General features: G+C 51.2%; 53 protein-coding genes (1 of these 53 cut by a window edge). 40 read left to right on the top strand and 13 right to left on the bottom strand.

The genetic code is table 11. The annotated features are described in order from the left end of the window. Positions 1-145: 145 nt before the first annotated feature. The 9 genes from ACUVOF_RS19275 (at position 146) to dtd (ending at position 8,243) form a co-directional block, all read left to right on the top strand. Positions 146-775, top strand: coding sequence for a c-type cytochrome (locus tag ACUVOF_RS19275; RefSeq protein ID WP_447045879.1), 630 nt, complete (start codon positions 146-148; stop codon positions 773-775). A 138-nt stretch (positions 776-913) separates the two neighbouring features. Continuing rightward, entirely contained in the window at positions 914-1,546 is a 633-nt protein-coding gene (locus tag ACUVOF_RS19270; RefSeq protein WP_447045878.1) for a thiol:disulfide interchange protein DsbA/DsbL, read from the top strand. 35 nt (positions 1,547-1,581) lie between these two features. Further along, positions 1,582-2,385 (top strand): endonuclease/exonuclease/phosphatase family protein, encoded by an 804-nt coding sequence (locus ACUVOF_RS19265; RefSeq protein ID WP_447045877.1) that lies wholly within the window; start codon positions 1,582-1,584, stop codon positions 2,383-2,385. A gap of 102 nt (positions 2,386-2,487) precedes the next feature. After that, positions 2,488-3,048 (top strand): TRAP transporter small permease subunit, encoded by a 561-nt coding sequence (locus ACUVOF_RS19260; RefSeq protein ID WP_113270762.1) that lies wholly within the window; start codon positions 2,488-2,490, stop codon positions 3,046-3,048. Continuing rightward, positions 3,048-4,451 (top strand): TRAP transporter large permease, encoded by a 1,404-nt coding sequence (locus tag ACUVOF_RS19255; protein WP_447045876.1) that lies wholly within the window; start codon positions 3,048-3,050, stop codon positions 4,449-4,451. Before ACUVOF_RS19260 ends, ACUVOF_RS19255 begins: the two co-directional genes overlap by 1 nt. 173 nt (positions 4,452-4,624) lie before the next feature. Next, a complete protein-coding gene (locus ACUVOF_RS19250) occupies positions 4,625-5,737 on the top strand; it encodes a TRAP transporter substrate-binding protein (protein ID WP_447045875.1) in 1,113 nt (370 codons plus the stop codon). 137 nt (positions 5,738-5,874) lie between these two features. Next, on the top strand, positions 5,875-6,705 hold the full coding sequence (gene thiD / locus ACUVOF_RS19245) for a bifunctional hydroxymethylpyrimidine kinase/phosphomethylpyrimidine kinase (protein WP_447045874.1): 831 nt from the start codon (positions 5,875-5,877) through the stop codon (positions 6,703-6,705). A 129-nt stretch (positions 6,706-6,834) separates the two neighbouring features. Further along, entirely contained in the window at positions 6,835-7,704 is an 870-nt protein-coding gene (locus ACUVOF_RS19240; RefSeq protein WP_447045873.1) for a universal stress protein, read from the top strand. Positions 7,705-7,805: 101 nt separating this feature from the next. After that, entirely contained in the window at positions 7,806-8,243 is a 438-nt protein-coding gene (gene dtd / locus ACUVOF_RS19235) for a D-aminoacyl-tRNA deacylase (protein ID WP_447045872.1), read from the top strand. 15 nt (positions 8,244-8,258) lie between these two features. On the opposite strand, the gene ACUVOF_RS19230 is transcribed toward dtd, so the two are convergent. Beyond that, entirely contained in the window at positions 8,259-10,235 is a 1,977-nt protein-coding gene (locus ACUVOF_RS19230; protein ID WP_447045871.1) for an ATP-binding cassette domain-containing protein, read from the bottom strand. Positions 10,236-10,264: 29 nt separating this feature from the next. Here ACUVOF_RS19230 and ACUVOF_RS19225 point away from each other — a divergent pair, with 29 nt between their 5' ends. From ACUVOF_RS19225 to ACUVOF_RS19195, 7 genes are all read left to right on the top strand, one after another. Next, positions 10,265-10,876 carry a TIGR02444 family protein gene (locus ACUVOF_RS19225; RefSeq protein WP_447045870.1) on the top strand — a complete coding sequence of 204 codons (612 nt, stop codon included), beginning with the start codon at positions 10,265-10,267 and terminating at the stop codon, positions 10,874-10,876. Positions 10,877-11,067: 191 nt separating this feature from the next. Further along, positions 11,068-12,114, top strand: a complete 1,047-nt coding sequence (locus ACUVOF_RS19220) for a TRAP transporter substrate-binding protein (protein ID WP_447045869.1) — start codon at positions 11,068-11,070, stop codon at positions 12,112-12,114. A gap of 299 nt (positions 12,115-12,413) precedes the next feature. Then, complete coding sequence (locus tag ACUVOF_RS19215; RefSeq protein ID WP_447045868.1) at positions 12,414-12,992, top strand: TRAP transporter small permease; 579 nt, start codon at positions 12,414-12,416, stop codon at positions 12,990-12,992. 30 nt (positions 12,993-13,022) lie between these two features. Further along, complete coding sequence (locus tag ACUVOF_RS19210; protein ID WP_447045867.1) at positions 13,023-14,306, top strand: TRAP transporter large permease; 1,284 nt, start codon at positions 13,023-13,025, stop codon at positions 14,304-14,306. A gap of 20 nt (positions 14,307-14,326) precedes the next feature. Further along, a complete protein-coding gene (locus ACUVOF_RS19205) occupies positions 14,327-14,770 on the top strand; it encodes a universal stress protein (protein ID WP_447045866.1) in 444 nt (147 codons plus the stop codon). A gap of 130 nt (positions 14,771-14,900) precedes the next feature. Beyond that, on the top strand, positions 14,901-15,581 hold the full coding sequence (locus tag ACUVOF_RS19200; protein WP_447045865.1) for an FKBP-type peptidyl-prolyl cis-trans isomerase N-terminal domain-containing protein: 681 nt from the start codon (positions 14,901-14,903) through the stop codon (positions 15,579-15,581). A gap of 3 nt (positions 15,582-15,584) precedes the next feature. Next, entirely contained in the window at positions 15,585-16,685 is a 1,101-nt protein-coding gene (locus tag ACUVOF_RS19195) for a poly(3-hydroxybutyrate) depolymerase (protein WP_447045864.1), read from the top strand. Here ACUVOF_RS19195 and ACUVOF_RS19190 read toward each other — a convergent pair. Together ACUVOF_RS19190 and ACUVOF_RS19185 are read right to left on the bottom strand one after the other, a co-directional pair. Next, the gene (locus ACUVOF_RS19190) at positions 16,682-17,275 is read right to left on the bottom strand and encodes an SCO family protein (protein ID WP_447045863.1); all 594 of its coding nucleotides are present in this window, start codon (positions 17,273-17,275) and stop codon (positions 16,682-16,684) included. The genes ACUVOF_RS19195 and ACUVOF_RS19190 overlap by 4 nt on opposite strands. Positions 17,276-17,280: 5 nt before the next feature. Beyond that, a complete protein-coding gene (locus tag ACUVOF_RS19185; RefSeq protein ID WP_447045862.1) occupies positions 17,281-17,784 on the bottom strand; it encodes a hypothetical protein in 504 nt (167 codons plus the stop codon). 105 nt (positions 17,785-17,889) lie between these two features. On the opposite strand from ACUVOF_RS19185, the gene ACUVOF_RS19180 reads away from it, so the two are divergent. The 3 genes from ACUVOF_RS19180 to ACUVOF_RS19170 all read left to right on the top strand — a co-directional run bounded on the left by ACUVOF_RS19180 (position 17,890) and on the right by ACUVOF_RS19170 (position 21,159). Beyond that, on the top strand, positions 17,890-18,804 hold the full coding sequence (locus ACUVOF_RS19180) for an AEC family transporter (RefSeq protein WP_447045861.1): 915 nt from the start codon (positions 17,890-17,892) through the stop codon (positions 18,802-18,804). Between the two features lie 445 nt (positions 18,805-19,249). Then, positions 19,250-20,161 carry an ectoine hydroxylase gene (gene thpD / locus ACUVOF_RS19175; RefSeq protein ID WP_447045860.1) on the top strand — a complete coding sequence of 304 codons (912 nt, stop codon included), beginning with the start codon at positions 19,250-19,252 and terminating at the stop codon, positions 20,159-20,161. Between the two features lie 5 nt (positions 20,162-20,166). Further along, complete coding sequence (locus ACUVOF_RS19170; protein WP_447045859.1) at positions 20,167-21,159, top strand: 2-hydroxyacid dehydrogenase; 993 nt, start codon at positions 20,167-20,169, stop codon at positions 21,157-21,159. A 22-nt stretch (positions 21,160-21,181) separates the two neighbouring features. On the opposite strand, the gene argE is transcribed toward ACUVOF_RS19170, so the two are convergent. From argE to ACUVOF_RS19150, 4 genes are read right to left on the bottom strand one after another with little or no spacing between them, the layout of a single operon-like run. Further along, the gene (gene argE, locus ACUVOF_RS19165) at positions 21,182-22,369 is read right to left on the bottom strand and encodes an acetylornithine deacetylase (protein ID WP_447045858.1); all 1,188 of its coding nucleotides are present in this window, start codon (positions 22,367-22,369) and stop codon (positions 21,182-21,184) included. A gap of 35 nt (positions 22,370-22,404) precedes the next feature. Beyond that, positions 22,405-23,877, bottom strand: coding sequence for a tripartite tricarboxylate transporter permease (locus tag ACUVOF_RS19160; RefSeq protein ID WP_447045857.1), 1,473 nt, complete (start codon positions 23,875-23,877; stop codon positions 22,405-22,407). Positions 23,878-23,901: 24 nt separating this feature from the next. Continuing rightward, positions 23,902-24,405: a tripartite tricarboxylate transporter TctB family protein gene (locus ACUVOF_RS19155; RefSeq protein ID WP_447045856.1), complete on the bottom strand. Its 504-nt coding sequence runs from the start codon at positions 24,403-24,405 to the stop codon at positions 23,902-23,904. 56 nt (positions 24,406-24,461) lie between these two features. Continuing rightward, entirely contained in the window at positions 24,462-25,427 is a 966-nt protein-coding gene (locus ACUVOF_RS19150) for a Bug family tripartite tricarboxylate transporter substrate binding protein (RefSeq protein WP_447045855.1), read from the bottom strand. A gap of 241 nt (positions 25,428-25,668) precedes the next feature. On the opposite strand from ACUVOF_RS19150, the gene ACUVOF_RS19145 reads away from it, so the two are divergent. Beyond that, positions 25,669-26,595 carry a LysR family transcriptional regulator gene (locus ACUVOF_RS19145; protein WP_447045854.1) on the top strand — a complete coding sequence of 309 codons (927 nt, stop codon included), beginning with the start codon at positions 25,669-25,671 and terminating at the stop codon, positions 26,593-26,595. Between the two features lie 32 nt (positions 26,596-26,627). Continuing rightward, positions 26,628-27,230: a glutathione S-transferase N-terminal domain-containing protein gene (locus ACUVOF_RS19140; protein WP_447045853.1), complete on the top strand. Its 603-nt coding sequence runs from the start codon at positions 26,628-26,630 to the stop codon at positions 27,228-27,230. A 6-nt stretch (positions 27,231-27,236) separates the two neighbouring features. On the opposite strand, the gene trmB is transcribed toward ACUVOF_RS19140, so the two are convergent. The 3 genes from trmB to thiS are packed head-to-tail and all read right to left on the bottom strand — an operon-like array spanning position 27,237 to position 29,049. Further along, complete coding sequence (gene trmB / locus ACUVOF_RS19135; protein ID WP_447045852.1) at positions 27,237-28,007, bottom strand: tRNA (guanosine(46)-N7)-methyltransferase TrmB; 771 nt, start codon at positions 28,005-28,007, stop codon at positions 27,237-27,239. 15 nt (positions 28,008-28,022) lie between these two features. After that, entirely contained in the window at positions 28,023-28,832 is an 810-nt protein-coding gene (locus ACUVOF_RS19130; RefSeq protein ID WP_447045851.1) for a thiazole synthase, read from the bottom strand. Between the two features lie 10 nt (positions 28,833-28,842). Then, entirely contained in the window at positions 28,843-29,049 is a 207-nt protein-coding gene (gene thiS / locus ACUVOF_RS19125; RefSeq protein WP_113270807.1) for a sulfur carrier protein ThiS, read from the bottom strand. Between the two features lie 137 nt (positions 29,050-29,186). On the opposite strand from thiS, the gene ACUVOF_RS19120 reads away from it, so the two are divergent. From ACUVOF_RS19120 to ACUVOF_RS19100, 5 genes are all read left to right on the top strand, one after another. Continuing rightward, entirely contained in the window at positions 29,187-29,564 is a 378-nt protein-coding gene (locus ACUVOF_RS19120; protein ID WP_447045850.1) for a DUF423 domain-containing protein, read from the top strand. A 234-nt stretch (positions 29,565-29,798) separates the two neighbouring features. Then, a complete protein-coding gene (gene paoA, locus ACUVOF_RS19115; RefSeq protein ID WP_447045849.1) occupies positions 29,799-30,395 on the top strand; it encodes an aldehyde dehydrogenase iron-sulfur subunit PaoA in 597 nt (198 codons plus the stop codon). After that, positions 30,392-31,342 carry an FAD binding domain-containing protein gene (locus tag ACUVOF_RS19110; RefSeq protein WP_447045848.1) on the top strand — a complete coding sequence of 317 codons (951 nt, stop codon included), beginning with the start codon at positions 30,392-30,394 and terminating at the stop codon, positions 31,340-31,342. The genes paoA and ACUVOF_RS19110 overlap by 4 nt, the downstream gene beginning before the upstream one ends. 3 nt (positions 31,343-31,345) lie before the next feature. Beyond that, a complete protein-coding gene (gene paoC / locus ACUVOF_RS19105; protein WP_447045847.1) occupies positions 31,346-33,535 on the top strand; it encodes an aldehyde oxidoreductase molybdenum-binding subunit PaoC in 2,190 nt (729 codons plus the stop codon). A gap of 121 nt (positions 33,536-33,656) precedes the next feature. Beyond that, complete coding sequence (locus ACUVOF_RS19100; RefSeq protein ID WP_447045846.1) at positions 33,657-34,103, top strand: DUF411 domain-containing protein; 447 nt, start codon at positions 33,657-33,659, stop codon at positions 34,101-34,103. A gap of 14 nt (positions 34,104-34,117) precedes the next feature. On the opposite strand, the gene ACUVOF_RS19095 is transcribed toward ACUVOF_RS19100, so the two are convergent. The 3 genes from ACUVOF_RS19095 to ACUVOF_RS19085 all read right to left on the bottom strand — a co-directional run bounded on the left by ACUVOF_RS19095 (position 34,118) and on the right by ACUVOF_RS19085 (position 37,262). Further along, on the bottom strand, positions 34,118-34,558 hold the full coding sequence (locus ACUVOF_RS19095; protein WP_447045845.1) for a PaaI family thioesterase: 441 nt from the start codon (positions 34,556-34,558) through the stop codon (positions 34,118-34,120). A gap of 66 nt (positions 34,559-34,624) precedes the next feature. Then, positions 34,625-36,799, bottom strand: a complete 2,175-nt coding sequence (locus ACUVOF_RS19090; RefSeq protein WP_447045844.1) for a malate synthase G — start codon at positions 36,797-36,799, stop codon at positions 34,625-34,627. Between the two features lie 199 nt (positions 36,800-36,998). Beyond that, positions 36,999-37,262, bottom strand: coding sequence for a hypothetical protein (locus ACUVOF_RS19085; protein WP_447045843.1), 264 nt, complete (start codon positions 37,260-37,262; stop codon positions 36,999-37,001). Positions 37,263-37,482: 220 nt separating this feature from the next. On the opposite strand from ACUVOF_RS19085, the gene ACUVOF_RS19080 reads away from it, so the two are divergent. The 14 genes from ACUVOF_RS19080 to ACUVOF_RS19015 all read left to right on the top strand — a co-directional run. Continuing rightward, the gene (locus tag ACUVOF_RS19080; RefSeq protein WP_447045842.1) at positions 37,483-38,442 is read left to right on the top strand and encodes an alpha/beta hydrolase; all 960 of its coding nucleotides are present in this window, start codon (positions 37,483-37,485) and stop codon (positions 38,440-38,442) included. Between the two features lie 859 nt (positions 38,443-39,301). Continuing rightward, positions 39,302-41,248 carry a polysaccharide biosynthesis protein gene (locus tag ACUVOF_RS19075; RefSeq protein ID WP_447045936.1) on the top strand — a complete coding sequence of 649 codons (1,947 nt, stop codon included), beginning with the start codon at positions 39,302-39,304 and terminating at the stop codon, positions 41,246-41,248. 260 nt (positions 41,249-41,508) lie between these two features. Beyond that, on the top strand, positions 41,509-42,672 hold the full coding sequence (locus ACUVOF_RS19070; RefSeq protein WP_447045841.1) for a polysaccharide export protein: 1,164 nt from the start codon (positions 41,509-41,511) through the stop codon (positions 42,670-42,672). Continuing rightward, a complete protein-coding gene (locus tag ACUVOF_RS19065) occupies positions 42,650-43,141 on the top strand; it encodes an arsenate reductase/protein-tyrosine-phosphatase family protein (RefSeq protein ID WP_447045840.1) in 492 nt (163 codons plus the stop codon). The genes ACUVOF_RS19070 and ACUVOF_RS19065 overlap by 23 nt, the downstream gene beginning before the upstream one ends. A 75-nt stretch (positions 43,142-43,216) precedes the next feature. Beyond that, entirely contained in the window at positions 43,217-45,418 is a 2,202-nt protein-coding gene (locus ACUVOF_RS19060; protein WP_447045839.1) for a polysaccharide biosynthesis tyrosine autokinase, read from the top strand. Positions 45,419-45,447: 29 nt separating this feature from the next. Next, positions 45,448-46,470 (top strand): NAD-dependent epimerase, encoded by a 1,023-nt coding sequence (locus ACUVOF_RS19055; RefSeq protein WP_447045838.1) that lies wholly within the window; start codon positions 45,448-45,450, stop codon positions 46,468-46,470. 68 nt (positions 46,471-46,538) lie between these two features. Next, a complete protein-coding gene (locus ACUVOF_RS19050; RefSeq protein ID WP_447045837.1) occupies positions 46,539-47,876 on the top strand; it encodes a UDP-glucose dehydrogenase family protein in 1,338 nt (445 codons plus the stop codon). Positions 47,877-47,977: 101 nt separating this feature from the next. Next, the gene (locus ACUVOF_RS19045) at positions 47,978-49,774 is read left to right on the top strand and encodes an ABC transporter ATP-binding protein (protein ID WP_447045836.1); all 1,797 of its coding nucleotides are present in this window, start codon (positions 47,978-47,980) and stop codon (positions 49,772-49,774) included. A 142-nt stretch (positions 49,775-49,916) separates the two neighbouring features. After that, positions 49,917-50,759: an ATP-binding cassette domain-containing protein gene (locus ACUVOF_RS19040; RefSeq protein WP_447045835.1), complete on the top strand. Its 843-nt coding sequence runs from the start codon at positions 49,917-49,919 to the stop codon at positions 50,757-50,759. A 555-nt stretch (positions 50,760-51,314) separates the two neighbouring features. Further along, positions 51,315-52,628: a polysaccharide pyruvyl transferase family protein gene (locus ACUVOF_RS19035; RefSeq protein ID WP_447045834.1), complete on the top strand. Its 1,314-nt coding sequence runs from the start codon at positions 51,315-51,317 to the stop codon at positions 52,626-52,628. A 54-nt stretch (positions 52,629-52,682) separates the two neighbouring features. Next, positions 52,683-53,741: a glycosyltransferase gene (locus tag ACUVOF_RS19030; RefSeq protein ID WP_447045833.1), complete on the top strand. Its 1,059-nt coding sequence runs from the start codon at positions 52,683-52,685 to the stop codon at positions 53,739-53,741. 134 nt (positions 53,742-53,875) lie between these two features. Further along, on the top strand, positions 53,876-55,138 hold the full coding sequence (locus ACUVOF_RS19025; RefSeq protein ID WP_447045832.1) for a glycosyltransferase family 61 protein: 1,263 nt from the start codon (positions 53,876-53,878) through the stop codon (positions 55,136-55,138). 19 nt (positions 55,139-55,157) lie between these two features. Next, positions 55,158-57,131, top strand: coding sequence for a glycosyltransferase family 2 protein (locus ACUVOF_RS19020; protein ID WP_447045831.1), 1,974 nt, complete (start codon positions 55,158-55,160; stop codon positions 57,129-57,131). Positions 57,132-57,319: 188 nt separating this feature from the next. Further along, positions 57,320-57,671, top strand: the 5' portion of a protein-coding gene (locus tag ACUVOF_RS19015) for a glycosyltransferase (protein WP_447045830.1). 845 nt of this gene lie beyond the right edge of the window; 352 of the gene's 1,197 nt are visible here — the first part of the coding sequence; its start codon is at positions 57,320-57,322; the stop codon falls past the right edge of the window.

Raw genomic sequence — 57,671 nt, 5'->3', positions numbered from 1 at the left:
CGCTAGTGTACCATCGCGCTCTAGCCGACAGCGACCAATGTGAGACGTTGGTCGTTTTGGCGGAGCTAACCCTGGTAATTTGTGGAGCCTGGGAAGCGCCCAGGGTGCGTACCAGTCAAACATAAAACGGCATAGTGGAAGAGCAATGAGAAAGTTACTGGCAAGCCTGGCAATTACCATGGGCGCCGTTGGCGCTACCCACGCTCAAACCGATCTTCAAGCCAATGCTGATGCGTCAGCAGGCCAAGAGTTATCCCAAGTCTGTGCGGCCTGTCATGGACAGCAGGGCATTAGTCCATCCGCTGCTTTCCCTAACATAGCGGGTCAGCAAATGTCGTATCTGGCCAAGCAGATTATCGATATTCGCGATGGGGTTCGCGACGTGCCTCAAATGCAACCTATTGTGGCTAATTTCTCTGACCAGGATGCTTGGGATTCCGCGGCATTCTTTGCAGAGCAGGACGCTAATTTAGGCCAAACCAGCGACGAAGATGCTGAGTTACTGGCTCGTGGCGAAACCATTTACCGCGCTGGTGATATGTCCAAGGGCATTCCTGCCTGTTCCGCCTGCCACACACCGACTGGGGTCGGTATCGGTACGGCAGTTTATCCAGGCCTTTCAGGCCAGCATGCTGAGTACACGATTGGGGAGCTTCAGGCTTTTGCGTCAGGCGAGCGTAACAATGATCCCAATAACATTATGGGCGATATCGCCTCTAAAATGAGCGACAACGATATGGAAGCAGTGGCTAACTATTTGTTGGGCCTGCACTAGAATTTTAAAATAGAGGCCTAAGCCGGATCACTTTCTCATGTCGTTTGTGGGCCCTCTTTTGGCGTTGTGTGCCATAAGAGGGAACCCGCTAATATACCCACGGTCTGACTATTCGCTTACCCATGGAGAATTGACACGATGTTTAAAACGCTAATGGTCGCGATGGCCGGTCTAGGGCTTTCTGCAGTAGTGAGTGCCCAGGAAGTGGTTGAAGGTCAGCACTATGAGCTACTTGATTCGCCGGTAGAAACCCATGTCGAAGACGGGCAAATTGAAGTGACCGAAGTATTTTGGTTCGGTTGCCCTCACTGTTACCGGCTACAAACACCGGTTAACGAGTGGTACGAGACGCTGGAAGACGACGTTAGCGTAGTCAAAATGCCCGCCACGATGGGCGGCGATTGGAACACTCACGCCACCGCTTTCTATGCGGCGGAGTCGCTGGGTATCGAAGAAGAGCTACACGCCGATTTCTTTAATGCTATCCATCAGGAAGAGCAGTCGCTCACTGAGCCCGATGATATCGCCGCTTTCTTTGCCAACTATGGTGTCAGCGAGGAAGAAGCCAAAAAAGCGCTGACCGACTTCAGCGTTCGCAGCGAAGTGAATGAAGCCCATAACCGTATGCGTGAAATGAAACTGATGGGTGTGCCCGCCCTGGTGATTGATGGCCGTTACATTGTTTCGCCGAGTTCAGCCGGTAGTCTGGAAAATATGCCGAAAATTGCTGATGCATTGATCGAACAGGTGCGTGCCGAGCGCGCAGAATAATTGTGCTACGTAATGTAAAAGAGCTCGATAAAACAGTGAAGAGCAGCAACCGCTCGACGCTATTGGAAGATGGCCATCTGCGCTTGCTGACCTTCAACCTGCAGGTGGGCATCCAGACCTCTGCTTATCACCATTACCTCACACGTAGCTGGCAGCACTTATTGCCCCATCCACGTCGCCAGCAGCGACTGGATTTAATGGGCGAAGTGTTGAGCAAGTTTGATGTCGTAGGGCTGCAGGAAGTGGATGGTGGTAGCTTTCGTTCAAGCCGCGTCAATCAGGTGGAATATCTCGCTACAAAAGCGGGATTTCCCCATCATGTTCAACAGCTTAATCGTAATCTTGGGCGTATCGCCCAGCATAGCAATGGTTTACTGTCGCGCTTGGTGCCTAGCCAAGTAGAGGAGCACCGTTTACCGGGAACCATGCCTGGCCGCGGCGCTATTCACGCACGCTTTGGTGAGGGGCCGGATGCGCTGCATCTGTTTGTTGCTCACCTGGCACTTAGCCATCGTGGTCGAGTGCGTCAGCTCAACTACTTAAGTGATATTATTCAACCACTTCGCCATGTGGTAGTGATGGGGGACCTCAACTGCACCCCCGATCAGTTACATGCCCATGAGCGTTTTAGTACGTCGTTGCCCCTGCACCCGGTTAAACCGCTTTTCAGCTACCCCTCCTGGCAACCACGCCAAGCGCTGGACCATATCTTATTGTCGCAGTCGTTAGAGGCCGCTGAAGTGCGCGTGCTAGATAATCTGTTTTCTGATCATCTACCGATTGCTGTTGATCTGCCCTTGCCGGAGGCCTGTTTAGCGGCTATTCGCTCAACCGTTTAAGAATTAGCTTGTCTTGCTGTAAGTGGGCGCTGCATTGTCCGCTTAGATGCGCTATTGTCTGGGACGCTGATCCCCCTTAGTCGTTTTACGCGAGACACTTCCATGTCGGACACAACACAACTACCTGCGTTTATTGGTGCGCTGGACCGCGCTTCAGAGTGGTTCGGGCGCACCCTTGCGTGGCTGATCATCATTATGATGTTGATTCAGTTCGCGATTGTACTGCTTCGTTATGCCTTTAGTGTGAACAGTATCTTTATGCAAGAGCTAGTGATGTATATGCACGCTAGTGTCTTTATGCTTGCTGCCGCTTATACCTTTCGCCATGACGGCCACGTGCGGGTTGACATCTTCTATCGAGGAATGACACCGCGCCGCCAAGCGTTAATCAATGTAGTGGGTATTATTACGCTGCTAATTCCCGTCATGGTCTTCATTATCGCTTCCAGCTTGGGTTACGTGGCCAATTCCTGGCGCATTTTGGAAACCTCCTCCGACTATGGTGGTATTCCGGCTGTCTACGCACTGAAAACCTTAATCCCGCTGTTTGCCGTTCTAATGATCGTGCAGGGTGTGATTGAGATTGTGCGCAACGGCTATGTCATGGCAGGGCGGATAGAGCCTTCTGCCGAGGGTGCAAACCATCTTGAGGAGCGTGTTTGATGCTGGAGTTTATGCCAGTTATTTTATTTGCCGTCATCTGTATTGTCCTGATGTTCGGCTTTCCTGTGGCGCTCTCGCTGGCGGGTACGGCACTATTGTTTGCTGGGATGGGGCTTGGCCTGGAAGCCATTGGTATCGATGCCAATTTTGATGGCGGCTATCTGGCCGCCTTACCCAACCGACTCTACGGCATCATGACCAACCAAACGCTGTTGGCAGTGCCGTTATTTGTCTTGATGGGCGTTTTGCTGGAAAAATCTAAAGTGGCTGAAACGCTTTTGGATGCCATGGCCCTACTGTTTGGTTCAATGCGCGGTGGGTTGGGTATTTCGGTAACGCTGGTGGGTATGTTGATGGCTGCGTCTACCGGTATTGTGGGAGCCACGGTAGTCACCATGGGGTTAATGTCGCTGCCCACCATGCTAAAACGTGGCTACAGCACTTCTCTTGCGACCGGCACTATCTGTGCCACCGGCACATTGGGGCAAATTATTCCCCCTTCCATTGCCCTGGTGTTGTTGGGCGATGTGCTGTCATCAGCCTACCAGCAAGCACAGCTTGATATGGGGATTTTTAGCCCTAAAACGGTCTCTGTGGGCGACCTGTTTATGGGCGCGCTGGTGCCTGGGCTACTGCTGGTGGTTTTTTATATGATTTACGTGGGCCTGGTGGCATGGTTGCGCCCACACATGGCGCCTGCTGCCGACCGCGAAGAGTTAATGGCGGAGCTCGGCCATACCTCAGGAATTGGCATGTTGCTGCTCAAAGGCCTAGTGCCACCCGTGGTGCTGATTGTAGCGGTGCTGGGATCTATTCTGAGCGGCTTTGCAACGCCCACTGAGGCCTCCGCAGTGGGGGCGTTTGGCGCCTTGGTGTTGGCGCTGGCTTACCGTCAACTCGACTGGGCGACCCTGAAAGATGTGCTGCGCTCGACGACTCACGTGACCACCATGGTGTTTCTGATCCTGATCGGCGCGGCGTTGTTCTCGCTGGTCTTCCGCGCTTATGGCGGCGAGCACATGGTCACTGAGCTATTTGAGGGGATGCCAGGAGGGGTAGTGGGCGCGACAATTATCGTCATGCTGGTTATCTTCCTGCTCGGCTTTATTCTCGACTTTATTGAAATCACCTTTGTGGTAGTGCCGATTGTTGGGCCGATTCTGCTCGCCATGGGGCTTGATCCGATTTGGCTGGGCATCATGATCGCGATCAATCTGCAGACGTCTTTCTTAACGCCGCCGTTTGGTTTTGCGCTGTTCTATCTTCGCGGGGTGGCACCGCCTTCTGTGTCCACATCGGCGATCTATCGTGGCGTTATCCCGTTTATCTTAATGCAACTGGGTATGCTGCTCTTGCTGACCTTCTTTCCGCAACTGGCAACGTGGCTCCCCGATCAGTTTTAATGGACGGACGATAAGTTGAATAACATCGCTGCTATCAACGCAAGGAAGTGGCAACCTAACTAAAAGCAATTAAGCTACTCACCAACGGCTTGTAACAAACCATCTAGCGCATTGCGCTAGATGGCGTCTTCCCTACCCATAATAGTAATAATAGAAAGTAAGAGGGTTACCCTATGAAAGCCAAAGCATTACCTGCCGCCATCGCCATGACGACCGCCCTGTCGGCTAGCTTGCTGGTGGTATCCAGTTTTGATAACCAAGCTCAGGCCCAAGAAGATGAATTCCGCTGGAAAATGGTGACGTCCTGGCCGAAGAATTTTCCTGGCGTTGGCCAAGGCCCTGAACGCCTATCGCAGTTGGTCGATGAAATGTCGGATGGCCGACTGACCATCGAAGTGTTTGGTGCTGGTCAGTTAGTGCCGGGCTTTGAGGTGTTTGACGCCGTTTCCGACGGCACTGCTGAGCTGGGCCACTCCGCCTCCTATTACTGGAAAGGCAAGGCCCCCGCTGCGCAGTTTTTTGCCGCTGTGCCGTTTGGCATGAACGCCCAGGAAATGAACGCCTGGTTAAGCTTCGGCGGTGGTATGGAACTGTGGAACGAGCTTTACGATGAGTTCGGTGTCGATGTGCTGGTTGCCGGGGCATCGGGCGTCCAGATGGGCGGCTGGTACAACAAAGAGATCAATTCGGTTGATGATCTTGATGGTTTGAAAATGCGTATGCCCGGCCTGGGCGGTGAAGTAATGAACCGCATGGGTGTAGCGATTGTGAACATGCCCGGCGGCGAAATCTTCACCTCGCTGCAGTCCGGTGCCATTGACGCTACCGAGTGGATCGGCCCTTACAACGATTTAGCCTTTGGCCTGCACCAGGCGGCGGATTACTACTACTACCCCGGCTGGCACGAGCCGACAGTCATGTTTGAGGCGATCGTTAACGAAGAGGCTTGGGCGGAGCTACCAGCCGATCTTCAGGCGATCCTGCGTACTGCTATCAGTGACGTTAACCAAAGTGTGTTGGATGAATACACCGCACGGAACAACGATGCGCTAGAAACACTGGTGAACGAGCACGACGTTGAGCTACGCCGCATTCCTGATGATGTGCTTGCTCAAGCGCGTGAGCACTCGCAAGATGTGGTTGCCGAGCTGGCGGAATCAAGCGAACTGGCCACGCGTATCTATGACTCTTATCAAGCGTTCCAGGAGAAGGTCGAGGATTACCACGCCATCTCCGAACAGGCGTACTACAACGCCCGCAACCCGGAAGGCGACACAGCGCAATAATTTGTCTTGCTTGACGCACAAGAACGAGCCGCCTTCGGGCGGTTTTTGGGTGTTTGGCATATACGTTTTCGGCAGCATAAGACGCGCAGCTTGGGTATCCTAGGCAAATACTGATGATTTTGTCGTGAAGGAGCCTCATGTCTAACAATTCCCGTCTTCGTAATGTACTTACCATCGCTGGCTCGGACCCGTCAGGCGGGGCTGGTTTACAGGGCGATTTGAAAACCTTTTCAGCGCTTGGTGTTTACGGCACCAACGTGATTACTGCGGTGATCGCTCAAAATACCTGCGGCGTAGCCTCGGTTTATCCCGTTGCTCCCCAAGCCATTCGCGAGCAGTTAGAGCATCTGCTGGATGATGTCGAGCTGGACGCAGTTAAAATAGGCATGGTGGCAAGCCGCGAAGTCGCTGAGGTGATTGCCGATGTGTTGCGTCAGCGCCGTCCGCGTTGGATCGTGCTCGACCCGGTAATGGTCGCCAAGAGCGGTGATATCCTGGTTGATGACGCCGGTATTCGCGCCGTGCGCGATATTCTGGTGCCGCTCGCTGATGTAATTACACCCAACCTACCGGAAGCAGCGGTGCTGCTCGATTCACCCTCGCCTACGAGCTTAGATGCCATGGAGGCGATGCTGCCGGGGCTAACGCAGTTAGGTGCGCCCTATGTGGTATTGAAAGGCGGCCATTTGCGGGGGACTACTTGTCCGGACCTGCTGGCAACACCTAACGGCCATGAGTGGTTGCCCGCCTCGCGTATCGACACAGACAATTTACACGGCACCGGATGCGCGCTCTCCTCGGCGATTGCCGCTTGTTTGGCGAAACTACCTGTACAGGCAAACGCTAACGCGCCAGTGGCGGCCATTGGCGATGCCAAACGCTGGCTGCATGCAGCGCTTGAGGCGAGCGTGCGTTTAAACGTGGGTAAAGGACGTGGGCCAGTGCATCATTTTCACGCATGGTGGTAAGACAGAGTACAACGAGGGTAAAAACGAGAGTAGCAGGTAGCTTGCGGGAAAAGAGATTGCACACCATGCTGAGGAGTGTTTGCTTAACGACTTATAAAGCTGAGTCAATCGGCTGAGGAGCGTTTCGCCATGCCTCGCACTGTTCCAAGTACTGTTCCAAGTACCATTCTATTTGCCACCGATCTTTCTGCTGATAATCGCGCCGCCTTTGCTCGGGCGTTACGTTTGGCCTATGCCCAGGGGGATCAGCTCGATGTACTGCATGTGTTGGATCCGTACCTTCCACGGCGTGTCCTGCTTGATGTAGAGAGTGCGGTGGTGGAAGACATTACTACTGTGTTGACGGATTTACGCGAAGATTACGCACTGGAGGCACCGAAAACGCTGATCCAAACCGTGACCGGCTCTCCCCACGTCGGGATTATTCGCGAAGCCCATGAGCGCAAAGCCGAATTGATTGTGCTGGGTATGCATCGTAAACGTGGTCAAAAAGACCTGCTGGTGGGCACTACATTGATGCGTGTGCTGCATAGTGCCCCCTGCCCGGTGGTAGTGGCCTCCTACCAGCCTACCCAGCCCTGGCAGCATATTTTAGTACCCATCGATTTTTCACTGACCGCGCGGCATACTTTAAAAGAAGCGCTGATTCGCTTTCCTGACGCCACACTGACCTTACTGCACGCCTGGACACTGCCTGGTGAGCGTGAGTTAGGCTCACAGGCGTATTACGCCCACTGGCGCGAGCATGAACTGCAGCGCTTGCGCGAACAGCTGACCAACGAGGTCGATAGCCTGATGCGCGAACTAGACGGGGTGCCGGACGTTGAGCTGGTGCTAGAGCAGGGCGCTCCCTGTGATGTGCTACAGGCCTATATGAAGCGTCATTCGCCCGATCTCGTCATGATCGGCAGCCGTGGGCAACCCCACCACGTAAGCCAGCTAACCGAGATGCTGCTGTGTGAGCCACACTGCGATTTGATGCTCTGCCGCGCTTGGTAATCCAGCTTGGTAGTAAAAGTAAGGGCTTTCTCTGTGGACTGCTGGAGAAAAATTAACAAACGGTCGTTACACTGTCCGTTTGTTAGCCGAGGAGTGGCACTGTGAAGGCACTCATTCAGCGGGTAAAGCGCGCTAGTGTTGAAGTGGAAGGCAAGGTTGTCGGTAGTATTGATCATGGGCTGCTGGCGCTGATAGGCGTGGAGAAGCACGATGACGCGGCCTGTGTGGAAAAATTGCTGCATAAACTGCTTCACTACCGAGTATTCAGTGATGACGAGGGCAAAATGAATCAAAACCTGCAGCAGGTGAACGGCGGTTTGCTGCTCGTTTCCCAGTTCACCCTGGCGGCGGATACCCGCAAAGGGCTGCGGCCTAGTTTTTCCAGCGCAGCTCCTCCCGCTCAGGGTGAAGCGCTGTTCGATTTGCTGGTTAAACAGGCTCGTGCTGCCTGGCCGCAGGTAGCCACCGGTGAATTTGGCGCCGATATGCAGGTGGCGTTGATCAATGATGGCCCGGTCACGTTTTTACTAGAGAGCTAGCAGCCAAGCAGGACGCTAACTAGTCGTCTCTTCGCTGGCCAGTAGCTCTGCTTCCATTGCCTCCAATGACTCTTCGGCGCTAAGCCACTGTCGTTCGGCTTCGTCCAGGCGCGCTTTAATCTCAGCTTGCTGGCTAAGCGTCTTGGTCAGTTCGGTTTTACGCGCACTATCAGTGTAAAGCTCAGGGTCTGCTAGCACTTGCTCGACAGCCTCAAGCGCCTGCTGAGCATTTTCCATGGCTTTTTCCGCCTGATCGCGCTGCTTTTTCAGTGGACGAAGCTTCTCGCGTAGCTCAGCGGCTGCTTTGCGTGACGCCTTGCGTGCTTCGCGACTGTCGCCGCTGGGTTGCTGGTTCTGCCTCTCAGCCTTTTCGCCGCGAGAGTCGCGGCGGCTCTCTTCCAGGCGCGCTTTCAGCCAAACCCGGTAGTCTTCCAAATCGCCATCGAAGGGCTCGACGCGGTTATCCGCCACCTTCCAAAACTCATCGACCGTTGCGCGCAACAAGTGGCGGTCGTGGGAGACCAGAATAACCGTACCCTCGAAGCTTGCCAGCGCTTGGGTCAGCGCCTCGCGCATCTCTAAGTCCAAGTGGTTGGTGGGCTCATCAAGCAGCAGCAGGTTGGGTTTTTGCCAAGCGACGAGGGCTAGTGCCAAGCGGGCTTTTTCACCACCAGAGTAGTTGGCGACTTTGCCGAAGGCGTCGTCACCCTTAAAACCAAAGCCGCCCAGGAAGTTGCGAATCTCCTGATCGCTGGCAGTGGGAGAGAGGCGCTGCACATGGACAAAAGGCGTCGAGGTAACATCCAACCCTTCGAGCTGGTGCTGGGCAAAGTAACCAATCGCCAAGTGCTCGCCGGGGACGCGCTTACCATTAAGTAGCTCAAGCTCGCCGGTGAGTGACTTAATCAGCGTCGATTTACCCGCGCCGTTGGGGCCTAACAGGCCAATGCGACTGCCGGGCAACAGGGTTACGTTGACCTTGTCCAATTGGATGTTGTCGTCACTTCCATCGCCCGCTTTACCGCGATAGCCTAACTGCGCCTGATCCAACACCAGCAGTGGGCGTGAGGTTTTATCGGCAGCCGGTAAGGTGAAGTGGAAAGGGGAGTCCACGTGGGCGACGGCGATATCTTCCATGCGCTCCAACATTTTGACCCGGCTCTGGGCCTGCTTTGCCTTGGTGGCCTGGGCTTTAAAGCGGGCAATAAAGCGCTCGATCTCTTCCCTGCGCGCTTGCTGCTTGGCCGCTTCGGCCTGCTGGAGTGCAAGCTTTTCAGCGCGGGTACGCTCAAACTGAGAGTAATTGCCGCGGTATAGCTCCAGGGTTTGGTGGTGCATATGCACGATGTGATCGCACACAGCATCCAAAAAGTCGCGGTCGTGGGAAATCAGTAGCAGCGTGCCAGGGTAGCGGGTCAGCCATTGCTCCAGCCACAGTAGCGCATCCAGATCCAAGTGGTTGGTGGGCTCATCCAACAGCAGTAAGTCGGAAGGCATAAACAGCGTACGCGCGAGGTTGACCCGCATTCGCCAGCCGCCGGAAAACGCCGAGAGCGGGCGGGTGAGGTCAGTCTGGACGAATCCCAGCCCCACCAGCAACTGCGCTGCACGCGACTCTGCACGGTAGCCATCCAGCGTTTCAATCAAGCCGTGCAGTTCAGCTTCTCTGTGGGCTTCACCGGCTTCCTGGGCGGCCAGTAAGTCGGCTTCTGCTTGGCGCAGCGCTAAGTCACCATCGAGTACATATTCAATGATAGGGCGGTCGAGGGCGTCGACTTCCTGGGCCATATGCGCGATACGCTGGCCCCCGCTCATTTCAATTTCGCCCTGATCGGGCCCAAGCTCGCCAAGCAGAAGCTTGAAGAGGCTTGATTTGCCAGCGCCATTTGCCCCGATAATCCCGGCCTTTACCCCGTTGTTAAGGGTAACGTCCGCGTTGTCGAGTAACGTTTGTGTGCCGCGTTGCAAGGCGACTTGGCGCAGTGCGATCATGCCTTCTCCCGAAAAAAGTGGGTCGTACGATGCCAGATTCTATGACGCTTGATTCTACCCGATTGCAGCGCTTACAGCAGGTACCGTTATGGGATTTCGCGCTGACACTTTACGCCAAGCCGGGCGTAGAAGCGGCCTGCCTGACGTTGCAAGAGGAAGCCGGCCTCGATGTTTGCGAACTACTTTTTCATTGTTGGCTTTACTCAAGCGGCTTAGAAGCCAAGCCCGCTGCACTCGCTCGCCAGCGTGAGCAGTGTTGTTTTTGGCAACGCCATGTAACAGCGGTATTGCGAGGATTACGCCGCGATTTAAAAGCTTCTGCGGCACAGCGTGAGTCTGTGGCGGCACTGCGTGAAACCATTAAACAGGCGGAACTCATGGCCGAGCGTGAGAACCTTCAACGTTGGCAAACATGGGTGTGGGAAGCGTCAGCAGAAGAGCAGCGGGTGGCGAATATCTCAACGACTATTTCAACAACTATCTCAACTACGCCGCCAAATGCTGCTAAATGGCTGCTAAAACAGCTTTTTTCTGGCAAGAGTGGTTTTAAGCCTGACGATAGCTTTACGCGCCAAGAATCATTGCTTCGTTCGATACAAACGCTTACTTGCCAGCTTGACCCTTACCAAGGAGCGCGCTAGCCTGGATTTAAGCTGTTTTTGAAATACCTAGCGTTATTCGCCCGCTAACACACCTTTAAGAACAGTATTTCAGTGGCTGTTAGCGAATATCGATTAGCGAATAAATCATAGTGTCGTGATGAAAAATGCGAGACTGATCTAGGTTTTTGCGCATTCGTACAGCGCGCTTACCACTGCAAGGGGAACTCCGCATGAAGGCAAGCAAATCCGTTTCTACCCGCTCTGTCACCACTAAATTAGTGACGACCGCAAGCGTCGGTGCACTGCTAATGGGCATGACGGCTGTCGCACAAGCAGACAACTGGCGTTACGCCCACGAGGAGTATGAAGGCGACGTCCAAGATGTCTTTGCCTATGCTTTTAAAGAACATATTGAAGAAAATTCCGACCACACAGTTCAGGTATATCGTTTTGGCGAGCTGGGTGAGTCTGACGACATCATGGAGCAGACGCAAAACGGTATCCTGCAGTTTGTGAACCAGTCGCCTGGTTTTACCGGCGCTCTTATTCCTGAAGCGCAAATTTTCTTCATCCCTTATCTACTGCCGACCGACGAAGACACCGTGCTGGAGTTCTTCGAAGAAAGTAAAGCCATCAACGAAATGTTCCCAGAGCTTTATGCCGAGCAAGGTCTAGAGCTACTGAAAATGTATCCAGAAGGCGAAATGGTGATAACCACCAACGAGCCTTTCACCTCGCCGGAGGAATTGGATAACAAGAAAATTCGTACGATGACTAACCCGCTCCTAACGGAAACTTACGACGCCTTCGGTGCAACGCCGACGCCGCTGCCGTGGGGCGAAGTGTATGGTGGTCTACAAACCGGTATTATTGACGGACAAGAAAACCCCATTTTCTGGATTGAGTCCGGTGGTTTGTACGAGGTGTCTCCGCACCTGACTTTCACTGGTCATGGTTGGTTTACCACGGCCATGATGGCTAATCAGGACTTCTACGAAGGCCTTTCCGAAGAAGACCAAGCGCTGGTAGAAGAAGCTTCGCAAGTCGCCTACGACCATACCATTGAGCATATTCAAGGTTTGGCCGAGGAGTCGCTAGAAAAAATTCAGGAAGCATCTGATGAAGTGACGGTGACACGTCTGGACGAAGAGCAAATTCAAGCCTTCCGTGAGCGTGCCCCACAGGTTGAAGAAGCCTTCCTGGAAATGACCGGCGAAGATGGTGAAGAGCTGCTTGAGCAGTTTAAAGCCGACCTTGAAGCCGTAACCAACGAGTAATCATCCTTTAAGCCGCATAGGCGCACGGATGGATTACCCCAGGGGCAGCAAAGGCTGCCCCTTTTTTTATTTTACGGCACTAAAGTGTGAGTCATCCGGGATGCGCGCTATTCGGGTGGGTTTTAATAAGGTTACTGTTGAGTTACGTACATCTAGCGTTGAATCACCTTCAGCGGCATGCCGTTACGCTAGAGTTAATTCTTAGCCCAATGGCGCTAGGTGGGTCTGGAATAATGCTGTGTTAATCGTGCCGACGACACTCAACTGATGCCGTTAGAGCCGTTAAAAGGAGTCCGGCCATGACCGATGAAGAAATGGAAACGAATTATCGCTCCGGTTTGCCGGGGGCACTAGGGATGATCGACACTGCAATTAGCAAAATGGAAGCCGTGATCCTTGCGATGGGTGTTTTGCTAATGGCGCTGAATACGGTCATTAATGTGGTTGCTCGTTTTGTCTTTGGTAACAGCATCATGTTTTCCGGTGAGTTAAACCGGATTTTAATCATTATGATTACCTTTGCAGGGATTGGTTATGCCGCTCGCCATGGTCGCCATATACGTATGTCGGCTATCTACGATGCACTGCCGGTAGGGGGGCGCAAAGTGCTAATGATTGGTATCGCCCTGTTTACATCCCTGGTGATGTTTTTTCTTTGCTATTACTCGATCGTTTATATCCTAGACCTGTATAGCAAAGGTCGTGTGCTGCCTTCGATGGGATTGCCGATTTGGATTATCTACCTTTGGGTGCCGTTGGGCTTTTTGATTACGGCTATTCAATACCTGCTGACCGCGGTTAAAAATTTTACGTCCCACGATGTATACCTCTCGACGGGCGTGGTGGATGGTTATAAAGACACGGAAACTGAAGTCTAACGCGGGGCATTGCACCCTAGGGGAACAGCTATGACGACAATAATGGTCACCACCATGATTGCCCTGCTGCTGCTGGGCTTTCCAATGATGATTCCGCTAATTACCGCTGCGGTAATTGGCTTCTATATGATGTTTAACGGCTTCGGCCAAATGGATACCCTAATCCAGCAAATGATGGCGGGTATACGCCCTGCATCGCTTATTGCGGTACCCATGTTTATTCTTGCCGCCGATATTATGACTCGCGGGCAGTCTGCTAACCGTTTGATTGATATGGTAATGTCGTTTATCGGCCACATCAAAGGCGGCTTGGCGGTGAGCACGGCCGCCTCATGCACGTTGTTTGGTGCCGTGTCAGGTTCTACGCAAGCGACCGTGGTTGCCGTGGGCTCACCCCTGCGCCCAAAAATGCTCAAAGCGGGCTACTCCGACTCTTTTACGCTCGCGCTGATCATTAATGCTAGTGACATCGCGTTTTTGATCCCCCCCAGTATTGGCATGATTATTTACGGGGTTATTTCGGGTACCTCTATCGGCGAGCTGTTTATTGCCGGGATTGGTCCAGGCTTAATGATCCTGTTGATGTTTTCGGCTTACAGCATTATTTATGCCATCGTAAAAGACGTGCCCACCGAACCAAAGTCAAACTGGAAAGAACGCGCAAGAGCGATTCAGCAAGCGCTGTGGCCACTCGGCTTTCCGGTGATTATTGTTGGCGGCATTTATGGCGGTATCTTCAGCCCAACTGAAGCCGCCGCTGCCTGCGTGCTGTATGCCATCTTGCTTGAGTTTGTGGTCTTCCGCTCGCTCAAAATGCACGATATCTACGCCATCGCCAAATCTACCGGGTTGATTACCGCCGTGGTGTTTATCTTGGTCGCGGTAGGCAATGGGTTCTCTTGGATCATTTCGTTTGCTCAGATTCCTCAGATGATTCTGGAGGCGGTGGGTGTCAATGAAGCGGGCCCGACCGGCGTGCTGATTGCCATCTGTATCGCCTTCTTCGTTGCCTGTATGTTTGTTGATCCGATTGTGGTCATCTTGGTGCTAACACCGATTTTTACACCCGCGATTGAAGCCACCGGGCTAGACCCTGTACTGGTGGGTATTTTGATAACGCTGCAGGTGGCGATAGGGTCGGCAACGCCGCCCTTTGGGTGCGATATCTTTACCGCGATTGCGATTTTTAAACGCCCCTACTGGGATGTCATCAAAGGCACGCCGCCGTTTATTTTCATGCTGATTTTAGCGGCTGCCCTGTTGATCATGTTCCCGCAAATTGCGCTGTTCCTGCGCGATGTTGCCTTCCGCTAACAGCCACAAGGAGTAAGCGAATGTTTAATCGCATTTTAGTCCCGGTGGATGGTTCAAAAGGCGCCCTGAGGGCGCTTGAAAAAGCGGTAGGCTTGCACCTACTTACCGGGGCGGAGCTTTACCTACTGTGCGTATTTAAACACCACAGCCTGTTGGAAGCTTCGCTCTCAATGGTGCGCCCCAATCAACTGAATATACCGGACGATGCGCTAAAAGAGTACGCCACCGAGATCGCCGTCCATGCGAAATCCCATGCGATTGAAATGGGTGCTGAGACTGCTTGCGTACGCGCGTTCGTCAAAGGTGGTCGGCCTTCGCGTATTATCGTCCGCTTCGCCCGCAAGCGAGAGTGCGATCTTATTGTGATTGGGGCTCAGGGCACCAATGGCGAAAAGAATCCGCTGCTGGGCAGCGTCTCTCAGCGCGTTGCTGGCGCGGCGCACTGTCCTACGCTGGTTGTCTAAACTGGCTAAACCTCTCTCTTATTTTGTGGTCTTATTCGCACCCACTTCCCGAAGATGCAGCTCGGGGCGGTGGGTGTTAGTCTTTAAGTGACATTGATTGGCGTTCGGCGCCGCTTAAAAAGGATGTTTCATGAAACAACTGCTCTCTACAACGGCTCTGACGGGTTTGCTTTTGGCCGCCCCTTTTGCAGCCGCAGCGCCAGAAACGGATGAACAGCGCTTAGCGTATAGCCTGGGTGTTACCTTGGGCGAAAGCATGCAGGCCGATATCGAAGACCTGGATCTGGATGCGTTTAACGACGGCATGAGCGATGTGTTTGAAGGTAATGATTTAGCGCTCAGTGAAGAAGAGATGACCGAAGCATTGATGGCGTTCCAAGAGCAATCAATGCAAGCGCGGGCAGCAGAAGCTGAAGAAATGGCTCAGAACAACCTTGAAGAAGGTGAAGCCTTCCTGGCCGAGAACGCTGAACGCGAGGAAGTGACCGTGACTGACTCTGGCCTTCAGTACGAAGTGCTGGAATCTGGCGATGGCGCCTCGCCTGGCCCTGAAGACACCGTCGAAGTGAACTACGAAGGGATGCTGTTAGATGGCACTGTATTCGATAGTTCCTTTGAGCGAGGTGAATCGGTTAGCTTCCAGACCAATCAAGTGATTGAAGGTTGGCAGGAAGCGCTACAGATGATGAGCGTCGGCGATAGCTGGATGTTGTATATCCCAGCGGATATCGCTTACGGTGAAAATGGCCAAGGCCCCATTGGTCCCAACGAAGTGCTGACCTTTCGCGTTGATTTGTTAGGCGTCGAATAAGCGATGACTTCAACCGCTCCTTCTAAGCAGCTCCCGCTGGCTTATGTTTTGGCCTGCCTAGGCCTTTGCACCCCGCTGTTAGCACAGGCCGAAGCGACCAGTGAGCCTGATGATTTACCCGCCTTGGCTGCTGCAAGCGAGCAGGCAAGCGTGGTGGGTGTCTCGTCAGGTGGCTATATGGCGACCCAGTTAGCGGTTGCTTGGCCCGAGCGGTTTAGTGGGCTGGGTGTGCTGGCAGCAGGCCCCTGGAGCTGTGCACAGGGTTCGCTGAGTTTGGCACTTAACCAATGTATGATGACGCGCCGAGGCGCACCGTCACTCGATGAACTGGAGAACCGCCACCAGCGCTACCTTGGGCTTGAGCAGGTAGGAAGTACCGAGGATCTAAGCCAGCTCAGGACTTTTTTATGGCACGGCGAAAAGGATGATGTGGTTGATCCGTTATTAGGTGACCTGCTTGCGGAGCAGTGGGAGCAATGGCTGGCCTCACCCGATCAACTGCGTGTTGCGCGTAGCGAAAATACCGGGCATGGCTGGCCGGTGCGGTTACCTAATGACGTATCGCCCGGCTCACAAGAGTGGGGTGATTGTGGTCAGGGCGGCGGTAGCTATGTATTAGCCTGCGATGAAGATATCGCCAGTGATATGTTGAACTGGCTCTACCCCGAGCGTGAGGTATCTTCTAGTGGTAACGAACATAGCGGTCAATTAGCCGCTTTCGACCAATCCGAGTTTGCCGTGAAAGGCCTCGCTGATACCGGCTACGTATTTATACCTGAAGGCTGTGAAGCGGGTGATTGCCCGGTAACGCTAGCACTGCACGGTTGCCAAATGAACGAGGCATCCATTGGCGCTACCTTTGTGCGTTATTCTGGGTTAAACGCCTGGGCGGCAACGCACCAGCAGATCGTGCTTTATCCTCAGACAGAAAGCAGCATGGCGAATCCGCAAGGCTGCTGGGATTGGTGGGGGTTCGCCGAAAGTACCTGGCAGCTAAACCCTCAGCACGATACCCGTAATGGCACCCAAATTGGCGCGCTAATGGCTATGCTGGATCGTTTGCAAGCTGCTCCGGAGAAGCTCTCGTCAGAGCGACCCGATTAGCTGCCCAATTCGTTTTCTAACGCTGAGACTAAACCATGAGGGGTCGGTGAGTAGAGCACTCGCTGAAGAATATCACCCTCGCGGTTGACTAAATAAAGCGAAGCGCTGTGATCAATGGTGTACGTCATTGCTGAATCCGGCGCTTCGACTTTTCGCCATATGACGCCATAACGCGACGCAACATCCTCCAGCTGTTCCTGGCTGCCTACTGCGCCAACAAACTCTTCACCGAAAAATCCCATGTACTCCTGCATGCGCTCAATAGTGTCACGCTCAGGGTCAACGGTAATCATTACCGGCACCACACGCTCGCGCTGTTCGTCTGTGAGCTGGGCCAACGCTTGGCGTTTGACCGACTGGGTCATCGGGCATACGTCTGGGCAATGTGTGTAACCAAACGAAAGAACTGCGACTTGATCGTCATCCAATTGGGTCAATGAAAAATCGCCTCGGGTGGAGGGCATTTCTACAGGGCCACCTACCGGGCCATCATTGTTAGGGGCGAAAGCGTACTGATAGAGGCCGATACTGCTGGCCACCACCAAGACAGCGACTACCCCAGCGCCTAGCCATAATGATTTGCTTGCCATGTGCGTTAACTCCGAATTACATCAAAATCGAACCAGCTGCCCATTTTGCCTTCTGCGGTTTCCAGTATGACACGCGCTCGCCAAGGCATAACGGCTTGAGTGCACATCCCTACTTGCCCTTGGCCTTGAAAGTGGCCGGGTGCACTAGCACTAAGAGCAAAACGGTGTAGCCCCAAATCCATGTCGCGACCGACAAAATCGACGTCAACTTGGGTAGCCTTAACACCCTCTACCTCGACTTCCAGAGGCAAAACCTCTAAGGCATCAATCCGCCCATTCACCTGCACGTGGAGCGTGACGCGGCCCTTATCGCCTAACGTGGCGGAACAGGGAGCTGTATGCAAGTTACAACTTGCAGCGGGTGGAAACCATGTCACCTCACTGTCGCGGTGCAGCCAATGGGCAAAGGCGTACCACGCACAGGCAGCCAGCGCCAAACCAGTGACCAGTATGAGTACCCTTAGGGTCGGGAAGCCTGCCGGGTAAGCAGGTTTTGATATCATCTTCATGGCAGAATAATCGCTACGCAAGCCGTGAGGCGGGGGTTGTCGCCATGGTAACAGCAATCGAGCCGATATCGCTGTGATGGGATGTCGCAGGCAAAAGGGACACAAATGGAAAGTATCACTGGCGCTTTAGGCCCACTTTTTTTGTTGATCTTATTAGGCGCCATACTCGGCTATTGGCGTTGGCCCAGCGATACCTTTTGGCCGCAAATGGAACGGCTGATCTATTTTGTGCTATTTCCTGCGATGCTGGTGGGAACCTTAGCCACCGCTGATGTGAGGCAGGTGCCAGTAGGCCGTTTAGCGTTAGTTCTATTGGGCGCAATGGTGCTGTTTGGTTTATTGCTATGGCGTTTTCGCAGTTGGCTAAAACTGACACCCGCAGCCTTTACCTCTGTTTTCCAAGGCGCAGTTCGCTTTAACACCTATGTAGGTGTTGCCGGAGCAGCCGCGTTACATGGCAGCTTAGGTGCGACCACCGCAGCGGTCGCCGTGGCACTGATGGTGCCGGTGGTGAACGTTATGTGTGTGGCGAGCTTTGTTGCCGCGGGTACCTTGGGTGGTGCCAGTGTGGGTAAAAGCGTGATGGCATTGATTAAAAATCCGCTGATTTTAGCCTGCCTTGCAGGCATTGGCCTGAACCTTTCGGGCGTTGGTTTACCTGGTTGGAGTCAGGACACGGTCGAACTACTCGGGCGAGCGGCGTTGCCGTTGGGGTTGGTGGCGGTTGGTGTAGCGCTTCGCCCGATGGCGCTGCTGCGTATTGACCGCGGCGTGCTGGCCACCAATAGCGTTAAGTTGGTGCTTATGCCTGCGTTTGTATTGGCATTAACGTGGATATTGCAGTTGGACCCCATAAGTCGCGATGTGGCGCTGCTGTTCGCAGCGCTCCCCACTGCCACCTCTGCGTATATTCTAGCCCGACAATTAGGCGGTGATGCCGAGCTGATGGCCGCCATTATCACCGGCCAAACCCTATTGGCTATGATCACGCTTCCGTTTTGGCTACGACTGGTTAGTTGATCCTCTGCATGTCAAAAAAATGTAAATAAAAAATATTCGTATTTGTATTGACGGGGTAAATGAGAATTATTATAGTGTGATTGTCAGCGTTTGATGAGACGCTGGCAACCAAGACAGCTGGTGATTTCAAAATCAGCGCCAGTTTACTGTCATGGTTTCTCCCTCTCATTGCTAGTCACGGTCTTTTGCCGCTCCATTGGAGCGGCTTTCTTTTTTCTAGCGCTTGCCCAGACCTTTGCTTCCTCTACTTCCTCATGCCTGTTTTTCAGTACTTATTGTCAGTACATATTCTCACTAATTAGCCACTGATGATTCTAAAAAGATGACTGCTGTAACGGTGAGCAGGCTACCCTAGCATCATTGCTGAGGTGCATTTTGGCGTCTACGTTTTATAAGTAGCGCCTAAAGGTGTTTATAGAAACGCATACTAATGGAGGAGTTTGCCATGAGCGATACCCAAGATCTTTTCCCTACTCGATTGGAACGAAAGTTGGGAATGTTTGAGCGCATCGATCCCGTGGTATACGGCGATGAGTCTCAACGTGAGAATGGGCCCTTAGATAGAGCACAAATTGATGAGTACGAAAGAAAGGGCTTTCTATCATTTGAAGGTTTTTACGATGCTGATGATATGCAGGTTTTTCTTCAAGAGCTGCGTGAGTATGAGGACGATGCCGATCTTAAGCTTTCAGAAGGTACTATTCTTGAACCGGGGCGTGAAGAGATACGCACCGTTTTCGGTATTCATGAAGTCTCAGAACGTTTCCAACGCCTAACCCAGGACCCCAAGCTGTTAGCGATCGTCAAACAATTGCTGGGCAGCGATGTTTATATCCATCAATCAAGAATTAACTATAAGCCAGGCTTTAAAGGCAAGGGCTTTGATTGGCACTCTGACTTTGAGACGTGGCATAGCGAAGACGGCATGCCACGTATGCGCGCGCTAAGTTGTTCCATCGTGCTCACGGACAACGGCGAGTTTAACGGGCCACTGATGTTGATTCCCGGTTCTCACCGTTACTTTATCCCCTGTGTGGGACGAACGCCGCAAGATAACTACAAAGAGTCGCTAAAAAGCCAAGAGGTGGGTGTTCCGCCCGTCAGTAGCCTACGTGAGCTAATGTTAGAGAACGATATTGAAGCACCTAAGGGGCCCGCCGGCTCTCTGGTGATTTTCGAGTGCAATACCATGCACGGCTCCAATATAAACATGTCTTGCTGGCCAAGAAGCAATTTATTCTTTGTTTATAACAGTGTTGAAAATACTCTTCACGATCCTTACTGCGGTAACCGCCCTAGGCCTGAGTTCCTGGCAAATCGTACTAATTGGAAGCCACTTGAACCACTTAATGAGTAATACCCATGCGTATCGCCGTATTTAGCGCCAAGCCCTATGACTACACCTTTATCTCGCGCGCAAATGCGGCGGAGCACCACGTATTCAACTTTTTTGATGTGCGCCTAACGGTGGATACTGCGCCTTTGGCCAAAGGCTTTGAGGGAGTCTGTGTTTTCGTTAATGACTGCTTGGATGCCTCAGTATTACAGCAGCTCTATGAAGGCGGCACGAGGTTAGTGGCGCTTCGCTCAGCGGGCTTCAACCATGTCGATTTGGCTGTCGCCGAACAGTTGGGTATGACGGTGGTGCGGGTGCCCGCCTATTCGCCCCACGCAGTGGCAGAGCATGCGGTGGCCCTAGTGCTAAGCTTGAATCGTATGACCTATCGCGCCTATAACCGCATACGGGAAGGTAATTTTTCGCTGGATGGTTTGTTAGGATTCGATCTGCATGGCAAGACGGTGGGCATTATCGGAACTGGTCAGATCGGATTGATCTTTGCCGATATTATGCACGGCTTTGGTTGCCGCATAATGGCCAATGACCCTTTCCCCAGCCCGGATGCTAACTCCTTTATTGAATACGTACCGCTAGCAACGCTGTTTTCAAGCGCTGATATTATCTCGCTGCATTGTCCCTTAACGCCTGAAACGCATCATTTAATCGATGCCGGCGCCATCAACCAAATGAAAGACAGTGTGATGATCATCAACACCGGCCGAGGAAGAGTGGTCGATACCCAAGCGGTAATCGCTGGTTTGAAAAGCGGCAAAATCGGTCGCTTAGGGCTGGATGTCTATGAAGAAGAGGAACAGCTGTTCTTTGAAGATCTCTCCCAAGGCGTGATCGATGATGACCAGTTCATGCGCCTAACGACGTTCCACAATGTCTTGATCACCGGCCATCAGGCGTTCTTTACCACCGAGGCGCTGACCAATATCGCTGAAACCACATTGGCGAATATAGACGCTTTTGAAAGCGGAAGTGGAACCATTCACCGGGTGAATGCCCAATAACCCACCACCACCCATGTGGGCGTTAGCGTTTCATCCAAGTGTTTAACTCATCGAAGAACGCTAGGCACTTGCTGAGTTGATCAATTTCAATAAACTCATCGGGCTTATGGGCTTGGCGAATAGAGCCGGGCCCGACAATCACCGAGGGGATGCCACCCTCGATCTCGAACACGCCGCCTTCTGAACCATAAGAAACCTTGCCACCACGCTCGGGGAGAATGGGTTCAAGCTTCTTGAACATCTCGCTGTCGGTGGCATCGCCCATGGCTGGGTAAGCAAATAACTGTTGCCACTCAATGGCGGAATCTACTGATTGACGCTGCATTTCGGGCAGCAGGGCAGCCTCTATATCGTTGATTAGCGCTTGAATATCCGTGGCGGCTGCTTCCTGATCAATACTGCGTAGCTCAAAGATAAAGCTGCAGGTATCAGGGGTAACGTTGGTCGCCACACCGCCTTCTATCATGGTGGTCAACGTTGTGGCGTGGGGGACGGTAAAGTCTTGGTCGAAGGGGCCCTTTTGTTCATATCGTCGTGAGCGTTCGGCGATCATGGTGATGATACGCGAGGCGTACTCCACCGCATTGACGTGTTGAGGTGAAAACGATGAATGGCCCCCTTCACCGCGCACCGTCACCCGCATTGCGATTTTGCCTTTCTGACCGTTGATTAGTTTCATTTCGCTGGGTTCACCGATAATTGCCAGTGACGGCAGCACCTTGAGTTTGGCTAAATAGCGTGCGATGGCGGGCGCTCCCAGGCAGCCCACTTCCTCATCGTGAGAGAAGCAGAAATAGAATGGGCGCTGTAGTTCACTGCTGGCAAAAGCGGGTGCCGCCGCCATCACACAGGCGGCAAAGCCTTTCATATCGCAGGTGCCCCGACCAAACAAGCGACTGCCGCGCTGCTCTAGTTTGAATGGGTTGCTTTGCCAGTTCTTCGGATTGGCGGGGACGACGTCAGTATGGCCAGAGAGAACGATGCCAGGCATGTCGGCCGGGCCCAGACGGGCGACCAAATTGGCCTTTTCGCCGCTCTCATCTGGTAGCACCGTTACTTCCGCGCCAAGACTGACGAAGAACTTCTCGACGTGATGAATAAGCTCAAGGTTGGGGTAAGCACTGGTTGTGTCGTAAGCAACCAGGTCAGCGAGGTGTGATACCGCGGTTTCCAACTGCGGGTGAGCGTTAGGCGTAGCACTAGTTTGCATAGCGTTAAATCCTTGGCAATAAGGGAATCTTTGGTTCAGGCCTTGGCTTTCTTAAGCTGCTGACGAATCGTCACTACCACCACGAATATCGCCAGCGAAGCGAAAAGCCAGGTGATAGGCGACGACACCAGGATGCTTGGATCACCACGAGAGAGCGCAAGGGCACGACGCAGGTTCTCTTCCAACATCGGGCCAAGAATGAAGGCGATTAAAAAGGGGGCGGCGGGAATGGCGAACAGGAACATGAAAAAGCCAAATACGCCCATCGCCAGCAGTACGATGACGTCATACATACTGTTGGAGATCGAAAAAATACCGAATACGCACAGAGCAAGCACGATTGGCGCCATTAAGCCGGGGGGAATCCGCGAAATATGCGAGAAAAAGCGCATCGTTGCTTTGCCAGCACCAAACAGCAAAACAGACGAGAACAACATGCCAATAAACAGCATGTAAACCTCATGAAGGTTGTTCTCAAATAGCATAGGGCCTGGGGTCATGCCGTGAATCATAAAGGCGCCCAGCATTACGCCTGTAATCACATCGCCCGGCACGCCTAGTGCTAACAAAGGGATCATGGTGGAGCCACAGCAACCATTATTGGCGGACTCTGATGCTGCAATCCCTTCTAGCTCGCCCTTACCAAAATTCTCGCGGTTCTTTGAGCTGCGCTGTGCTTCGCCGTAGGAAGAGAACGCCGCTGCCGAGGGGCCAATACCGGGGATGGCGCCCATGACGACACCAATCATGCTGCCTTTGAGCATTGCTTTTAAGGATCGGCGCAGCTCATCTCGCGTTACGCGGTTATCGCCCAGCTGCATGGGCTTATGGCTTTGGTTGTGACGAAAGACGATAATTTTAAGCAGCTCAGGGATCGCAAACAGACCAATTAGCACAGGCGCAACGGCAAGACCGCTCTGCATATCCACGGTTAAATCAAAGCGAAACGAGCCGTACATATCTTCACCCACGGTGGCTAACAACAGCCCTAAGCACGCCGACACAAGCCCAAGCAGCAGCGAACGCCCTGACACCCCAGCCACCGTAGTAAGCGCGAAAATCATCAGCATAAAGTATTCGGGTGGCCCAATACGCAGCGCCAGGAGCGCCAGTGGTGCGGCAATAAAAATCAGCGATAGGTTGGAGATAAAATCCCCGGTACAGGATGAATAGAGCGCCATGTTGAGAGCTTTGCCTGCCTTGCCCTGTTGAGCCAATGGGTAGCCATCTAGGGTGGTACAGGCGGCCGACGCGGTGCCTGGTGTCTTGATTAATATTGCGGATACCGAGCCACCGTAGGTTGAGCCCTTATACAATGCGACGAGTAATAAAATGCTCGGAATCGGCTGCATATAAAAAGTAAAGGGCAGCGCCAGCGTCACCGCCATAGTGCCTGTCATGCCGGGAATGGCGCCGATAATCACGCCGCCCCAAATACCGGCGGCCATGATCAGAAAATTTTCAAAGGTGGCAACCGCTTGGAAGGCAACCAGCAGGTCGTTGAGCATAGTGGTCAGTCCTAACGCGGTAGGTTAAATACCGATCGCCTTGAAAAGGCTGCCGACAGGGAAACGCGTATTGAGGGCGCTGGAGAAAAACAGGTAGAGAACCAGTGGGAGGGCGACGGCCACAATAGACGCCACCACTTTATGGCGCCAATAGCCGGTCAGTATCAGCATCGCCATCAATAGCAGAATGCTCGATAGCAAAAAACCGAGCAGCATCACTGAGCCGATAAAGAGCGCAAAGGCGAGCACCGTCAAACCGAAGCGCGTGAGAAGCATGACAATTGGTGTGTCACCGCGGATGGCGCTGGCATCCTCAGGGTCTGCGATGGCTTCGGTTTTACGTGAAAAAGACAGCCCTACGAGCAGTATGCCCAATGCCATGCCGAGCATGGAAACCGTGCGTGGCCACATATCAGGCGGTGGCGCAAACCCTGGAATAAAGCGTGGGCGGGGCACATAGGCGGGTATCAGTAAAAATAGAACGATACCGAACAGCACCGTAATAACTAAACCACGAGTTATACCCATGACCCCTCCAGCAATGTAGTGATGTAGACAGTGGCAGCAACGTGTTTAACGCTAACTCACTCCAGATAGCCAAACTGTTCTGCTAAGGTGCGATAGAACTCGTACTGCTCCTGGGCATAAGTCTCCATATCGACGCTGCCAATAGTGGATATTGAGCCACGATCGTCAGCACGGCTGAGCCATGTCTCATCCTCAGCAACTTGTTCCATCACTTCGGCCCAAGTGTTAACCACTTCTTCGGGTAGGTCAGGTGGCCCATACAGCGCGCTCCAGCCCATCACTTGGCCAGCCAATTCATAACCTAGCTCTTCAGCAGTCGGCACGTCCGGCAGTGCTTCCATGCGCTCGGGTGAGAACACCATTAACGGGCGCATATCACCGCTCTCGATATGCGGCATCAACGAAGCAGCCGCGATGGCGAGAAAATCAACATGCCCACCCAGTAGCGCCGTTGCGAGTTCACCGCCTCCACGGTAGGGAATCAGCGTTGCCGCTGTCAGCGGATCCATTTCCGCGTCAGCCAGGAGCGACTGAACGGTAAAGCCATCAATGGCGGTGGCGCCAGAGGCGGCGTAGCTCATCGCGCCAGGAGCGTTTTCGATGCCTTCCAGTAAATCCTCAACGCTTTCATAGGGTGAGTCGTCGGCCACGGCAAGAATCATAGGCGTGGCTTCAAGCGGGCTGATAAAGGTGTACTCATCCCAATCAACACTGCTGTTTTCGTTGACCGCCGGTGAAAGCGCCATGCCGACGCGAGCTAATAGCAGGGTATACCCATCGGGGTCAGCCTGGGTCACATCGCGAGCGCCAGTCATTCCCCCTGCGCCGGCTTGATTGACGACCGTGACAGGCTGCCCTAAATATTCGCGAGCCGACTCCGCTAGGGCACGACCGGCTAGGTCGGAGGCGCCGCCTGGGCCGTAAGGGACTACCAGCGTGACGGGTTCGGAAGGGTAGCTCTGAGCATAGGCGGTGGAGGCAGCGAGAAGCGCTGCTGCCGCTAAGCTAAAGGTGAGTTTCATAATTGTCTCCGCAGCGGTTGTTGTATAGCTGTAATTGAATGGCTGTTATTGAAGGACTGAGTAACGAGCTTTAATTGAAACCAGCGCTTTAAACATAGACAGGTATGAAATTTGTTGCAACAATTCAATTTAGTATCCAATTTTGTTCTAGTGGTGAGCCAAAGTTGCAAGCTTGTTGTTTATAAAGGCTGTTTTATCCGCTGATTATTTAGTTATACATTACCGAACAGAGCTTAATGTAATGAAAATAAAGGAAATTGAAGCTTTTGATGCCTTCATGAAACACGGCACTACCAAAGCGGCCGCAGAAACATTAGAAATCAGTCAGTCAATGGTAAGCCGATTGCTAATCGGGTTAGAGGATGAGCTAGGTTTTGCCTTATTCAAACGTACCCGTAATCAGCTTTTGCCAACGTCAGAAGCATTTTTATATCACGCATCCGTTTTAAGGTTGATGGCGAGTATTCGAGACACTCAAAAAGACGCGGATGCTATTTCTAATAACCAGTTGGGTAGTGTCGTGGTAGCTGCACAACCCATTTTTTGCGATACCTTTTTACTCGATGTAATTAAGCGCTTTAAACAAAATCACCCTAATGTAGGCGTCCGAGTCATCGATGCAGGGTTGCAAGAGTTGCTTAAAATGATCGATAACAATACCTGTGATGTAGCGCTGGGGATAACACTTGAAGCCGACACTTATGGGGCCACTGTCAGTAGTCTTGCGCGCTGTTCTGCGCGCTGCATCATGCATCGTACTCATCCGCTCGCAAAGCAAGACGTTGTATCGATTTCTAACTTACAGAATCAGGCATTTGTGGAGTTAATGGCAGATAGCCCTCTGCGTGCGCGAGTGGACTACATTATGCAGACAGTGAATATAAAAAGGCATATTTCTGCTGAAATGCGTCATATGCGCGGGGTATGTGGATTAGTTGATCGTGGGCTTGGGATTGCAATAATTGATCCCATTGCAGAGCTACTGTTGCAGGGAACAGCTGTTGTATCAAAGCCAATGGCGCCAACGATTGAATGGGAAATTGCATTACTTAAATCTAAACACAAGCCATTAAGTAATGTAGCTGAATCATTATGCGAAGAAATATACACTGAAATCGAAAGCTTACAACAAATGGGAATATTAACTTCGCTCAACATAAAACAATAACGAGTAACATATGACTTGTTCGGAGAGCATCCATGCAGCTTTACTTAAACACTTCTTCTCCCTATGCACGCGTTGTACGCGTTTGCCTCTATGAAAAGCAACTGATCGAGCGCACCGAGCTTTGCTGGTGTGACCCTTGGGCGGCGGATAGCGAGCTTGTGCAGATTACGCCGCTTAGCCGTATTCCAACGCTGGTGACCGACGAGGGTGATGTACTCACCGAGTCGCTGTTGATTGCTCATTATCTGGATGCAGTGGGTGAAGGGCCCTCTCTGCTGCCCAGTAAAATATTAGCGGAAACCCTGGCGCTGGCAGGGTTGGGGCAGGGTTTGATGGACGCCGCCTTTAACGTGGTGATCGGCCGTAAGCATGGTGGTAATGAAGTGGATACGACGCTGTTGGGGCAGCGCCGTTTAAAAGCGATCGAACGCACGTTGATAACACTCAATGCCCACCCCAGCGTGCTGGCGGGCCGTGCCCAGCGCACCCTGGGGGCGATTACCGTTGCCGTTGCACTGGCGTATATCAGCTTTCGCCTACCGGCCTTTGATTGGCCAAACCGCTACCCGACGCTTCATGCCTGGCAGGCGAAGGTGGTGGAGGGCGAGAGCTTTGCGCTGACGGCTTTTGAATAGCGCAGGTTAATCGCGCCGCTGGTAGATCAAATCCCAAACCCCGTGGCCAAGTTTTTCGCCGCGGGCTTCAAACTTGGTTAGCGGGCGGAACGCCGGGCGTGGCACGTATGGGGCGGTTTCCGCGCTGGCAGTGTTGGCATAACCGGGAGCCGCTTCCATTACCTCGGCCATCCACTCTGCGTAGGCTTCCCAATCGGTGGCCATATGGAAGGTGCCGCCGGGCATCAGGCGAGTGCGGATCAGCTCAACAAAGGCAGGCTGAACGATGCGCCGCTTGTGGTGCTTTTTCTTCGGCCAGGGGTCGGGGAAGAACAGCTGCAGCGTAGTCAGCGAGCCTTCGGGAAGGCACTGTTCGAGCACGGCCAGAGCATCCTCGCGGTAAACACGCAGGTTGGTGAGACCACGCTTATCAACTTCATCGAGCAATTTGCCGACACCAGGGGCGTGGACTTCGATGCCGATAAAGTCGGTGTCTGGATGGGTTTCGGCCTGCTCAACCAGCGAGTTGCCCATGCCAAAGCCTATTTCCACTACCCGCGGTGCCTGACGGCCAAATAGAGCGTCCAAGTCTTGACGGCCGTCGGCGATGGTCAGGCCAAAACGCGGCCAGATATCCTCTAAGCCCCTGTTCTGAGCCTGGGTCATACGACCCGCGCGGATCACGTAGCTTTTAATGCCCCGGCGGTGTAGTGGTGCATCCGTACCTTCCGGTCCTGTAGTGGCATTGCTTTCGGGCGCGGTGTGACTTTCTGGTACGGTATCGTTGGGTTCAGTCATGGGGTCTCAAATCAATTAACCGTTAATACGGCCAGCGAAAGGTGAAGAAGGATCGGCAGACTGGCGGCGTGGCATGCGACCGGCTAAAAACGCATCGCGGCCAGCTTCGACGGCCAGCTTCATGGCGTTGGCCATGCGTAGCGGGTCGCGGGCGTGGGCAATAGCACTGTTTAAGAGCACCCCGTCGCAGCCGAGTTCCATCGCCATGGCAGCGTCCGACGCCGTGCCAATGCCCGCATCCACTAGTACCGGTACCTTGCTCTGTTCAACAATCAGGCGCACGTTGTGCGGGTTCTGAATGCCGTGGCCCGAGCCAATCAACGAGCCTAGCGGCATGATGGCGCAGCAGCCCATAGCTTCTAATTCGCGTGCCACAATAGGATCGTCGCTGGTATACACCATGACGTCGAAGCCGTCGGCGAGCAGCGTCTCCGCAGCTTTTAGCGTCTCGACCACATTGGGATAAAGTGTGTGATCGTCGCCGAGCACTTCCAGCTTGACCAGCTTATGACCGTCGAGCAGCTCGCGGGCCAGACGACAGGTGCGCACCGCGTCTTTAGCGTTATAGCAGCCGGCGGTATTGGGCAGCAGGGTGTAGCGCTCGGGCGAGATTACATCCAGCAGGTTAGGCGCATCGGCATCCTGGCCTAAATTAGTACGGCGTACGGCAAAGGTCACAATCTCAGCGCCGCTCTGGGTAATGGCAGCACCGGTTTCGGTAAAGTCTTTATATTTGCCAGTGCCCACCAGCAGGCGCGAATAAAAATCGCGTCCGGCAATGGTGAGCGGCGTATCCGTTAGCGGTTCATGCGTTAATTGAGTCATAGTGTTTCCTCTAGCCGCCGCCAATCGCGTGAACCACTTCCACCTGGTCGCCATCGGCTAGGTGGGTGTCGGCGTGTTGGCTGCGGGGAACAATCTCTTCGTTAATTTCCACGGCAATACGACGGCCACTAAGGCCCAGCTGTTCAACTAAGTCAGCGGCGGTTAGGCCGGTGGACAGTGTATGAGGTTCACCGTTTAGACGTATCTGTATAGACATAATAGGGCGCGTCTCATTGGTCATGGCAGTTCGTTCTCTATTGTAGCGGTTTAGCGCCGCGCAAGGTACGCCGTGGGTATAATCAGCGCGACGGACGAAGCGAAATTGGGAGCAGGAATGTGACAAAGGAGCATAGCGTGCAGCAAACAGACAAAGTGTGGTGGTGCATAGCGGCGCTTTCAGGCGCTGTGATGGTGATACTGGGCGCCTATGCGGCCCATGGTTTGGCGGCGCGTACCACCGAGGCGATGGTGAGTGCTGTGGAAACGGGCGTGCGTTACCAAGCATGGCATACGCTTGCCATGATGGTAGTGCTGGTGTGGCGCCAGGTAAAACCACTTACTGGGCAGCGCTGGGTGCTGGCGCTGTGGTCGTTGGGGGTGGTGTGTTTTTCAGGCTCGCTTTACTTGATGGCATTGGCGGGGGTGGGGCTCGGTATCGTGACGCCCATTGGCGGTGTGTTGTTGATGGCTGGATGGCTGGCGTTAGCGGTGGTAGTAGTGAAAGCGCCATGACTCTCAGCATTGTCCCTGCTTCTTGGGCTCAACGCTCAAGGGTATATAAATAAATAGTTTTTCAATTACTTAAATGAGCTAGCAAACGGTATTCGTTGCCTTTCTTGGCGTAGCCTTCCGTCATTCTCAAGATGTTTATGGCCTAGAGCTGGGTTGCTGGCACTAATTATGTCTATGCTGAGATTGTTATGACATTCATTAAGTGACAGCCATGAGCATGGAAGGCACATTGTTATGCACCCACCTAATAACGGCGAAATACGTCGCAAAACAGCCACAAGAGACGCCTCCGCCGAAGATTCACTCCTAGCTGGCGCTCATCAATCAGCCGTCTCTTTAGTGGTTAATGGGGAAGCGTATGAGCTTGAGCTGGATAACCGGACAACGCTGCTAGATACCTTGCGCGAGCACTTGAAATTAACCGGCTCCAAAAAGGGCTGTGACCATGGCCAGTGCGGCGCCTGCACGGTATTTGTTAATGGCACACGCATTAACGCCTGCTTAACGCTGGCGGTCATGCACGAAGGTGACGAAATATCGACCATCGAAGGGCTGGGCGATGTCGAGCACCTTGACCCCATGCAGGCGGCCTTTGTCGAACATGATGGATTTCAGTGTGGCTATTGTACCCCAGGCCAGATTTGCTCAGCCAAGGCGGTATTAGAGGAGATTCGGGCGGGACTTCCAAGCCACGTCACGAAGGATTTAACCGCGCCTGTTGAGATCACTGACGCCGAGATTCGTGAGCGGATGTCGGGCAATATTTGCCGCTGCGGTGCTTACGCCAACATACTCAAAGCCATCACTCAAGTGGCGGAGGCGCGCCCATGAGAGCCTTCGCCTATGAACGAATAACGGATCCAGCGCAGGCGGCAGCACGCGCTGCCGAAGTGCCGGGTGCCAAATTTATTGCCGGCGGTACCAACCTGCTGGATTTAATGAAGCATGAAATTGAAACACCGACACACTTGATCGATGTCACCAAAACCGGCCTCAACGATATTAAGGCCACACATGGTGGTGGCCTGAAGATTGGTGCATTAGTCAGCAATAGTACTCTGTCGGCCGACTCACGGGTGCGCAAAAATTATGCAGTATTAAGCCGCGCTTTGGTGTCAGGCGCCTCAGGCCAGTTGCGCAATAAAGCCACTACCGGCGGCAATCTTTTACAGCGCACCCGGTGCCCCTATTTCTACGACACCGGAATGCCCTGTAATAAGCGCCTACCTGGGGCGGGTTGTGCTGCACTTGGTGACGGCGCTACGACACGTCAATTGGGCATTATCGGCACGTCCGAGGCGTGTATTGCCACGCACCCTTCTGATATGGCCGTGGCGCTCAGTGCACTGGATGCCGAGGTGGAAACCGTCACCCCCAGCGGAGAAACGCGGCGCCTGACGCTGGATGCGTTTTACCCCCTACCCGGCGATACCCCCGAGGTCGAAAGCACGTTAAAGCCGGGTGAAATGATTACCGCGGTTGTACTCCCCCCGCCTGTTGAAGGCCGTCAGGCGTATTACAAGGTGCGTGATCGGGCATCCTACGCCTTTGCCCTCGTATCCGTGGCGTTAATCCAAAAGCCGGATGGTACCGGGTGTGTGGCGCTGGGCGGCGTGGCACCCAAGCCCTGGCGGCGAACTGACGCGGATGCGGCGCTGCCCAAGGGGGCCCAAGCGGTCATGGCTAGATTGCTTGATGGTGCCCGTCCCACGCAAGACAACGCCTTTAAGCTGATACTGGCAGAGCGAACGCTTGCCACACTGCTGGCACAGGAGTGACCGATGGATTTTAATCAATCGACCGAAGACAACCTGTTTGACCGCGCCCGCGTGATTGGCAAACCCCATACCCGTATCGATGGCATTCTCAAAGTGACGGGACGTGCGCCCTATGCCTATGAGCGCCATGATGTGGCGGCCAATCAATTGGTGGGCTATCCCTTGTGCGCAACGATTGCCAAGGGGCAGATCACGTATATGGATGCCTCCGCCGCCCGCGCCGCACCTGGCGTGGCAGCCGTGGTCACGACCCTTGAACTTGATCCACTTGATCGTGCTAAGAGTAATATCGCCCACCTGTTTGGCGGCGCGACGATTGAGCACTACCATCAGGCGATTGCCGTGGTGGTTGCGGAAACATTAGAGCAGGCGCGGGGTGCTGCGGCGCTGATTGAGGTGCGCTATGAGAAAGAGAAGGGCGTCTTCGACCTTGAAGCCGCTTGGGAGCAGTTACAGGACATCGGCGAGCCGCAAGCTGACGTGGGCGATGTGGACACCGCATTTCAAGCCGCGCCCGTAACGCTGGACGAGGTATACCGCACCTCCTCCCAGAGCCACACCATGATGGAGCCTCACGCATCTATCGTCGATTGGTCCGATGGTGGGCAGATGACGGTATGGACCTCGAACCAGATGGTTGAGTGGACGCGCCAAGCGCTAGCCACCACGTTCAATATCGATCCCGACACGATTCGGCTGGAGAGCCCCTTCGTCGGTGGTGGTTTCGGCGGTAAGTTATGGCTGCGTGCCGATACGGTGTTGGCGGCGCTGGGTTCCCGGGCTACGGGCCAACCGGTCAAGCTTGCGCTGCCACGCCCCCTGATGTTCAACAATACTACCCACCGTTCAGCCACTATCCAGCGTATTCGCATTGCTGCCGATGCCCAGGGCAAGATTACTGCCATTGATCACTCGGCCGTATCTCATACGCTGCCCGGTGGTAGCGGCGAGAATCCGGTCAACCAAACCCGCCATTTCTATACCGGTGAGAATCGCCGTGTTGCCCATCATCCGGTCGACATGGACCTTCCCGAATCGGCGGACATGCGTGCCCCTGGGGAAGCATCGGGGCTTGCCGCGTTGGAAATCGCCATGGATGAAATGGCGGAAAAGCTAGTGTTGGACCCGGTCGAGTTTAGGATCCTCAACGACACCCAGGTCGACCCCGAAGATCCCTCCAAGCCGTTTAGCGAACGCCACTACGTTGAGTGCTTACGCAAGGGCGCAGAGGCGTTTGGTTGGGCCGATCGAAATCGCACGCCAGGTGGCAAGCGTGAAGGACAGTGGTTGATTGGTCATGGCATGGCGGGCGCCTACCGCGGGGCGCCCACGATGACCTCTGGCGCGCGCGTGCGCTTACAAGGCGGACGCTTGGTGGTAGAAACTGATATGACCGATATCGGCACCGGTTCCTACACCATTATTGCCCAGACGGCCGCGGAGACCATGGGGTTGGACATCAACGCTGTAGAGGTTCGTCTTGGCAACAGCGCTTACCCCACGTCCTCGGGTTCGGGTGGTCAGTTCGGGGCGGCAAGTTCCACTGCAGGTGTGTATGCCGCCTGTGTCGCGTTGCAAAATGAAATAACCAAGCGGTTGGGCATTGAGTCGCCCCGTTTTGAAAATGGCCGTGTGGTAAGTGGTGATACCGACCTGGCGCTAGGGGATGTGGCAGACGGCGAGGAACTTGTTGCCGAAGACTCCATCAGCTTTGGCGACTTTAAAGACAAAATGCAGATTGCCACCTTTGCCGCGCATTTCGTCGAGGTGGCCGTGCACGCGCATACTGGGGAAACACGGCTCCGGCGTATGCTCGCGGTGTGCGATGCAGGGCGCATTCTTAACCCGGTCACGGCGCGCAGCCAAGTGCTTGGCGGTATGACCATGGGCACGGGTGCGGCCTTAATGGAGGGAATGAGCGTTGACCTTGAGCGCGGTTTCTTTGTTAACCACGACCTCGCGGCTTATGAGGTAGCGGTGCATGCCGATATCCCTCCTCAGGAGGTTATATTTCTAGATACCACCGATGCCGCATCAACGCCCCTAAAAGCCAAAGGGGTGGGGGAGCTGGGTATCTGTGGTGTCGCGGCGGCGATTGCCAACGCGGTTTATAACGCTTCGGGAGTGCGGTTACGCGATTATCCAATGACGCTGGATCGGATGATCGACCAATTGCCTAACGCAGCGCTATGAGGTCGCTTGACCTGGGGGCTACCCACAGGTTGTAAGCTTTGCTCATATCGCCCCTGAGGCCGTTATGGCTAGCGGGGCGTATCCACCATCTTTTTTGTTGTTCTTACCAAGGAGGCCATCGATGAGCCGCTTACATGCATCGGTATTACTTTCTTCCGCACTCATTTTAGGGTCGGCCTCGGCGTATGCGGCGCTGCCTGACGAAGCCACTCTCTATAAAAACCCCCAGTGCGGCTGCTGCGATGCTTATGCACGCCATCTTGAAGAACTCGGTGTAGAGGTGACGATTGTTGATGACGTAGAGCTAGGTGATATTAAACAACAGGCGGGCGTGCCCTATGGCCTAGGGTCGTGCCATACCATTGAGATGGGCGAGTACTGGATTGAAGGCCATGTGCCGATGGAGGCTGTGCAGGCATTGTTTGAGCAACAGCCCGATATCGATGGCATTGGCTTGGCTGGTATGCCCATTGGCACGCCGGGTATGCCGGGGCCACAAGAAGCCCCTTACAATGTATACGCGTTTACAGACCAGGAAGATGCGCCGTTTATGACGCTGGAGCCTTAAATAACTGTCACACGTTAAGCATTATCTGAACGTACGTCTGAACGTACGTCTGGCAGTGCGTAGCTGGCGGTAACATGCACCACTGGGCGTATGTCATCACTCGCTGAAAATATCTGCACTTCGCCCACCGCTAGGCGGCGGCCGAGTTTGATCAGTTTGGCGTGGGCGATAATATCGTGATCGCCGGAAGCGGCGCGCAGAAAGTGGCAGTTAAGGTCGCTGGTCACGGCCATCGCTTCAGGGCCAATTTGGGCCAAAATAGCGACGTACATGGCCACATCCGCAAAGCCCATCATGGTGGGCCCGGAAACCCTTGGCCCAGGGCGAAGATGCTCGTTGCCAATCGCTAAGCGCAGGGTGGCGCGCATCTCACCAACGCTCTCTATTTTGCCCATCCGCTGGGGAAAAACCTCATCCAGGAAGTGCTCGATCTGTTCAGCCGTCATGACGGTCATTGTTGTTATCCTCATAAAAAAGCCCCGAGGCATGCGCCTCGAGGCTGATTGCAGCGTAAGGCGAGTTTACTTCGCCTTATGCACCTGACGCCACTCGTGCAGAAGCGGCTCGGTGTAGCCGGATGGCTGGACGCGACCTTTAAAGATCAAATCTGACGCTGCCTTAAACGCCGTTGAATCTTCAAAATTAGCGCTCATCGCGGTATAGGTGGGGTCGCCTGCGTTCTGCTCATCCACTACCTTCGCCATGCGCTTGAGCGTCTCTTCAACCCGCGGTGCATCAACAATGCCATGGTGTAGCCAGTTGGCGATGTGCTGGCTGGAAATACGCAGCGTCGCGCGATCTTCCATCAAGCCGACATTGTGAATGTCCGGTACTTTTGAACAACCCACGCCGTGTTCTACCCAGCGCACCACGTAACCCAGAATGCCCTGGCAGTTATTGTCCAGCTCTTGCTGAATCTCTTCATCGGACCAAGTGGGGTTTTCCGCCACCGGTACGGTGAGTAGATCATCCAGGTAGTCAGGCTCACCTAAGGCTTCCAGCTCGCGCTGAACGCCGATGACGTTGACCTGATGATAATGCAGGGCATGAAGGGTGGCCGCCGTAGGTGATGGTACCCAGGCCGTGTTGGCGCCGGCTTTGGGATGGCCGATTTTCTGCTCCAGCATGTTATGCATTAAATCGGGCATGGCCCACATGCCTTTACCGATCTGAGCGCGACTGCGCAGGCCGCAGGCAAGACCGACCTGCACGTTGCTCTTCTCATAAGCCTGGATCCATGCAGCGCTCTTCATATCGCCCTTGCGCACCATGGGCCCTGCTTCCATCGCGGTATGCATTTCGTCGCCGGTACGATCCAGGAAACCGGTGTTAATGAATGCAACGCGGGAGGCGGCTTCGGCAATACACGCCTTGAGATTAACGGTGGTGCGGCGTTCCTCGTCCATAATACCCATTTTCAGGGTGTCGCGGCTCATGCCCAGAATGTCTTCAACGCGTCCAAACAGCTCGTTGGCAAAGGCAACTTCTTTGGGGCCATGCATTTTCGGCTTTACGATATAAACAGAGCCGGTGCGCGAGTTACGTGGCTGACTGGCGTCTTTTTTCAGATCGTGCAGCGCTAGCAGCGAGGTAACCACGGCATCAAGGATACCTTCCGGTAGTTCGTTGCCGTTTTCATCCAAAATCGCTGGCGTGGTCATCAAGTGACCCACATTACGCACGAACATTAACGAACGACCCGGTAACGTGACGCTACCGCCATCGGTGGTTTGCCAAGTGCGGTCAACGTTAAGCTTACGTGTAAACGTCTTGTCGCCTTTTTCGATCTTCTCTTCCAGGTCGCCCTTCATCAGACCGAGCCAGTTGCTGTAAACAACGACCTTATCTTCTGAATCCACCGCGGCGACAGAGTCTTCACAATCCATGATGGCGGTTAAAGCGGCTTCTACCACTAGATCTTTAACGCCTGCCGGGTCGGTTTTACCGATGGAGTCGTTAGGATCGATCAGGATCTCCAGGTGCAGGCCATTGTTAGCCAGCAGAATCGACTCTGGTTTAGCCGCTTCGCCGTTAAAACCAATCAGCCTGGCTGGGTCTTTTAGCCCGGTTTCCCGACCACCTTCCAGAGTCACTACCAAATGACCGTCACGAATCGCGTATTTAACCGCATCGCGGTGGGAACCTGTGGCCAGCGGTGCTGCGCGATCAAGCACTCCGCGGGCGTAGGCAATCACTTTGGCACCGCGTTTCGGGTTGAAGCTGGTGCCTTTTTCGGCACCGTCGTCTTCTGAAATCGCGTCAGTACCATAAAGAGCGTCGTAAAGGCTGCCCCAACGTGCGTTGGCAGCATTCAGCGCATAGCGAGCATTGCTCACCGGTACCACTAACTGAGGCCCTGCTTGGACGGCTACTTCGCGATCAACGTTGGCCGTTGTTGCTTTGACGTTAGCCGGGGCTTCTGCCAGGTAACCAGTCTCTTTCAAGAAACGACGGTACGCAGGCATATCTGTGACCGGGCCGGGGTTTTCCCGGTGCCATACGTCAAGCTTCTCTTGCAGCGTGTCGCGCTCTTCCAGCAGTTGACGGTTTTTAGGTGTTAAATCATGAAACAGGGCATCCACCCCGGCCCAAAAGGTATTTTCATCAATGCCTGTTCCCGGTAGTGCCTGCTCATTGATAAAACGATCTAAATCGGCGGCCACCTGAAGGCGATGGCGAGAGATACGTTGAGACATAGAGAGCTCCTCATGTGCGTCGGCGGTCGGCTTGCGCCAATCGCAGGAATCAGCGGTGTGTGATGTCTTCCAACCAGCATGCCACGATTTTGTGGAAAATACTTCCACATGTAAACTCGAAGTTCAAATTCCTGCCCTAGACATAGGGCTAACCCGGCAACCACCCAGCAATTACCCTGCCCTTTTTCATTGGGCAGAGCTACGCCGCCAGTGCCCTATAGACGAGCTCGTAGGCGTCAGTCGCTCTCGGAGGATACAGCGTTTCTGGATCAAGCCAAGATGCTTGCGCAGCATGGCCTGCTTCCTGCAGCCAGTCCTTAAGTATCTGGTGGTCCACAGCGATTACTTCCGTTAGCTCTTTTATCTTGTTGGAGTCGGTCTGCTTTTCGTCCAGAGCGTTTAGTGTCAGCTGATGCTGGTAAAACTGGTTGAGTTGGGCCAGGAAGGCAGCGCAATCTTCCACATCAGCAGTAGACCCCGTCGCGCCTGCGAACGCGCTTGGAAGCCGCCATCGAAGATGATATTGGTGACAAGGCTAGCGACGCCAGCAATGCCAGCAATGCCAGCAATAAAAATGCAAGTGTCTTCTGGTATGGTGAAAGCTTGCTGTGCACCTGCCAGTCGATTTCATCCCGGCGTGAACGACTCGCGGCACACTCCTGTCCTACCTGTTGGAGGATACGATGACCGACTTTACCCCCCTGCAGGCTTTGGGGCCGATTGCACCTTTCGATTCGAAAGGCGGTCAGCCGCTGGATGACTATCTTGAATATTATGGCTTGGCACCGCTGCTCACTGAGCATGTGGGGCTATACGTCGGTTATCTCGACACGCCACGCTTCCGGTTGTGGTGCCAAGTTTGGAGCCCCTCAGAACCGATAGGCACAGCCTTTGTGGTGCACGGTTATTACGACCATTTGGGGCTCTATCGCCATCTGCTCGAACGTCTGTTGGCGCAACGCTTTCGGGTGGTGCTTTGGGACTTGCCCGGCCACGGCCTCTCTAGCGGGCCACGCGCGACGATAGAAGATTTTGAAGACTACCAACATTGTCTGATCCATCTGCAAGACCACCTTGGGCAACAAGGCTTGGCCCCGAAACCTTGGCTGGGTGTCGGGCAAAGCACCGGCGCGGCCATACTGGCTACCGACGCTCTGACCCGTCCGGATAGCGGTCATTGGGCTGGGCTGGTATTACTGGCGCCGCTGGTGAGGCCCTGGGGATGGAGTCAGTCGAGTTGGGTTCATTGGTTGGCAAGCCCCTTCGTGAATCAATTGCCGCGCAAATATCGGGCTAATACCACCGATGAGTCTTTCACTTCTTTCCTCCGCGAACAGGACCCGCTTCAGCATAACCAGTTGGATGTGGCCTGGGTAAGCGCCATGCGCCGCTGGATGCCCCGCCTGCTGGCGCAGGAGCCTAGCCTGCTACCTACGCTGATTTTGCAAGGTGAGCAAGATGTAACCGTCGATTGGAAGTGGAATTTAGCAATTCTGGCGGAAAAATTTCCCAACGCCGACATCCATCGCCACCCAGAAGCGCGTCATCACCTAGTGAATGAAGCTGAACCAATCAGGCGAGCTTTATTTACTACCCTGGATGAGTTTGTCGAAAAAATAAGTATCACGCCTAATGAATTGTAATTGAAAAGATTTTTTAGCTGATCTGATCTCTCCTGCTTTATACATAATTATTCACCCTGGACCTAGCTATAGGCTCTCGGACTTTCGTCCGTCACTAGGGCTCTATAGGGAGATTCCCTAAGTTTAAATTACGTATTGTCAGAAAAAATATTAAGAACCAATAAGTATTTTTTTAACAATAGGTTACGTGTAATTTTTAATTTAAATTATGTTGAGTGGTTTTTTTTATGGAAGTCACGCGGCTACCACTTCCACATTTTTTCTAGCAGGCTCTTCAGGAATGTCAAGGGAATGTTAACAAAATAGAATTGTTGCGAAACGTGAATAAAGCGTGTAGAAAAGTAAGTTAGCAGGTGAGACTTTATGGTTATTAATATTTAAGTTTAGGTTGGTCAAGGTAGCTGCTATTGACTTGTTTTTTTATAAGTATTTGTTTTTTTTGAAAATAGATTTGATGAGAAGGTTGAGCAAGATAGTGCTTGTAGGAAGGAAGCGTAAGAAAATGTTACGAATTATAACTTTTCATCTTTCAATAACCTTCTTGTGCTAGACGGGTCCATGCACCCGGCGGCGCAGTTGAGCGATAGTCATCACCAACAAGCAAAGGCAAGTAGCAAGGGAGTGCAACATGACCGCTATTAATGGCGTACTGGCAGGTCACTGGTGAGTTAAATACAGGGAAATCGCTATGATGTTTGTCATTAAGACGCTATTTAGCCTGACAAGGCGCCGGAAACAGTTGATCCAGCTCTTGGTGGATACTTTCTTGATCGTTGCTAGCTTTCTGTTGGCAATGCTTTTGCGATTAGACTCCTTGGAGTTTTTGGCTAAAGAGTCGGTGTGGTTGGCATTGCCCGTCATGATACCGGTGAGCCTGTTTATTTTTATACGTTTGGGTTTTTACCGTTCAATCGTGCGTTTTATGGGTTTAAAGGCGCTGCAGGCGCTTTGTGCCGGTGTTATCGGCTCTGCATTGACACTATACGTTGTCAGCATGGCATTAAATTTACCTGTACCTAGATCTGTGCCTTTTATTTATACAATGCTGGCATTTATAACGATTGGCGGCATAAGGCTAGCGTTACGCTTAATGTATCAGCGTGGGCAGCAGCTTCAAAAAACCCGTGTGCTGATATATGGCGCCGGAGCAGCAGGGCGTCAGTTGGTGGTTTCTCTGCGTCATGGTAGAGATTACGAACCCGTTGGTTTTGTTGACTACGCCCCCCTCCTTCAAGGTACGCATGTTCAGGGGTTAAGAGTTTATAGTCCTGAGTCGACACCCAAATTAATTGAGAACTTTGGCGTAGAAAAGTTCTTATTGGCTATTCCAGAAGCAACACGAGCACGTCGTCAGGAAATTATTGAATCTATTGAGCCGTTGTCGATTCCTGTACAAACCATACCTGATATGGCGGATATTGTTTCAGGCAAGGCAAAATTCAATGAGCTTCGTGATGTTCGTGTTGAAGATTTACTTGGAAGAGACCCTGTGCCACCCGATCCTAAGTTAATGGGAACGAATATCACACATAAATCAGTGATGGTAACGGGCGCTGGCGGCTCCATTGGTAGCGAGCTATGCCGTCAGATTGTTCAGTTACTTCCTAAACAGCTAATCATCGTTGACTCTTCTGAATACTCTCTCTACAAAATTGACCAAGACCTAGCCCATTTGATTGAAAAGGGCGATCTTGACGTTGTCGTTAAGCCAGCTTTGGCTTCTGTTCGCAATGGCGACGTTATCGCACGCCTGATCCGTACGTTTGAAATTGATACTATTTACCACGCAGCCGCTTATAAACACGTACCTCTCGTAGAGTTTAATCCGGCGGAGGGAGTGCTCAATAATGTCTTTGGAACAATGGAAGTTGCTAAGGCGGCTATCCAAGAGGGCGTAGAGTCTTTTGTCCTGGTTTCTACCGACAAGGCAGTGCGCCCAACCAATGTGATGGGCGCTAGTAAACGAATGGCAGAGCTGGTTTGTCAGGCATGCGCTGATGAACAAACGGATACACGTTTTTCAATGGTGCGCTTTGGCAACGTACTGGGTTCTTCAGGCTCAGTTGTTCCTCTTTTTCGACGCCAAATTGAGAAAGGCGGCCCTATCACCGTTACACACCCAGACATTACTCGTTACTTTATGACTATTCCTGAAGCTGCCCAGCTTGTTATTCAAGCCAGCGGTATGGCGACAGGGGGCGATGTGTTTGTGCTGGATATGGGCAAGCCGGTCAAGATCGTAGAGCTTGCTACTCGAATGGTGAAGTTGTCAGGCTTAAATTATCGCTTTATATCTGTGCCTGATGATGCAAAGACCACAAAAGCCGAGCAAGAAAGCATTATTACAGATGATAAAAAAGGTGAGATATCGATTCGTTTTACTGGTTTGCGGCCAGGTGAAAAGTTATACGAAGAACTTTTGGCTACAGAAAGCGCAAATAAGACGCGGCATCCCAGGATTATGACAGCGTCAGAAGATTTTTTGCCTTGGCCAGCGCTTGAGCCTCTGCTGTCTCAACTGGAAGAGGCGTGTAAAAAGCAGGATGCTGCCCAAATACGTGATTTATTGATAGCAGCACCTACTGCCTACCAACCGCTGTCAGATATTGTCGATCATTTTTGGTTATCCACAGCACACCACGATAGTGTTAACAAACCATCCGCTAAACCTTCCGTTTCTTCAGAAGATACAAAGACGTTTTCTGTAAAAAATTATGAAAGCCAGCCCGTGGCAAATAAAACGCCAATGGCGGAAATGTCGAATACAAGTTTATTAATGCATAGTGCAAGTAGTAGAAAGCATTAGAATAAATTTATTAACTAAATTACTAGTTAGAATTTTCCTCAATTGAGGCAGGCGGTAAACAAGCTTTAAATATGCGTTTACTCCTATACAGCATCAATGTGTTTACAGCATCAATGTTTTGAGTAATTAGCTGGCCTCGAGGATGTGCCAATCAAACCTCGGGGCGGTAGCGTGTCTAAAATTTTTTAGCATGATGCAAAGCGCCAAACGCACGGTAAGAAAAACAGACTGGAGCTGACTCTGATAATAAAGGAGCAGACATGGTCTTTCGCTCACTCCACGCTCAGGTAGACGTTGTCATGAGAAAACAAACTATTTTCCGCTTACTGGTTGTTGCCTCGCTAGCCTTGTTGATAACAGGCTGTGCCCTAGCTCCAGGAGGAGATATTGATTACGACGCTCCAAAGTCGGAGTCGCCTGATTTAATGAAAATAGTTGATATAAAACCAATTACGCCGGAGCTGGTTTGGGCTATGGATTCTGAAAAGGACATTGTGCATCCAGTCACTGAAGAGCTGCGTAAGGAAATATCAGAGTACGAATATACAGTAGGCGTAGGTGACGTACTGAGTATCGTTGTCTATGACCACCCTGAGCTGACTATTCCGACTGGCGGTGAGCGTAGCGCTATAGAGGCAGGCAACATAGTGCGTTCTGATGGCACCATTTTCTACCCGTTTGTAGGGCGTGTGCATGTCTTAGGAAAAACCACTGAAGAGATCCGCCTTCAACTGACTCGAGGTCTTGCTGACTATCTTACAGAGCCTCAAATTGACGTCTTTATCGCGGCATATAATTCCAAGCGGTTTCACGTCACCGGCGCGGTATCATCGCCAGGGTCGGTTCCTGTCACTAATGTGCCAATGACTATACTTGATGCTGTCAATGAAGTGGGTGGTCCAACAGACAACGCTTTTTGGCATGAAATGCTTTTATTCCGCAACGGCACAGAAGAGCAGCTATCCCTATTCGATCTGTTAAGTGAAGGCGATCAACGTCAAAATCGCTTGCTTAGAGATGGCGATTTACTGCACTTCCCGAGCGCTGATAATCAAGGTGTTGCCATGTTGGGCCAGGTACGCTCACCCGGTAATCTGCGTATGAATCGCGAGCGCTTATCACTCACCGATGCATTAGCACGTGCAGGGGGAGTCAATGAACAGACCGCCGAGCCTTCAGGCATCTTTGTTCTGCGTCGTAACGCGCCTGGCGCAGAAAAACTGGCCACTGTTTATCAGCTAGATATAAGCAATGCAATCGCCTTAGCAATGGCAAGTAATTTCCAATTAGAGCCCAAAGATGTGGTCTACGTTACAACCGCACCGATAGCCCGGTGGAACCGTGTTATTAGCCTTCTCCTGCCTTCAATCAACTTACCTAATGATCTAGGTAATAGCAGTGATGGGCTTAACGACCTGCTTTAATATGACAAAACGTATCCTTGTAGTTTGTACTGGTAATATCTGCCGAAGCCCGGTTGCTGCCGCTATGTTGCAGCAAGGACTTGTCGACATCGAAGTAATGTCGGCAGGTTTAGCCGCCGGGCAAGGGGGCGCAGAACAGCGTATAGCTGCGCTTGCAAAGGCAGATGGGTACGACCTTAGCCAACATCAGGCAAAGCCGGTAGATCGCGGTTTGCTGGCCAACGCTGATCTCGTATTAGTGATGAGCGCCAAGCAAAGGCAAATGATATCGCGCAAATGGCCTGAGATGTTGGGGAAAACGTTGTTGTTTGGTATGTGGCGAACTGATAAACCGATCGATGATCGGGATATTCCAGATCCCTATCAGCGTAGTGATGAGGTCTGTCAGTTAGTTTACGACACGATCAAAACGGCAAGTTTCGCCTGGCGAGAAAAGCTTACAGATACCGGCAGTAAAAGCGTGTGGTAGACGATTTAAAGCTTTTTAATTATTCATTTTCATGCGCCTAAAGGGTGTGTGACAGAGAGTGCAGCGATAGACACAATGTCAGACTCATCCCAGAAGAATACACCAGAAGAGACAATTGACCTGAGCCGGATGTTTGGCGCACTTTTTAGCAAAAAGTGGCTAATCATCGGCTTTACCTTATTGTTCGCTTTTATCGGTATCTTGCACGGCATGCTGGTAACTCCGGTTTATCAAGCCGATGCATTAGTACAAGTTGAAAGGCGCAATACCGTTAGTCCACTGGGTGGTGTTGAGAATATTACCGGCACAGCTGCAGGAGAGTTCAATACATCTGCAGAACTGCAAATTCTGCAGTCGCGGATGGTGCTGGGACAGGTAGTGGAGCGGGTAGGTAGCGATTTCAATATAGCGCCTGTGGAATTACCTTTTATCGGTGGCTTGGTCTTGCGCAGGGGCATACCCCGCCCTGATTTTATGGAAGGGTATCCCCATGTATGGGGCAATGAAAGCATTAACGTAGCTCGCTTTAATGTCGATGACAGTCGTCGCGGCCAGCGTTTTACCGTGGAGCGTGGACCTGAAAATACTTACTACGTCATGCAGGGTGATAATCGTGTTGTAACAGGGACGCTAGGGCGTCCTGAGGTATTTTATGACGGTGACCTTGAACTCACTATTGCAAGCTTTGACGCCGCCGAAGGTGCGCAGTATGTACTAACACGTCAGCATAAGACATCGGCCATTCGAGGTATTGCCAGCCGATTGCAAGTAGCTGAAGTCGCCGGTAGTGGCGGCACTACAGGTATGATTCGCTTAATGATGTACGGAGAGGAACCGAGTGAGATTACGCGCAGTTTAGATGCCGTAGCGCAAACTTTTTTAACTCAGAATATTGAGCGACAATCCGAACAGGCTCAGCAAAGCCTAGAGTTTCTTCAGGAGCAAGCACCAGAACTACGTGAGCAGCTTGATTTAGCGGAGCAAAACCTTAATGACTATCGTTCCAATTTAGACAGTGTTGATCTCAGCAGTGAGGCCCAGGCGGCTATTCAGCGTTATATAGAGCTAGATACACGTCTTGACGAGCTGGAGTTTCAAGAAGCCGAGCTTGCGCAGCGCTTCACACCAAGTCACCCCAACTACCAAGCACTGCTTCGTCAGCGTCGTCAGATTCAACAAGATCTACAAGAACTCAATGCCAGGGTTAACGAGCTGCCCGCAGCCCAGCAAGAAGTGTTAAGACGTACGCGAGACGTAGAAGTTACTCAAGCGATATACGTCAATATTCTCAATAAAGTCCAAGAACTTGAAGTCGCCCGGGCGGGCACGATCGGTAATATTCGTATTATTGACAGTGCTGTGCTAAGTGGCCAAGTTGCTCCTAATTCATTTCGTCTTTTAGTTCTCTATACCGTTCTGGGCTTTCTGCTAATCACTGGCTATATCTTATTAAGAGAGCTATTAAAGCGCGGCATTGAGTCATCAGAGCAGGTTGAAAGTGTAGGCCTTACGGTTTATGCCTCTGTGCCGCAGTCCTCAGCCCAGAGCAAACTCAATCGAGCGTTAAGAAGACGTGGGAAAAAATCGTCGAAAAGTGTGGTGGGGGGAGTGCTGGCGCAGCGCAATCCTATGGATCTTTCCCTCGAATCACTGCGCGGCTTGCGCACCAGCTTGCACTTTACCATGATGGATGGGCGTAATAACCGCGTTATGCTGACGGGGCCAAGCCCCGGTGTAGGTAAAAGTTTCGTAAGCGTCAACTTGGGCGCTATTTCGGCCATGGCGGGTAAGAAAGTCCTCATAATTGATGCAGATCTTCGTAAAGGGAATTTGCATCACGCCTTTGGCCAGGCGAGCGCAGGTGGTCTGGTTGAGTTTCTCAGTGGCGAGCTAACACTTGAAGAGATCATTAAGCCCACCGGTATCGCTAACTATGATGTTATTACTCGAGGTGTCGTAGCGTCCAATCCTTCGGAGCTACTGATGCGGCCTGGATTCGAGCAAGCGCTGGAAGACTTAAGCGAAATGTACGATATGGTTATTGTGGATACTCCGCCTGTCCTCGCCGTGACTGACGCCTGTGTCGCTGGCAAATATTGTGGCACTACCCTGATGGTAACAAGATTCGACAAGAACTCAGTACGTGAAATACGAATGGCGAAGAAACGCCTTGAAGGTAGTGGGCTAGAAATACAAGGGGCAATTTTGAACGGCGTTAAAATCTCCTCTAGAGGCGCGTCGGGTTACTACGGATACGGCACCTACAAATATCAGTAGGTAAGCCATGAGTTTTAAAGGAGATACATATGAAGATTCTTGTGACCGGCGCGGCAGGTTTTATTGGTTTTCACACCGCCAGTCGTCTATTGGAACGAGGTGACGAAGTCGTTGGATTTGATAGTGTCAATGATTATTACGATGTCGATATTAAAGAGCGCCGACTTGAGAAACTGCAGGCTTTATCCGCAGAGACAGGAACTTCATTCCATTTTGTTCGCGATAATCTAGCGAACCAAAAAGCAGTAAATGACTGTTTTGAAGAGCATAAGTTTGATCGTGTGATTCATTTGGCGGCGCAAGCGGGTGTACGTTACTCCATTGAAAATCCGCACAGCTATGTGGAAAGCAACATCATTGCGTTTACCAATGTGCTGGAAGCCTGTCGTTACGCTAAAACGCCGCACCTGACTTACGCCAGCACCAGTTCTGTCTATGGTGCCAATACATCGATGCCCTTTTCTGAACACGATGGCGCCAATCATCCACTACAGTTTTATGCAGCCACTAAAAAAGCGAATGAAATGATGGCCCACAGCTATAGCCATCTGTTTGCCCTGCCGACGACAGGGCTTCGCTTCTTTACCGTTTATGGGCCATGGGGGCGCCCGGATATGGCGTTGTTTAAGTTCACCAAAAGTATGTTAGCGGATGAGCCTATCTCGGTTTTCAACCATGGTAACCATACCCGTGATTTCACCTATGTGGGTGACATCGTCGAAGGGGTCATTCGCGCGAGCGACCAGATAGCAGAGCCCAATGCCGATTGGAACAGCGATAATCCAGATCCAGCTACCAGCAATGCCCCTTACCGGCTCTTTAACATCGGCAACAATAACCCGGTGAAGCTGAGTGCTTATATTGAGGCGCTTGAGCAAGCACTGGGCAAAAATGCCAAGCAGGATCTGCTACCGCTGCAGCTAGGTGATGTTCCAGATACCTATGCCGATAGCAGTGAGCTCAAAAAAGCCGTTGATTACCAACCCGCTACGCCGGTAAAAGAAGGGGTTGCTAACTTTGTCGCTTGGTACCGTGATTATTATCAAGTGTGAGCACTATCGCGGCCAAGACTGCATCTTTGCAGTCGTTGAGACATACAAGGTAATAGGAAAGGAATAGCATGAACGTCACGGTTTTTGGAACAGGGTATGTAGGCCTGGTGCAAGGCGCTATTTTGGCTGATGTGGGACACCATGTCGTGTGTGTCGATGTGGATGCAAAGAAGGTCGAGCGGCTAATCCAGGGACATATTCCTATCTATGAACCAGGCTTGGAATCTCTTGTGAAAGAGAACTACGCAGCAGGTCGGTTAGAGTTCACTACCGATGCAGAAGCGGGAGTAAAGCATGGCCAGGTACAGTTCATTGCCGTAGGAACGCCACCGGACGAAGATGGCTCCGCTGATCTCAAATACGTGCTGGCAGTGGCGCAGACTATTGCTGAACACATGCAACGCGATCAGATTATCATCGACAAATCAACGGTGCCTGTGGGTACCGCCGACAAGGTAAAGGCGAAAGTAGCGGAAGTTCTCGCCAGGCGCGACCGTGAAGAACTTAACTTCGATGTAGTATCCAATCCCGAGTTTCTGAAAGAGGGTAGCGCCGTTGCCGACTGCCAGAAGCCCGACCGAATTATTATTGGCACCGAGAACGAGGCCAGCATTGAGGTGATGCGCGAGCTGTATGCGCCGTTCAATCGTAACCATGACAAAGTCATCGTCATGGACGTGAGAAGTGCAGAGCTCACCAAATATGCGGCTAACTGTATGCTGGCGACCAAGATCAGCTTTATGAACGAAATAGCGAATCTTTCCGAGTTACTAGGTGCCGATATCGAAATGGTTCGCCAGGGGATCGGTTCCGATCCACGTATCGGCTACCATTTCATTTACCCTGGGGTAGGGTATGGCGGCTCATGTTTCCCCAAAGACGTTCAGGCGCTTATTCGTACGGCTGGCGACATCGATTTCGACGCCAAGCTGCTCAAGGCCGTTGAAGCCCGAAACCAGGAACAGAAGACCACGCTGTTTGCGAAGATACATCGTCACTTTGAAGGGCAGCTTACAGGCAAGACCTTTGCTGTGTGGGGGCTCTCTTTCAAGCCAAACACCGATGATATGCGTGAGGCTCCAAGTCGTGTGTTGATGGAAGCCTTATGGCAGGCGGGTGCTAACGTGCAGGCATACGATCCTGAAGCCATGGAAGAAACGCAGCGCATCTACGGTACGCGTGACGACCTGTCACTTTGCGGCACCAAAGAAGCCGCTTTGAAGGGCGCAGATGCACTAGTCATAGTGACTGAATGGCAAAGTTTCCGTGCCCCTGATTTTGACCTCATCAAGTCCCAGCTTAGCGAGCCGACGCTCTTTGATGGGCGCAATATGTTCCAGCCGGCACGTATGCGCAATAAAGGGTTTACCTATTACTCGGTTGGTCGCGATATCAAGCCTTTGTGATCACCAGCATTAAGATTATAAGAAAGCATAATTGCTAGTTTCCTCCCCCAACTGTTGGGCGCGCATATCTTATTTTTTAAATATTGATGATAGGTTTTAATATGTTTAAACGTGTTCAGCGGCTTTGGAAACTACTTACGAGGGAGCAGCGTAAAAAACTGCTTGGCCTACAAGGACTCGTAGTGCTAATGGCCTTTGCTGAAGTGGCAGGTGTGGCGGCGATTGGCCCCTTCATGGCGGTGGTAGGCGATATTGGTCGCCTAGAGGGTGACGGCACACTGGCACAGTTCTATCAGGCTAGTGACATGGAAAGCCCTCGACAGTTTATTTTTTGGCTGGGAGTGGCGGTAATTACTGCCCTGGCATGTGCCGCTGCCATCTCAATTTACGTCACTTGGCGGCTGTCACTCTATGCCCAGCAAGTCGGCGCTGAGCTTTCTATACGCCTCTTCAAGCACTATATGCAGCAGCCATGGCTTTTTCATGCTAGTGGTAGCAGCAGTCAACTGATCAACAAAATTTCCCAAGAAGCTTCCCGTATTACCGGTAGTGTCATCCAGCCGTTGATGAGAATGAATGCCAAGGGAACGCTGGCATTAGTGATGACGACAGCGATCTTTATATTCAATCCGCTGGTGGCAATGGCTGGGGTGATAATCTTCGGCACGGCATATTTTGGGCTTTTCCATACGTTGCGTAAGCGGCTGGTACGAAATGGGAAAACTATTTCTACCACTAGCAGAGTTCGCTTCAAGCTGATGAACGAAGGTTTCGGCGGCATCAAGGACACACTATTGCTAGGTCGTCAGGCAGATTTTAACCGGCGCTTTGAAGTGACCAACCGAAAGCTTGCTAGGGCGAAAGGCGTAACAAGCGCACTTTCCCAGGTGCCGCGTTACGGCATGGAACTTTTGGCCTTTGGTGCGGTGATTTTATTGGTACTGTACCTACTAGCCGTCCACGAGGGTAATTTGGGTAACATTCTGCCGATTCTTTCCATGTACGCTCTGGCAGGTTTCAAACTACTGCCAGCCTTCCAGCAGATCTATTCAAGTCTGGCGACTATAAAAGGCAACATTATTTCCTTCGATATATTAGAGGATGACCTAGTGGCCAGTCAGCATATTACACAAGCCCAGCATGCCCACCAAGCAGGTAAGCTTTCGCCCAAGCAGGTCATCGCTCTGGATAACATCCATTTCAGCTACCCCGGCACGGAGGAGAAAGCCTTGAGTGGCTTGACGCTGGAGGTACCTGTAAATCACGTAATTGGATTAGTGGGGTCCACCGGATCAGGGAAATCTACTGCCATCGACGTCCTACTGGGCCTAATTACGCCACAATCTGGCGTGTTGAAGGTAGACGGCGAGGCACTCAGTGGTCATGAGCTGCGCGCATGGCAAAATAACGTTGGCTTTGTGCCTCAGAGCATTTTTCTGTCGGATGCCAGCATCCGGGAAAACATCGCCTTTGGTTTACCGCCAGAAGAGATTGATAATGAACGCGTAAAACGCGCAGCCAAAATGGCCCTCCTGGATGAGTTTCTGGAGAGGTTGCCGAATGGATTGGAAACAGGTGTGGGAGAACGCGGCATTCAGCTCTCCGGAGGGCAACGTCAGCGCATCGGCATTGCCCGTGCGCTGTACGATGATGCTGACGTACTGGTGTTAGATGAAGCGACAAGTTCATTGGACGGTATTACCGAAAAACTAGTAATGGATGCTATTCACAATTTCGCTGGCAAGAAGACCATCATCATGATTGCGCATCGACTGGCGACGGTAAAACAGTGTGACAGTATTTATCTTTTGGCGGGCGGTAAAGTGATAGACCAGGGAAAACATGATGAACTGGCAGCACGCAACGACATGTTTAGGCGAATGGCAGAACATGCATGAAGTGAGAAGAGTTTAGCGTATATCACAAAATTTCTGGCTCACCGGAACTGAGTGTGGATTTTGTTCACTGCGATGAGCCAATTCAATGATATGGCGACGACCTGTTGGATACTGTTTAAAACAGTTAGGTTATCCTCCGTATATGTTAGGTAATAATTATATAGATTTTAAGTTATTAAATAATATGTTAAAAACTATAGTTAAAAAAATTTTCAATTTAGCTGGTTATGAAATTAAACGTTCAAATTTTATAACTCCAGATTTGCATGACCAAAAATTAAATCCAGGCGTAATAGTTGAGTTAATTGGCCCTTCTGGTGTTGGAAAAACAACGCTTTTCAAAAATATTGAAAAGGAACTTAGGCCACAATGGGTTTTTAAAAAAGACCTGGCAAAAATAAACCCTTTAGGTATTAAAGGAATAGGCGTGGAAGCACCATATTACAACGTTGCTTCTCTTCTGATAGAGGAAAGATTAAAAAGTAGTGCAGCATCAAAAAGACCACCTAGTATCTCTAAATTGTCATCCCTCAATTATTGTGCAAAGGAGTTGGCGAATAATATAGTTTACATCAATAAAGAAATACCAAATTGGCTTTTTTCGGATGATGGAATTTTCCATCTTTTTACAAGTGAGATAGTGACATGTGAAGACAAGCTTGTTAATGATGAAGAGGCAAAAAAATTCTTGTTCGAAAAAAGAGTGCTAGTACATTTAGATGCAGAAGAAGAATATATTGTGGAAAATTTAAAGAAAAGACACAATGAGTTAAAGCGAAATACTAATGATTTATTTTCAAGAATGAGTGAAGAAGAAGTGTATGATCGTACGCGATCGCGTAGGAAGGTTATTAAAGAGGTAACGGAAATTTATAAAAAGTATGGTTCTATTGTTTGTGAGATCAACGCAATGGATGGAACTGAAGTAAATATAAAAAAATTAAAAGTGTTTTTGGATGAAATTGTTGAAAGTAATGTTAAATAAGGTGGTTATCTATATATTTATAAAAAAATCATAGAAATTCAAAGAGAATTGACAAGTTAACAATATTTGGCTTTAAAGTAGTGCTAGTATTGACCTATATTTTATTTATATTAAATATATTTAGTAAATTAATGGTGAGATTTTTTAAATAATTATCACAATGTCATGTTTTAAATTGAGAGCTAAATAGCGAAAGAGGTTTTTTATGTGCGGTTATTTAGTCTAGAGAGCATCTGATTAATGTTTGACTGAGATCAGGCGCAGCGTTTTCCAAGCTGTGCAGAAGTGGCCTTACCCAGTAATAGTGGAAAGCCACCTTGGTTAAGAAGTCTTGCGCTGCTGCACCAATGCCTGCAGCGGAGGCCCATGTGCTGGAACGAACTCAACGACAATATCACGCTGCGGCGTGACCCCTCTGGCGGCAGGTCTACACGACAGCCACTGAAAGACTCCAGTGGTGCAAAACTGCCCTTCTCCAGCCAACCTGTAGCGGCAATTTGCGGCTTTATATCGTTAGTATTTTTCTCTTCAATTTGACGAATTAGGCAAGTATGTATGGATATACTCATTGATCACGGTAGTGGATGGAATGTTGGCGATATATCAATGCTCGAGTCTGCCGTAAATGAGTTACTAGAACTGATGCCGGAGGCTATCCTCCATGTCGTGGACAGGCCCCGCCTTAGAACCAATATCTGGGACTACGAACGCGTTCAGAAATATCCACCATACCAACTGCTTGAGCCGCTCCAGGTCGAGAGAGGTGGCTGGCTCAGCAAGGCTGTCATTAAAAACATAGGCCGTGTGGGACGTCACGTCATTCGCTCTGGAACGGCTAAACGCGGGTTTGCTCTCGAATTGCCTAATCAGATTGTTCCCCCCGAGGCGCTCCGAATGAAGCCGACAGGGACAATGGCGGATTACAGTAAACCGTTTGACGCTCTCTTTGTGGCCGGTGGAGGAACGATAACTGACACATTCTCGTGGGGACTCATCCAACGCAGTGCTTTGGTGCGCACCTTTGCTGTACAGGGGAAGCCTATTGTCTTTACGGGCCAACAAATCGGTCCATTCGAGTCACGACATTCACGACAACTGACCGCCAAGATCCTACGCGCAGCTTCGTACGTAGGAGTGCGTGAGCCTACAGCTTCTCTCGACTACGTCCGGACGCTGGGGGCGCGTCGGTATGAGCTTATGGGGGACGACTCCTGCGGATTCAGAGTGGACCATGAAGACGCTGTACAACGCCTAAAGAAGCGAGGATTGGAAGCGGGACAGTTCTTCGCGGCCAATGTACGAGTCGGTGATTATGCCGCCGAACATGCCACCCACTTGAACCGCATTGCCGAGTTGGTAGGTATGCTGGCGGACCGGACCGGACTTCCTGCCCTTGTGGTTCCGGTAGCTCTAGGAGGGAAGAAGAGCGATATCCTATCGGGTTACTCACTAAGAAAAGCGGTAGGTGATCACGTTCTGGTCCTGGATGACGAAGATCTCACAGCGATGGCGGTCAAGGGGGTGATGGGACTCGCGCATGGTGCGGTCGGTGTGTCATACCACTTCTGCACGTTTGCCCTGACCCAGGGAGTCCCCGCCGTTTGTATTCACGATGGTGCATATTACGGTCAAAAAGGAGATGGAATCGCCGCCTTCTGGGGCGATTCCCGTCTCTCGCTCCCCTTGCCCGGTTTGGATGCCGCGGCGGCCTCGGAGCTAGTCGATTCCATATGGAAGGACGCTAGCCTGCGGATGGCCCTCAGCAAGCGATCCAGGGAAGCCGAGACACATTGGAAGCAGGTATATGCTAATCGTGTGGTGCCCGCTCTCAAAGGTCTCGATGTAGCAGCCACACCTAGTGTGAGTTAGAGATGAAAAGGTTTCGAAACCACCTCCAATCTTACCATCTTAGAGATTCCAGTCATGGAAAACCCCGCAGTTAGCGTCCTCATGCCCGTCTACAACGGCTTACCGTACCTGACGGAAGCACTTGATTCTCTTCTCAATCAGACCTTCCAAGACTTCGAGATTATCGCCGTTAACGATGGGAGTACCGATGGAAGTGCGGAGGTGCTGGCTTCCTATGCCAGTCGAGACGAGCGCGTCGTCATCGTGACGAATGAGGAGAACATAGGGCTTCCCAGGTCGCTGAATAAGGGGCTTGAGAAGTGCCGGGCGGCTCTGGTGGCTCGTGCTGACGCCGACGATCGCTACAGGAAAGATAGATTAGAGAAGCAGGTTGCGTTTCTCGATGCGCATCCTGAGGTCGGAGTGCTATCGTGCTGGGTTCAAAAAATTAAAGCCGACGGAGAGTTCTTTTCTCTTGTTCGGTTTCCTACAGAGGATGGAGAGATCCGGGTACGCGAGTTATTCGTGAACAGTTTCTCTCACCCGGGCGTGATGTTCCGCAGGGATTTAGTGCGAGGAGTAGGAGGCTACGACCCCGAGTACTGGACCTCCGAGGACGCCGATCTGTGGTCGAGGATTCGTCCGTTGATGAAATCGGCGAACCTGGCAGAGCCGCTTATCTTCTACCGGAAGCATGAGGGGTCGATGATGCGCACCCGGGGTTCGGAAGGAGAGAAGCTAAGCCTTTCAGTACGCCAGCGGTTATTGAGCGAGTACCTCGACCGTCCACTGAGTATCGACGAGGCGAGAGGTGCAGTCATGACATTTAGAGCGAGCCAAGGCGTTACCGCTGACGACGTCAAAGTCGGTATGGACGTGATTAAGAATGTGCACGGCGAGATTCGAGAACGTGAGGAACCCTCAACACTTCGCTATTTCGAAACTGAAGCTATCTCTTCTTTTATGCGCTTAGCGAAGGTTTTTAAAGGCTCCGCCCCAGCGCTTAGTTACGCATTAGTGACTAGCGCTTTTTCGATGCACCCAAGGCAAGCATTGGCAGCCGTAGCCAGCCATACCGCGGCTCTTGTCAATCTATTAGGTAGAACACGATTTAAAAGGACCATTCGCCATTAGTGAAAACCTTTCAACCACGACTTTACCTACTGAGAGGAGGTAAGAATATAAAACCACGGATTTGCTGGTGAATACTTGCATGATAGGAAATAAAAAGGCTCATATAAAAAAGGTCATATAAAAAGGGAACATTTATGAAGATTAGTTATGAGAAGGAAAATGAATTAATTCCAGTTAAAACGAAAAAGCTGAAAGTAATACCTATAAAAACGAAATTATTAGTAAGGGCGGGCGCTCTTTTTGGTAAAGCAGTTTCATTCGGATTGCTTCCAAATTGGTTTGCATATCGTGGGATGCAGAAAGAAACGATAAAGAATTATTTTAATAGAAATAAAAATAACAAAAGCGCTGGTAGCTACCAGATAGTTAATGAAGAAGAAAAGGCCTACAACCCGCTGCCTTGTAATATAAATTCAAGGAACGAATTGCCGGCAGATAAAGGGTGGTGGGGCTACTCTTTTTATGACGTACCCAATCGATCCAGCGGTGAAACCTGTATTGCTACGTTACCCAATTGTCTGGTGACTTGGTTTAATCATACTGAGAAAGGCAACGATTACTATCCCGCCATTATAAATGGTGATCGACGCGCCTTGAAAATGCGAGAAGTTGCCTATCGGCCACAGCATGCAAAAGTACTAAGAAAATCTCCAAAGCCTTTGCAGCTTGACAGTGCAATATGGATTACTGAGCGAGTCTACCATAATCACTCGCATTGGTTGACAGCGCATTTGCCAAAATTACTATGGCTACGTAACCATAATCTTCTCGATAAGGTAATTTTACCACCGAAACGCACTGCGACTATGAATGACTCGCTTAGCATGCTGGGTTTAGTTCCCGATGACTTTTTGACTTATGATGAAAATCGACCGTTATTCGTAAAACAGCTCACCATTATGGATACCGATAGGTTTCGTCCTGAACTTTTAAGATTAGTTCCTGCCGCTTACGGTGTGTATGAAGCAGAAGCTCCTTATAGGCGAATATTTATTAGTCGTGCTAAAGCATCTAGACGAAAATTAATTAATGAAGAAGAAGTTTGGTCCTTGTTAGAGCCGCATGACTTCCAGCGGGTTTTTATGGAAGATTTAACATTTCAGGAGCAGGTTAAATTAATGCAAGAAACATCTATCTTGATAGCACCGCACGGAGCTGGATTGACAAACATGATGTTTTGCCCGCAGGGGGCGAAAATAGTAGAGATAGCAGATCTAAGTTTTCCAAATCCTAATTTTTATGCCTTGGCATCGGCAATGCAGCATCAATACTGGATTATTAATGCCAACTCAGAAGGCGATGCTCATCCCTTGGAAAAAGATATGTTTGTCAATCCGGCTGCAATAAAAGAAATGCTGCCCTCTTGGATTCAAACAGGCAAGAGAGAGAAAGTTTAAATAAGCCGGTGTACATACAATGATGACTATTTCTATAATTATCCCTACCCATAATGCTGAAAAATATCTAGCGGCGACTGTGAACTCGTTGTTAAATCAAAGCATGCTTCCTACTGAAATTATTATTATTGATGATGATTCAGGCGATAAAAGTTTAGAAATAGCACGTCAATTAGCTGGCAATCATCCTGACATCATACGTGTGTATTCGAAAAGATTCAGGAGTGCTACTAAATCGCGTAATTTAGGCGCATCCGTTAGTAAGGGCGAAGCCTTGATGTTCATGGATGCTGATGACATCATTGAACAAAATACACTAGAAGCGTTATCCGGTGCGCTTACTGCTGAAGGTGCAGAGATCGCTGCTTGTCCTTGGCTACGGTTAGAATTAGCTGATGATGGCTGGGTAGCAAAACCTGCATCATGTGCTTCTCGTCGGCCAGACCAAGATGCGCTTAGTGCTTGGCTAACGGGGTGGTATCACCCACCTTGCTCAATACTCTGGTCCCGAGAGGCTTATGCAAAAACAGGGGGATGGGACGAAAAAGCTGCTTTAAATCAAGACGGCGATATAATGATGCGTGCGCTAACAAAAGGCATTAGTCTTGTAGAGACAAATAAAGGCACAGCGTATTATCGGCGTCTTCCTTCCGGTGAAGAATCTTTGAGCGGAAAAGGTAAAACGTTAGAAGGGCTAAAAGGGCGAATGTATGTTTTAGATAAAATTGCCCGCATCATAGAGGAGCGCGAAGACCAAAAACGGTATCAAGATTCGTTAAGCCGAGCATATCGAGCAATAGCTAACGATGCTAAAGCAATTGATAATAAGACATACTTCGAAGCTGAATCAAAACAAAAGTATTACAATCCCATAATTTTTAAAACAATTTTTGCTAAAGGCAGAAGATGGTGGGCGCGTTATTCAAAAGGTAAAATGGGAACAAAACCCACACCTGATAAATTTTCAGAAAAAGTCGATTGGCTCTATGATTCAGTGACTAAAGAAGAAGGACAACCTGCGTTAGCTAAAGTTAAAGAGGTTAAAAACCCTACGGTAAGCGTGATTATCCCTGTTTACAACCGAGCGCATCTGTTACATCGCGCTTTAGATAGTGTTGTTGCACAAACTTTCAAGGACATTGAGATCCTTGTCATAGATGATTTTTCTCTCGATGACCCTTATTCAGTAATTAAAAAATATAATGACTCTCGAATTAAATATATCAGGCAAAAAGAAAACCAAGGTGTCGCGGCTGCACGTAACCGTGGACTTCAAGACACTCAGTCTCCGTTTGTGGCGTTTCTTGATGACGATGACGAATGGTACCCAGATAAATTATTAAAACAAGTTGAATTGTTTCTACAGTCACCACCGGAGGTGGGGTTAATTTATACTGGTGTTGAAACGGTAATGGACGAAGGCCATACCGAGATTCAGATTCCTACTGAGCGAGGCAATGTTTACCGAAAGCTACTTGTTAAAAACTGTATTCATGGTGGATCGTCCGCAATGATACGGCGTAATCTAATTACTAATGTTGGTTTTTTTGATGAGAGCCTACTAGCGATTGAGGATTACGACTACTGGTTACGTATATCCCGTTACTATCATTTCGATTTTATCGAGGATCCCCTTGTCCGATATCACGATATGAGAGCTGGCACGTCCGATACTGATGCGCGACGATCGCGGAATATTCAGGCTAACCTTGAGGCACGAAATCAATTTTATCTTAAGCATCAAGCGCAGATGAGAAAAGAAGGTGTGGCTCACTTGTTTCTTGTTCAAAGCGCTAACCGCCACATGGCATCTCATTGGAACGACATAAAATCAGCACGCCGACTCGCGTTAAAAGCCTTTTTCCACGCACCAACGTCACGAAATACTATCGTGGCAATGGCCGTGACTTTTTTTCCTCGTCAATTGGTAAACAGGATTAGAAAGTTTATTTATGGGCGTAATAGTGTAGAAAATGAAAGCAGTGGTATATAAACACTTTTATATTGCTTAATGCTAATTTAACTAGTAAGTAGTTTGGTGTAAATTTTAACTTTTCTTTATATCATCATCTGCGCTTAATGTGTTAACAAGATGAATATATTTAGCATCAAAGCTACTTTTAACTACTCAAAACAAAAGTGATTAAAATGCGTGTATGCGTAATGTCTGGTATGTTCCCAATGACTTCTCAAACTTTTGTGATGCAGCACGTAACGGGTCTATTGGACAACGGTATCGATGTAAATGTCCTTGCGCTTCGGGGAATGGATGCTGCTTGGGAAAGTCTCGATTCTTACCAGGAGCCGCTAAAATCGCGAGTATGGTACTATCAGGCTCCCATAAATAAAATAAACCGCATAAAAGGAATTCTGAACCAGACAGTGCGTCACCTGACACATGGAAAGTCCAATTATCTGAAAAGCTGGAATATTTTTCATTTCGGTAAAAGTGTTATAAATTTAAACCTGCCTTACATTTATAATACCGCCCTGGGTATTCAACCTGTCGATATTCTACATTGCCACTTTGGGC

The sequence above is a fragment of the Vreelandella sp. H-I2 genome (assembly GCF_052959335.1).
Note: the sequence above shows the minus strand (reverse complement) of the source record. Positions and strands in the feature narration are given on the sequence as shown.

Coding starts and splice junctions, on each gene's coding strand:
- ACUVOF_RS19275 (WP_447045879.1), top strand. CDS start 146: ATGAGAAAGTTACTGGCAAGCCTGGCAATTACCATGGGCGCCGTTGGC.
- ACUVOF_RS19270 (WP_447045878.1), top strand. CDS start 914: ATGTTTAAAACGCTAATGGTCGCGATGGCCGGTCTAGGGCTTTCTGCA.
- ACUVOF_RS19260 (WP_113270762.1), top strand. CDS start 2,488: ATGTCGGACACAACACAACTACCTGCGTTTATTGGTGCGCTGGACCGC.
- ACUVOF_RS19255 (WP_447045876.1), top strand. CDS start 3,048: ATGCTGGAGTTTATGCCAGTTATTTTATTTGCCGTCATCTGTATTGTC.
- ACUVOF_RS19250 (WP_447045875.1), top strand. CDS start 4,625: ATGAAAGCCAAAGCATTACCTGCCGCCATCGCCATGACGACCGCCCTG.
- thiD (WP_447045874.1), top strand. CDS start 5,875: ATGTCTAACAATTCCCGTCTTCGTAATGTACTTACCATCGCTGGCTCG.
- ACUVOF_RS19240 (WP_447045873.1), top strand. CDS start 6,835: ATGCCTCGCACTGTTCCAAGTACTGTTCCAAGTACCATTCTATTTGCC.
- ACUVOF_RS19230 (WP_447045871.1), bottom strand. CDS start 10,235: ATGATCGCACTGCGCCAAGTCGCCTTGCAACGCGGCACACAAACGTTA.
- ACUVOF_RS19225 (WP_447045870.1), top strand. CDS start 10,265: ATGCCAGATTCTATGACGCTTGATTCTACCCGATTGCAGCGCTTACAG.
- ACUVOF_RS19220 (WP_447045869.1), top strand. CDS start 11,068: ATGAAGGCAAGCAAATCCGTTTCTACCCGCTCTGTCACCACTAAATTA.
- ACUVOF_RS19215 (WP_447045868.1), top strand. CDS start 12,414: ATGACCGATGAAGAAATGGAAACGAATTATCGCTCCGGTTTGCCGGGG.
- ACUVOF_RS19210 (WP_447045867.1), top strand. CDS start 13,023: ATGACGACAATAATGGTCACCACCATGATTGCCCTGCTGCTGCTGGGC.
- ACUVOF_RS19205 (WP_447045866.1), top strand. CDS start 14,327: ATGTTTAATCGCATTTTAGTCCCGGTGGATGGTTCAAAAGGCGCCCTG.
- ACUVOF_RS19200 (WP_447045865.1), top strand. CDS start 14,901: ATGAAACAACTGCTCTCTACAACGGCTCTGACGGGTTTGCTTTTGGCC.
- ACUVOF_RS19195 (WP_447045864.1), top strand. CDS start 15,585: ATGACTTCAACCGCTCCTTCTAAGCAGCTCCCGCTGGCTTATGTTTTG.
- ACUVOF_RS19190 (WP_447045863.1), bottom strand. CDS start 17,275: ATGGCAAGCAAATCATTATGGCTAGGCGCTGGGGTAGTCGCTGTCTTG.
- ACUVOF_RS19185 (WP_447045862.1), bottom strand. CDS start 17,784: ATGAAGATGATATCAAAACCTGCTTACCCGGCAGGCTTCCCGACCCTA.
- ACUVOF_RS19180 (WP_447045861.1), top strand. CDS start 17,890: ATGGAAAGTATCACTGGCGCTTTAGGCCCACTTTTTTTGTTGATCTTA.
- thpD (WP_447045860.1), top strand. CDS start 19,250: ATGAGCGATACCCAAGATCTTTTCCCTACTCGATTGGAACGAAAGTTG.
- ACUVOF_RS19170 (WP_447045859.1), top strand. CDS start 20,167: ATGCGTATCGCCGTATTTAGCGCCAAGCCCTATGACTACACCTTTATC.
- argE (WP_447045858.1), bottom strand. CDS start 22,369: ATGCAAACTAGTGCTACGCCTAACGCTCACCCGCAGTTGGAAACCGCG.
- ACUVOF_RS19160 (WP_447045857.1), bottom strand. CDS start 23,877: ATGCTCAACGACCTGCTGGTTGCCTTCCAAGCGGTTGCCACCTTTGAA.
- ACUVOF_RS19155 (WP_447045856.1), bottom strand. CDS start 24,405: ATGGGTATAACTCGTGGTTTAGTTATTACGGTGCTGTTCGGTATCGTT.
- ACUVOF_RS19150 (WP_447045855.1), bottom strand. CDS start 25,427: ATGAAACTCACCTTTAGCTTAGCGGCAGCAGCGCTTCTCGCTGCCTCC.
- ACUVOF_RS19145 (WP_447045854.1), top strand. CDS start 25,669: ATGAAAATAAAGGAAATTGAAGCTTTTGATGCCTTCATGAAACACGGC.
- ACUVOF_RS19140 (WP_447045853.1), top strand. CDS start 26,628: ATGCAGCTTTACTTAAACACTTCTTCTCCCTATGCACGCGTTGTACGC.
- trmB (WP_447045852.1), bottom strand. CDS start 28,007: ATGACTGAACCCAACGATACCGTACCAGAAAGTCACACCGCGCCCGAA.
- ACUVOF_RS19130 (WP_447045851.1), bottom strand. CDS start 28,832: ATGACTCAATTAACGCATGAACCGCTAACGGATACGCCGCTCACCATT.
- thiS (WP_113270807.1), bottom strand. CDS start 29,049: ATGTCTATACAGATACGTCTAAACGGTGAACCTCATACACTGTCCACC.
- paoA (WP_447045849.1), top strand. CDS start 29,799: ATGCACCCACCTAATAACGGCGAAATACGTCGCAAAACAGCCACAAGA.
- ACUVOF_RS19110 (WP_447045848.1), top strand. CDS start 30,392: ATGAGAGCCTTCGCCTATGAACGAATAACGGATCCAGCGCAGGCGGCA.
- paoC (WP_447045847.1), top strand. CDS start 31,346: ATGGATTTTAATCAATCGACCGAAGACAACCTGTTTGACCGCGCCCGC.
- ACUVOF_RS19100 (WP_447045846.1), top strand. CDS start 33,657: ATGAGCCGCTTACATGCATCGGTATTACTTTCTTCCGCACTCATTTTA.
- ACUVOF_RS19095 (WP_447045845.1), bottom strand. CDS start 34,558: ATGACCGTCATGACGGCTGAACAGATCGAGCACTTCCTGGATGAGGTT.
- ACUVOF_RS19090 (WP_447045844.1), bottom strand. CDS start 36,799: ATGTCTCAACGTATCTCTCGCCATCGCCTTCAGGTGGCCGCCGATTTA.
- ACUVOF_RS19080 (WP_447045842.1), top strand. CDS start 37,483: ATGACCGACTTTACCCCCCTGCAGGCTTTGGGGCCGATTGCACCTTTC.
- ACUVOF_RS19075 (WP_447045936.1), top strand. CDS start 39,302: ATGATACCGGTGAGCCTGTTTATTTTTATACGTTTGGGTTTTTACCGT.
- ACUVOF_RS19070 (WP_447045841.1), top strand. CDS start 41,509: ATGGTCTTTCGCTCACTCCACGCTCAGGTAGACGTTGTCATGAGAAAA.
- ACUVOF_RS19065 (WP_447045840.1), top strand. CDS start 42,650: ATGGGCTTAACGACCTGCTTTAATATGACAAAACGTATCCTTGTAGTT.
- ACUVOF_RS19060 (WP_447045839.1), top strand. CDS start 43,217: ATGTCAGACTCATCCCAGAAGAATACACCAGAAGAGACAATTGACCTG.
- ACUVOF_RS19055 (WP_447045838.1), top strand. CDS start 45,448: ATGAAGATTCTTGTGACCGGCGCGGCAGGTTTTATTGGTTTTCACACC.
- ACUVOF_RS19050 (WP_447045837.1), top strand. CDS start 46,539: ATGAACGTCACGGTTTTTGGAACAGGGTATGTAGGCCTGGTGCAAGGC.
- ACUVOF_RS19045 (WP_447045836.1), top strand. CDS start 47,978: ATGTTTAAACGTGTTCAGCGGCTTTGGAAACTACTTACGAGGGAGCAG.
- ACUVOF_RS19040 (WP_447045835.1), top strand. CDS start 49,917: ATGTTAGGTAATAATTATATAGATTTTAAGTTATTAAATAATATGTTA.
- ACUVOF_RS19035 (WP_447045834.1), top strand. CDS start 51,315: ATGGATATACTCATTGATCACGGTAGTGGATGGAATGTTGGCGATATA.
- ACUVOF_RS19030 (WP_447045833.1), top strand. CDS start 52,683: ATGGAAAACCCCGCAGTTAGCGTCCTCATGCCCGTCTACAACGGCTTA.
- ACUVOF_RS19025 (WP_447045832.1), top strand. CDS start 53,876: ATGAAGATTAGTTATGAGAAGGAAAATGAATTAATTCCAGTTAAAACG.
- ACUVOF_RS19020 (WP_447045831.1), top strand. CDS start 55,158: ATGATGACTATTTCTATAATTATCCCTACCCATAATGCTGAAAAATAT.